Here is a 57671-nt window from a genome sequence, read left to right on the forward strand (position 1 = left end):
TTAATGAAGCTAGGGTAATTCGGCTTTAATCAAATAAAATTGATGGCTTACGCTTATCCTACAAATGCAGAGGATCAATATCAATGGTAATATAAACAGAACTGGAATTAAACTCAGAGAATTTAGGTAAAATAATAGAAGATTCTTGAGAAGTTTTAATTAAAATTTGCCAGCGATAACGATTTGCAACTCGAAGAATAGGAGCAGGAGCAGGGCCTAATAATTCAAAATCAGAATTAAGATTATTTTCTAATAAAAATTCTGCTAATTTTTGAGCAGTTTCTTCAACATCTTGCTGATTAAAACTACTTAACCGTAATAGAATTAAACGACCATAAGGCGGATAATTTAATTCCTGTCGCTGTTGTAATTCGGTGGCGACAAAGGATTTATAATCATGACGTTGTACCGCTTGAATCACCGGATGTTCGGGGGTGTAGGTTTGTAAAATCACTCGCCCTGGATCATTTCCTCTTCCTGCTCGTCCTGCGACTTGGACTAAGGTTTGAAAGGCGCGTTCACTAGCGCGATAATCTGATAAATGTAATAACCCATCGGCGGATACAATTCCGACTAAACTAACGGAGGCTAAATCTAACCCTTTGGTTAACATTTGGGTTCCCACTAATAGATCGGCTTCTCCATTTGCAAATTGAGTTAATAGAGTGCGGTGAGCATTTTTTCGAGAGGTGGTATCACTATCAAATCGAATACATTTTAACTCAGGGAATAAGCGGTTTAATTCTTCTGTTACCCGTTGGGTTCCACTGCCAAAATGTTTAAAATAGGGAGAGTCACAATCAGGACAACGTTGGGGATACAATTGACTATAATTACAATAATGACATCTTAACAGTTGGGCTGCATCGGGATGTTCATGATGATACGCTAATGACACATCACAATGGGGACATTCCATCACATAACCACAACTGCGACAGGAAACAAAGGTACTGTGTCCCCGACGATGGATAAATAAGATTCCTTGTTGGCGAGTTTTTTTGAGTTGGTGTAAGGCGGTTTGTAAATCATAACTAAAAATAGATCGATTTCCTTGACGCAATTCTTGACGCATATCAACGATTTTGATGGGGGGAAGGGGTCGGGCTTGAATGCGTTCAGGAAGGGATAAATAAAACCGATTTTGTTGGGTTTTGTGTTTAATTTCTAACCAGCTTTCTAAGGATGGAGTTGCTGATCCTAATATTAAAGGACAATTTTCTAATTCAGCGCGCCATTGAGCAACTTTTCGAGCATGATAACAGGGAGAAGGTTGATCTTGTTTGAAACTGCTATCATGTTCTTCGTCTAAAATAATTAATCCTAATTTCGGTAAGGGGGCGAATATTGCTGAACGAGTTCCGATAATAATTTGAGGTAAACCCAAGGTCATATTGCGCCAGGTATCATAACGTTCTCCATCGGAAAGAGCACTATGATAGACGAAAACTTGATCGCAAAAACGAGCGCGAAATCGGTCGGTTAATTGGGGGGTTAAGCCAATTTCAGGAACTAAGACTAATGCAGATTTCCCTTGAGTTAGAATAGGTGCGATCGCTTGTAAATAAACTTCGGTTTTTCCTGACCCTGTAACCCCGTGTAATAAAACTTGAGCATAACCGGATAAAGAGTTAATGGTTTGTAAAGATTCCGTTTGATATTGATTTAAAACTTTAGGCTGATCGGAAGTTTGAAAAATTCCTTGATTTTGTCTTAAAATTTCTCTTTCAGTGATAACAATACAGCCTTTTTCTGCTAAATTTTTTAATAAGCTAGAACTGGTACTACAAATTTTAATTAAGTCATTGAACCAAAGTTCTCCTCCCTGTTGTTTGAGAACTTTAATCACAACCGTTAAAACTTCCTGTTGGCGGGGAGTTAAATCTAAGGGGATAATATCATCAACTAATGTAACCGCTTGTTTTAATTTTGGACGAGGGGGACTAGGAGGTTCTAAATAACTTTCCACCCAGTTTCGTTGTAATAAATCTTTTAATCCTCGTTGAGGATTAATCACATTTTGTTTTAAATATTTCCAAGTAAAATCTCCGGTTTCTGAAGATTTTAAAAGATTTAAAATAGAAGCAGCAGGCGGATTTAAAAATAATTGAGCATCCTTGGGGATAGGTTCAGAGGTTAAACGAATGCGACGTTGACTTCTTCCTAATAACCCAGGGGGTAAAGCCGTCCGAATCACTGAAATTAAAGGGGTTTGATAATAATTAGAAACCTGTTGTAAGAGTTGCCAATAGGTTGAAGGGAAGAAACCGTTACAAATAATATCTTCAACTGCTTTGACTCGATGTTCGGGTAAATCAGGAGACAGTTGTTCAAGCAACTGAATTGCAATTCCTCCTAATTGTTGAGTTCCAAAGGGAACACTAACGATATCTCCAGGCTTTACCCTTAAATCTGAAGGAACTCGATAAATAAATAACTTTTGTTCCTCTTGATCTTCTGAGTTAAAACTATAAGGAACATCAACTAATACTTCAACAAATCGTTCTGAACCCCAAACAGAATCACGGGAATTATCTTGAGAGTAAGATGCACCCGGTTCAGCAACAATAAACTTAGATTGATCACAAATCAAAGAAGACATCAGCAGTTTTTGTTGAGTATTAATAAGGAGAAAGGCGACGGGTGACGGATACCGAATACCGGACACCGACACCGCTTAGATTAAGAATTACCCAATAAATCGACGATGGCTTGTCGTTCAGAAGAATCTGAATTAAACACTTGACGAGTATCTGTAATTAACCAATCAAGGGCCGCTGCTTGGACATCAATGGAAGCACCGAGTTTATCTACACAATAGCGCCCAAATACCAATTTATCGACTAAACGCACTCCTGGGCCTAAACGAGAATATTCAAAAATCACGCTATTGTCTACATAAGCATCGTTGCAAATCCAGCAGTTAGGGCCAATCATCGTCGGGCCAATAATCGTTGCTCCATCTTCAATACGAGTCATCCCTCCAATATAAACCGGGCCTTGGATATTGACTTGATCCCAGTTGACAGCCACATTTAACCCCGTATAGATCCCTGGATACACCTGATGACCGGGAATCGAAACGTTTTTAATATATCCTAATAACACACTGCGAATCGCTTGCCAATAGTCGGGCACTTTGCCAATATCCACCCATTCAAAATCCATAGAAATGCCATAAAAAGGTGCACCAATATCGACTAAATGGGGAAATAATTGGCTACCAATATCATACTCACACCCGGATGGAATATATTTAAAAATCTCTGGTTCAAAAATATAAATCCCCGTATTAATATCTGTGCTGAGAGCTTCTTCTACGGAAGGTTTTTCTTGAAAAGCTTTAACACGACCCGTTTTGTCCGTAACAACAACCCCATAACTAGAAACTTGATCTTGAGGAACAGATTTCATAACAATGGTGGCAATAGAACCTTTTTCTCGATGCCACCTCACCGCTTCTGCTAAGTCTAAATCAATTAACGCATCCCCACACAAAACCACAAAGGTATCATCAAAAAAGGGATTAAAATCTTGAATTCGTTTCATCCCTCCGGCTGAACCCAAGGCTTGTCCGATTAAATTTCCCTCCTCAATTCTTCCTTCAAAGGAATAAGAAATTTGAACCCCAAACCGTTGACCATCTCGAAAATAGTTTTCAATTTCATCTGCTAAGTGGCTAACATTGACCATAATTTGGTCAAACCCGTGCATTCGCAGTAATTCCACCAAAAATTCCATTACTGGTTTTTGCAGAATAGGAATTAAAGGTTTCGGGATCGTATAAGTAATGGGACGGATACGAGTTCCTTTTCCAGCGGCCAAAATCATGGCTTTCATGTTCACTTCCTCAACCCTAAGCTATGTTTAAAGTTATCAAATGAGATACAACTCATGGATCAAAATCAGTTGGCTTTTTGTTTATGCAACACTGTCCTAGAAGCATGACTTCATATTACAATCTGATCTAGGAAATCCTGATCAATTAATAGCCTATCAAGGTTTATTAGGATTGATCCGTGAGATTCCTGAAAAGTTGTCGTTAAAAGGATTTAAGAGTTTGGTGATAGCTCAGTCAGAGAGCGAATTTTAAGGTCTTGATAAAATTCCTCTTGGACTAGCTCGACTTTAGATTGAGCCGATAATAATAATAAGGCCCAAAACACCCCCACCCGATCATGATTTGGACTTAAGTGAACCGGGTTTTCTTCCGAAACGGGGGGGGGTTGCGGTGGCTTCGTCTGTAACCACAGGGCTAATAGCTGGTCAAGCTCAAACCATTCCTGACTCTGTTGTGCTCCTTCGAGATTCAACAGTCGTTCAACTTGCGCCGCCATTTCCACTAAGTTTTCCTGGTGGGCCAACTCAGCGATCGCCCGTGCGGTTGTTGATCTGGTTTTGGCGGTACTGGGACGGGGGCGGGGGCGAGCTTTTTGGGCTGCAATGGTAGCAGCCATCAGTTGCAACTGTTCAATCAGTTCTGACAACGTGACTCGCCGTTTTTGGGGAATTTTAGCAACGGCCCGTCGTTTCAGTTGTCGTTCCAGTTGTTGGGGCCGTTGAATGCCATTGCCTTCCTCTTCTGGTTCGAGGAACTCTTCTGCTTCGGGTAAGGTCGCATTCGGGTCTATTTCCGTTGCCATCAAACTATCTGCCTTGAGCAAGACGAGCATAGAGGCATACAAAAAGGCTTGGCCGGACTGGGACAACTCGGTAAAATTATTGCTAGAGGTTGATTCCTCTGGGGGTGTCAGTTTACTGAGATAACGATCAATGACATCAATCACCTGAACATCCCAAGGATCAATTTCTCCCCTCTGCGCCAAGTCAATTAGGAGTGCAATTCCCTCGGATAGAGCCGTTAAGGCATCTTGAGGGGTGGCAACGGCCAAGGGAAAGTTAGAGAGCGGATCAGGACTCGAAAGAATAGAATCGCCTGAAATCACTGAAGGTACAAAACTCAGTAGTTCACTTAATGCCTACCTATTGTAAACCAAAACTTTCGTTTCTTACCCGACAACACCGTCGGCGGGTTGTTCCTTTGAAAGGACTTCAGGAGTATGGGTTAAAACTTCAACGGTGGGAATCAATGTTTTTTGTTGAGTTTCTAAGGAGTTTTGATAATCATTGAGTTGTTTTTGCAGATTCGTTTCTAACTCTTGAATTCGTTTTTCTTGTTGTCGCAGTTGACGGGATGCTTCCCGGTTAGCAAGGGTGCGTTGCAATCTTGACCATAAACTAAAAATCCAAGCTAAAAATGCACCAAATCCGGTAGCAATTATTAATTCAATCGCAATGGGGGCTTGTACTTCTACTCCTTCGATGAGTTGAACGGTGGCCAGATTAGTGTTTTGTAAACTAAACAAAACTAATCCTAAACAGATAATAAAAATAAACAAAAAATTCAGCGCGCGCATGAGTATTTTCTCCGTTCAGGGGAATGTTGAGTTTGTACCGATGCCCCGTCAAGACAAGCTAAGGGCGGAGTGATGCCATGAGAATATTGGCAGTCTTGAAAGGGGGATATATCAGTCGTAAAAACCTGTTTTAATTTTAAGGGTTTTTGGGACTTTTGAATCGGGTTAAACCTTCGTCGGAATCAAAGGTTTCTCTGTTTTAATCTTGGGGTAGGTACTCGATTTCAGGTAAATTCCTAAAGCCGTTACGAGAATAATTAAAACGCTTCCAATTCCAATCGGACTCGGAACCCAGAACATGGCTTCGAGGTGATTAATTTCTCCGGGTTTGAGTGTCCAGATAACCTGTTTTCCATTAGACTCAACATTGACTAACAACGGTTCACCCGATGGGTCAGAAAGACTGACTGGATTAATCACCGTTGCACCCCAAGGCGTTGTTAATACAAATTGCAGTTCTAATAAGTTGCCTGAACTGATTAATACGTTATCTGAGGTGGAGAGTAGAGAAAGCGATCGCAAATCTAATTCTAAGCTGAGATGATTGCGTAAGGCAAAAATAAAATTATTTTGTTTAACGTTAAAATCTGAAGAAAATTGAGGAAGTTCGATATGAGATTGTTTCTTAGATTTTTTAGATTTAAATTCGGCAGGATTAAAGAATTGATTAAATTTTTTCTCTAAATCCTGACCATTATAGAAAGGAATTGTCACTAAAATTTCTTGTTTAGAGAGTCGTTTGGTTTTCCCTTTTAACTGTTTAACTCGTTGTTCCATCGTAGATATCCATTCATCTACGACGTCATGGCTAAAGCTGGTCAATTGTTCTCCTAATTGAATCTTTTGAACAATTTGACCGTGGGTTTGATCCTGAAATTCTACTCCTACATCATATCGAACACAGCCACTTAACAGAAAAATAGCGCAAAAAACAAGTGTTAATTGTTTAATAATTTTGATCATAATTTTATCTCCAGTTATTGTTAAATCCTATTATATAGCGAGTCTTGATCAATTGCGCCAGTGCTAATCCTCTGGTTTGTTAGGGTTGTAGGGGAAATTTGAGCAGGAGTTTTTCGGGCGATCGCATTCACTTAAAGATTCTTAATAATGTTGATTTTTTGATAATCCTGTACTATAGAGGTATAGACTCAATTAAGGCTAAAGGCCCTGAATTATTTTTAAATTTCTTCCAGACTATTCAGGAGTTGATTTTATGGGGATTACACTCGCGCAATGGCTACCCGAATATGAAACAGGGGATGACCTTGTTGATGAACAACATCAAAGTCTATTTAGTATCATCAATTCCCTGAATAATGCCATGTTAGAGGGACAGGGTGAAGCGTTACTACAAAAAACCCTGGAGAGTTTAAAAGACTACACGACTGTTCATTTTGATACTGAAGAAGAATTCATGCTTCGTCACAACTATCCGGGTTATGAACAACATCGGATTAAGCATGAAGCTCTCAAAACTCAAGTTTTGAAATTTGAACAGAAAAATCACAATAACCTATCTCAGTTAACCATTGAAGTCTCCCATTTTTTAACAGATTGGTTAATTCATCACATCAAAGATGAAGATCGAAAAATGATTAGATTTTGCTGTCACGGCTGTTGGTTTAAGCCTCATTCAGATTCTACTCATTCCTCGGCTACACTTTCTTCCCAGTTTGAGATTGCTCGTTGGCATTCCAAATATGAAACGGGTTATACTTTGATTGATGATCAACATAAAAGCCTCTTCCATGCGATTAATGCACTTAATACTGCAATGCTGGCAGGACGAGCAGAAGAATTAATCCAACGAACCCTCAAGAGTTTAAGGAATTACACAACTATTCATTTTGAGACAGAAGAACAATTTATGCTCCACTATGGCTATCCGGGCTATTCGGAACATAAAGCTAAACATCAACGGCTGCGGGAACAAGTGGAACAGTTTAATCAACAGGAAAAAACAGAATCTAGTTCAGAACTTAGCATCAACGTCTCTCATTTTTTGACCCATTGGCTGATTGATCATATTAAAGATGAAGATCAAAAAATGATTATTTTCCTCAGCCAAAAACGACAAAAGGGACTTAAAAATTAAGGAATAGGTTGAATATCATCGAATGTTGTATCAGGATTACAATCTGTCATTCAAGATTTAACGAATTCACCCAGCAGACCCTGAAAATTGATCAAGGTGTTTGTATAAAATCATGCTACTATGGAAATAGTGTCAATTTGGGGCTGTGGCTCAGGTGGATAGAGCAAGCGCCTCCTGAACAATCGGGCACCATGTGGGGAAACCTCGTGAGTGAATGTGGTCAAATTCAAGGAAGCCTAAGTCTGGGAACAGATAAGGTAATCTTGAGCCAAGCTTTACCTCTTATGGAGGAAAGAAGGTGCAGAGACTGGTTCTACAGAATAATTGATTTTATTCTTTAGACATAACGGCCACCACCTACAGGCAGCGTCAGCCTAGGGTGAAGGGATAGTCCAGAGAGTGGGGAAACTCACACAAATCTGAAGCGCTAGGTCGGCGGTTCAAGTCCGCCCAGTCCCGTTTAATCCATTTCAGCCATTATCCTCCTCAACCGTCAGTCAGGAACACGGGTTGAGGTTTGTGTGTTGTATTCTAATACAAGAGCCGAGAGCAAGCTGAGACTACCCAATCAATCAGCGTGAACTACCTACACCGCCCTAATCGGGTCAGTCGTGGGGCACGAGTGTGGAAGAAGCTAAAAGTCGTAAGTAGAAATACTCGATACAGATTTTTTAAATAAAGCTGTAGCTTACGTTACAAAATTTTAAGATTTTGCAGCAATGTCATCCAAATTTTGCGAAAGGGGGGATATAATAGAGGAGTAAGCACAAAAGATTATTAAAAAAAGTCCATGTTGAACAAAAACTCACGCAGAAATTCAGTTAAACTCTCCGATGTCCACCGGGCTAACATCCAAAAAAGATTAGAACATCGCCTGGAAGTTGCTAGAACGAATGGAGATGAAAATCTGATCCGTCTTCTCGAAGCCGAAATGCGCCAAATTTAGGCTAAATTTAGAAAGATATTCTGTCAAATAATACCTGCATTCAGCTAGGCAGTGGTGAAACCCAGTCGTGTTAACCTTAGCCCTAGAAGAATATATGATTAAAAATTTCCCCAAAGCCTGGTTGAATCACATCACCAGGCTTTCTAGTTACTGTCTAATTAACGACCCCCGACCACTACATTTTTGATCCGAATATGAGGCCCCCCAACACTGACGGGTAAGGGCATTTGTCCCCCTTTCCCACAGCCACCATTGGTGTACAGTAAGTCATTTCCTATCCCTTCAATATCTTTGAGGGTTTGAAACACATTGCCACTGAGGGTAACATCACTCACGGGTTCAGCGATTTCACCGTTGCGGATCATATAGCCTTCGGCGGCGGCGAACGTAAACATTTCCCCGTTCGTTTGTCCTCCCAACATTCTAACGGCATAAACTCCCTCTTCAATATCCTTAATGATTTCTTCAAAGGTGTGATCGCCTGCTTCAATCGCCGTATTTGTCATTCGCACAATCGGGGGATAGGTTGCACTTAAAGCTCTAGCATTTCCTGTTGGCTTTTCTTTCATTTTTCCGGCTGTTTCCAAATTATGCAACCGTTGAGTTAGTATTCCATCTTTAATTAAATATTTGCGTTGAGCTTGAACCCCTTCATCATCATAACGAATTGAACCGGGAAGGTCAGGAATGGTGGCGTCATCAACCACCGTTAATTGTTCAATTCCCATCGGTTTTCCCAATTCTAATAATTCCTGCATTCGGGGATTTTCATAGACAAAATCCGCTTCCGATAAATGACCAAAGGCTTCATGAATAAACACCCCAGCTAAATAGGGATCTAAAACAACAGTATATTGACCCCCTTTAACAGGTTTGGCTTCTAACTGCCGAATTGCTCGTTCTGCTGCACTTTGCACCCGATCTTCAATGCCCTGAAGCACGTTATAATCACACCGAGAAGCAACGGATTCAAATCCTTGACGAATAATATTTCCTTCTCCTCTCGCGATCGCCCCAAACCGACCATTAACATCTAACCGTTCTTGGGTGATACAACTTCCTAGGGAATTGACAAAATAAGTCTGACTAAATTGATCGGTATAACTTACAGCCGTTGTTTGAATTCGAGGATCAAAATCTAACAGCAATTGGTTATAATTTTCAATCAGTTGACGTTTTTCTTGGAGCGAAATTCCCCTGGGATCACGTTTCAATTCCACATTAACTTGATCAATAATCCCTTCAACAAGGGCGAGTTGGGTGGTTTCTTCCCCGACTAAATGAGCTTGAGAAATTGCTTCCTCAACACGGTTATTTAACTCATCTAAACCATTAAAAGTCACAAAACTCCATCCTCCCTTCTGGCAAGCTCGAATTCCTCCAGCCAGGGAAAAATTTCGGTTTACCGCATCGAGTTGGGAACCTCGATAGGCAATAGCCGTTGATTCACTTTGTTGTAACCGAATTTCTAGGTAATCCACCTGATTTTGGTAGATTGCCATCGTTGTCAGTAGCCGATCTTGAATTAAATCCACAAGCCCAATCCCTTTTAACAGTTATGCCCCAATTAAAACCAGGGTGTCTTTATTTTAGTGTTTCTGAAATTTTAGGGATGGGAAGACTCGGATCATCAGGGCTGGGCTACTCGCCACCCGCCATGAGTTTTTGTAAGGAACTTAAGCCTTTTTTCACCCGACGAGAAACTGTTACGGAACTAATTCCCAAACGTTCTGCGGTTTCTTTTTGGGTTAAATCATAGAGGAACACAAATTCCAACACTTTTCGGGTTCCGTCTTCTAATTTAGCTAAAGCTTGCTGTAACCGAATTTGATCTTCTTGAGCTAACTGAAAACTACGATAGCGACTATCGGGAACTAATTCCCCTAAACAAGTTGTCCCTTCTTCTTCATCTTGAATGGGAGCATCTAAACTCAGTAAAGAACGATTGCGGTTAGCGAGTTTAACTTCGTTCCATTCTTCTACCGAAATCCCCAATACTTCGGCGACTTCGGCATCGGTGGGGGGCCGTTTGAGTTCTAAATGGAGTTGTTGAATCACCTTCAAGGATTGCCGTTGCAGGGTCAACCATTGACGGGGAACTCGAACCGAGGGGCTTTTGTCTCTTAAGTAGTGTTGAATTTCACCCCGAATATAGGGAATTGCAAAGGAACTAAAGGCATGACCTTTAGACAAATCAAATCTTTCTATGGCCCGAATCAAGCCGATGCACCCGACCTGAAGTAAGTCTTCATAACTTTCGGTACACTGGTTTACCCAATGATGTACCTCCTTACGCACTAATCCAATATTTAACTGGACAATCCGGTTACGGACATCCTTAGAAGGAAACTGTTGATATTGGCGTAACAGTTCCAAACTTTCGCTTCTGGGATAGTTGATGACTTGAGTAGGCATGACAAGATCCTGCGTTGGTAGGGCTGGCTAATGAGTTCAGTATCAATCTTGACCACACTCGGCTTAATATGGGAGGTGAGGTTAGAGGGGAGTACCTGGGAAAGACAGAACGCTTAACCTAGATACTACAGTCAATATGGGGTCGAGGCTGTGCACTAAACGAGGACTTTTGGGAAGTACCCTGGAAGCCTAGCTTGAATCAATTTATACAGATTAAGGGGAACAATATACTATTTTAGCTCTACTTCTGGGGTTGACACAAGATTTTTATACAAATTAATGGATTGACTCAATCGTCAATAGACCCCCTAACCGCGACTCCTCATTCAGGAAAGCTGATGATGGTGGGGTATAGGGTCTGGGTGTCGGAAGATAGAGGGTTAAAGTGTTACCCCTGACCCGTTAACCGTCAAGCCATTGTCAAGGGATGGTCAACGATGAACGGGAAATAGATAACCGTCAATCCCCCTGTCTTCCAACCTCAAAGTCTCTCATGAAGAGATCAATTTATGGATAGGTTAGCTTAGACGGCAGATTCAATGCGACCATAGAACACACCCCGAACTTTGACAGCCAAGGCTTCTTTGGCGCCTAAGTCGTCATCAGAAGGCTGTTCACTTTCAAAAATGCCAGCAACTTCTCCAGTTTCGCCATCAATTTTAGAAACTTGTAAGGAAATACGACCCGCTTTGACCTTTGTATCCGCCAACTTGACATTAGCCGATTTTAAACCTTCTTCATCGGCGGTTGCGGGTAAAGCCACAGCATTATCATAGCCAGAAGCCACCCCACGAGCTTTGGGATCTAAGAAGTTAGCACCTCGATAGGAGGGAACGTTAAAATCTCCACTTAAATCCGTAGAGGTATTGATACTGCTGACTGCATTTTTAGAGCTTGCGACTAAACCTTTAACGGTAAACAGGAAAGGAACTTCCTCACCACCGGGTAATAAAACCGTAATGGGTTGGAAATCAATTCCATCTTTTTCTTGAAAGGTTAGTTTTCCATCGGAACCAATCAGAAGATTACCACTGATTTGATCTAAGCTATAAGTGAAACGAGTTAAAAGACGACCCGGAACAAATTCGGCTTCTTTGCGTTTATTGCTGGGTTCTTCTTTCACAAAATAGTTGGTGGGTTGCAGACACAGACCACTCAGAGTATAAGACTTTTTCGGATCAAGAGGAATAGAACCTCGTGCTGTTTCCGGTAAGGTCGGACAGTTTACAGCTAATCCTGTATTTCTAATATCATCATAGGTCAGTAACTTAGGATCTTTGGCTTGTGGGCCATCAGAACAAGCAGTGATTACAGTTAAACAGATTGCTAACAGTGCAGCAACCAAAGCGCGATATCTCATTGTCAACCTCAATATCCAAAATTGATATGTGAAATTAGGATTGTGGCGTTGAAATCGTTTTCGGCGACAAAGCCACAAATGGGAACACTTCTAGGGGTGCGTTCTCAAACTCCTCGGTCTAAAGACATAAGGACTTTTGCTTCAACGGGGTTAGTCACGTTGAATCAGGGAGCTATTGGGTAGCTGAAACATAACCCAATAGAGATTTTACACGGCTTGTGACTCTTTTTTTACCACAAGTACAAATTCGTTCACTCGGAAGCAAAAGCGCGGTGGTATCTGGGGGAAGAAGACTGGAGACAGGGAACAGGAGATCAGTTAAACTACTTAAGTTGATTTGGCGATCGCAATCTTGAAGTGGGGGTCTGCCAATTTATGGAGAGAAGAACGTTTTAATTGATTATGGATAGTCACACTCAATTGCATTTATCAGCGTCGTTAACTCAGCTTGAATCCTTAGCGGATGAGGTTTGGACATTAGCGAAGACGGCGGAAGGAAATAGTCTGGAGCTTTTGGCAATACTTAGAATTTTAGAACAGTTACACCAAGACATTCGAGATAGTCTCTTTCAACAATCTTTACCCGATAATCGTCAGCAACTTTATCATTTATTGCGAGAGATTGAATCCAAAGGTGGGTGGCCCTATATTCCCCGAAGTTCTCTCAAATCTGTTATGGAACACTTACAGAAAGAGTCTCCCGTCATGGGTTTAGAGGAAGCATCTGGACAAGAGGAAATTCAGGGATAGGCTGGAGAAAGAGGGGGTGAGTTTACAAGAAATTGAGGGAGTTGGCGGCGAGAAAAACGCCATCTAATGCAAAGTCATCAACATTTAAAACCACACCCAAGATTTCCTGAGTTTGAACGAGGACAATAACGGTATCGTTCACTAAACCATCGCCTTCATAATCCATTAATTGTTGATAGTTTAAATCAGCATTGGTTAGCCCATCTGTTAATGCAATTTTATCATTTTGGCTAAACCATTCAAAGTCTGCAATCACATCAACTTGCTGTGGGTTGGAGTTGGCTTCATCGGTTCTGAGAATAAAAATATCACCGCCTTCCCCTCCTGTTAAGGTATCAATGCCTAAATCCCCGGATAGAATATCTTTCCCGGCTTGACCGAAAATTTGATCGTCTCCTTTACCCCCATATAATTGATCAGTTCCGCTTCCACCATCAATAACATCATTGTCCATATCTCCTCGGAGAAAATCATCTCCGGCTTCTCCAAAAATCTGATCATTTTGTTGACCACCAAAGACTTGATCATTTCCCTCTCCGCCATAAATGCTATCTTGACCTTGATTAGCAAAGATATTTTCATTATCGATACTTCCGGTAATTTGATCGTCTCCAGCTAAACTCCAAAGTCCATCGGGATAGTTTGTTAGTTCTCCCTGAAATAAGGTAATATATTCGGAGGTATCACTTGCTAATAATCGCAGGGAACCATCGGGATCAGGAATTAATTGAACTGGGGAAGAATTTGAAGCCATAGAAGTAATATAAAATCCTCTACTAATAAAAATTTAAATTGTTTGTTAACACGTTTTAAGATATAATTTTACGCAATATTAGGAGTTTTTAATCTTAATGAACTCATTTCAATAGCTTTCAATAATTGACGAACTTTAGCTAAATCTTTATCACCGGGAGAACGTTCAACACCACTTGAAAGATCAATCCCATCCGGTTTTAACTGTTGTAATGCGTCCTGAATATTATCAGGGGTTAATCCTCCGGCGAGAAACCAAGAACAAGGGGGAGAAAATTGTTGTAAACTTTGCCAATCTAAAGTGTGACCTGTACCCCCTAACTGTTGAGGGTGATAGGCATCTAATAAGAGGGTATCAATAAAGTTAAAATAATTTTGGGTTTGGAGTAAGGTTGCTTGAGATTGAATGCGGAATGCTTTGATTAATTCTATTTGGGGTAATATTTGACGTAGGCGATCGCAAAAATCGGGGGATTCATGACCATGGAGTTGTACACCCGTTAATCCCGTTTCCATCACGGTTTGATGAATTTGCTCTAAACTGGCATTAGCAAAAACCCCAATCGTTTGAACCGCGTTCGGTAAATCCTTTAAAATGTTGCGAATTTGTGCGGATGTGACATAACGAGGGGAAGAAGGCACACAGATAAACCCTAACACAGTAACACCCAGTTGAGCGATCGCAGACCCTTGATCCGGTTGGGTAATTCCACAAATTTTAATTCGCATTCATCCTTTTCCTGTTGAGTTTACGGTCTGATTCCTGGTGGCAATTCGTATCAAAATTTTACATGAAATATTAACTTTTTCAACAAATTAGAAGTTTTTACAATCAGATTTCTATAATCCTGGGAGTTAAAGACGGTCATTCCTCAACGGCTAACGATTAGGAAAAGATTCAGTCCATTCCTTGCAATTAACAAATTTGTCAATTCATCAGGAGATAGAAACTTGATTTACACTTCCCTACTCATGTCGGTAAAAGGGGCAGTTCCCACCACCGTTAATTGGTCTCCCAGCGTGGCAATTGTTATGATTGCCTGTAACTTGTTAGCGATTTTCATCGGTTTCTACGCCATTTCTAAAGAAAATCGGGGCAAGGGGCCAAATTTACCCGGTTTACCTCGGATGTTTACGGGGTTTGGAGTTCCTGAATTATTGGCAACGGCAAGCTTTGGACATATTTTAGGGGCTGGGGTGATTTTAGCATTAGGTAACGCTGGAGTGCTGTGATCGCCATTTCCCAAGCAAAGTTAAAAAGAATCAGGAAATTTAACCGTTCTGGGATTTTCTCTGTTATCCTCGGTTCAACCTTCTAACCTGCCCATGCGAATTAAGCGCAGGCTCAAGAATTAACAGCTTGCGCGATTCGCGTTATTAACAATAACTTCAAGAGCTTGAGGTTCTTGATACACTATTAATAGGGAGGCTAAACCCACCTTATCGAGCAGAGTGAAATAAACGGAGTCAAAGGCATCTCATGCAGGCAGGTTGGCGGATTGGATCTTTATTTGGAATTCCACTCTTTGTTGATTCGTCTTGGTTTGTGATTGTTTTATTATTTACAGTCGCCAATCGCCAAGATTATTCTCAATGGGGGCCGACTTTATCTTGGATTGCTGGGTTAGCGATTGCATTGTTGTTATTTGCTTCAGTGCTCTTACATGAACTTGGCCATAGTTTAGTGGCTCAATCCCAAGGAATTCGAGTGAATTCGATTACCCTTTTTCTCTTCGGAGGGGTTGCTTCCATTGATGAAGAATCCAAAACACCGGGTCAAGCGTTTCAAGTGGCGATCGCTGGCCCTATGGTGAGTTTTAGCTTATTTTTTATTCTCAATCTGGTTGTCCAATTTTTACCCACTTCAAGTTTAATTTATTCCCTGATTCAAGAATTAGCGAGAATTAACTTAGTTTTAGGCATCTTTAATTTAATTCCAGGGTTGCCCCTCGATGGCGGACAAGTCCTCAAAGCAATAATCTGGAAACTCACAGGAGATCGGTTTACCGGAGTCCGTTGGGCAGCAAAAACAGGTCAATTTTTAGGAATTTTAGCAATTTCCTTGGGCTTATCGGCGGTTTTATTTGCTAAAAGTTATGGTGGATTATGGATTGCTTTAATTGGCTGGTTTGTGTTACAAAATGCGGGTTCCTATAATCGCCTCACGGATTTACAAGAAGCCTTAGTTAAGATTAAAGCCGTCGATACAATGACCCGTGAATTTCGAGTTGTAGATGCTGATTTAACCTTACGTCAATTTGCCGATGAGTATTTAATTGGGGCTGATGTTGTTCCCGTCTATTTTGCAGCCTCCGATGGTCGCTACCGAGGGTTAGTGTCAGTTGAGGCGCTGCGAATTATTGAACGGAGTCAATGGGATATTCAGAAATTACATCAAATTATTCAACCCCTGAATGAACTGATTACCGTATCGGAAAAAGCCTCATTAGTTGAAGTTATTAATGCTATGGAAGAGAAAGAACTCCGCCGGATTACCGTATTATCTCCGGCTGGAGCCGTAGCAGGTATGATTGATCGGGGGGATGTGGTACGATCTGTGGCAAATTATCTGAAAGTTCCCATTTCCGAAGCGAGTATTCGCAGTATTAAAGAAGAAGGAATTTATCCTCCGGGTTTGCCGTTAGTGACTTTAGCAAAAACCATGACTTCAAGTTATAGCAACCACCCAGAAAGTTAGGGTGTTAATCATAAATTTGACTTCTGAATCTTGCTCAAAATCTACCCGTAAGGACAGGTGAATATATTGAATTAAAAACTCCGTTGTCCTTGATTTTCAGAGGGAAGGGTATTATTAGCCGGAGGAATTTGAGGGACAAAGGGGTTGACGTTATCCGATGGGGGGATAGAAGGAGTTAAGGCTGGACTATCCTGAGACGGAAGACTATTAGGCGCGTTCGGTAAGGTGGGCGCAAGGGGAGGTAAAGCATCGCCAGAATTGGGCGTTGTCGGGGCAAAGGGAGGCTGAATATTAGACGGATTGGCAGGAGGAGTTACACTAGGATTTAAGGGGTTTGTGGGCGGTTGAATTTCCTGAGAGCTTGGTAACGTGGCTAGGGCGACCCGTTCCCCACCAATCGCCCTCAAACGATCTAAAACCCGAACAACATCGTTGTAACGGGCTTCTTTCGGCGCATATAATACAATTAATCCACTGGGATTCCAACGACGAAATCGTAATAAGGTTCGGTCTAATTGATCTTGATTAACAGGTTGTTGCTCAATATAAGTTTGTCCAGCCGTATCAATCCCCACAATTAACATTTTTTGCATTTGGGTTTCCCCGGTACTGGCTTTGGGTAAATCCACATTAATAGCTTGTTGACGAGTTAATTGTAAGGAAGCCAAAATAAAGAACGTGAGAATGCAAAACACCACGTCAATTAAGGGAATTAATTCTATTCTGGCTTCATCAACGCTTGAATCGGTTCTAATTTTCATAAAATTTTGTGATTAATGTCTTGTTTTTTTCGGAAAAAAGGGCAGTATTAGCTGTTAAAACCATTTATTTTTTATCTTCTTCCTCATCCAAAACCTCAGACGTTTCTCCCGGTTTAATGATTTTTTCGGGTTCTACCGAAGCATTATGATTATTGTCTCGGTCTACGAACAAATGTTTGAAAATCGGTTCATCTGTTTCTACTTCCTGTTCTTCTTCCTCTTCAGTTTCAGGAATTTGTAACTGAGATTTGGCATAGGGCCAATTCTGACGATACAGCAGTTCTAATTCATTTCCCGCTTTGCGGAAGATTTTAGCTTGACCAAACATTAAACCCTGAAACAATCGATAAAAAGCCAAACTCAAAATGGCAACAATTAATCCTGTTGCGGTTGAAATTAACGCTTCCGCAATTCCCAAGGTCACATCTGAAGCGGATGAAGTGCCAATATCTCCTAAGCGAATTGAACCCAAGGAGTTAATTAACCCTAATACGGTTCCCAAGAGTCCCAATAGTGGGGCCATGGCAATCACCGCCTCAAAAACTTTGTCTCCCCGACGCATGAAGGCTAATTCTTCATCGGCTGCGGCTTCTAAGGCCAAGCGAAATAACTCCGGGTCTGGAGACTGTAACCGCAGGGGTGCATAGAGAAACCGTCCCATGGGTTGATTGCTGGATTGTTTAGCAATTTGATGGGCTTTTCCCCATTGTCCTCGCCGCGCCGAATCAATCACTCGGTTGACGATTTGCTTTTCTTTGGTGAGGGTGGTAATCCAAAACCAAATGCGTTCTACAACCACAGTCATCGATAAGATGGATAAAATCAGCAAAGGCCACATTGCTGGCCCACCCTTAGCAAAAATCTCTTGAATATTCATGGAATTGGCACAACCTCCTAAAAACCGAACCCCTACAACTGTATTAGATGTGCAGGTAATATGGCGAATAAAAGCCAAACCCTTTCAATTTTGCCATTCTCTGGAGCGAATCGCTACTATAACAGGAGTTGTCAGGGTGGGGAAACCCCCCTCGTCAGCGAGTGAGAAGACAGCGAGAATCCTGCTATCGGGAAATCAAGTAAGTTAAAATCAGAATTGCTCTGTCTATTTTTCCGCTCTGTTCTTTTTAAACATCCATCATGATTAAGCGACGAATCTCGAAAGTTTGGATTTTGCCAGCGATCGCGTCTGGGGCTTTGTTGGTGGGTGTATTTTTCCCCCTCACTCAATTTCAAGAGTGGAAAAAATCATTCCAGCAAAGTCCGGCTTCCGTTTCACAAATTCCTGAATCGGAAGTTTTAAAACTGGCTTTATTGCCTGTTTCTCAACGTCAACCCGAATTAGAAGCGATCGCCAAAACTAAAAATGATTCCCTAGAAACCAGTCGGGCGCGATATTTATTAGCCAGCGATTCTTTAAAGGAAAACCCGGAAACGGCACTCAAATTATTAGAAGGATTAGAAAAAGATTATCCTTTATTGGCGGGTCAGATTTTAGTTAAACGGGCGCAAGCTTATGAACAAATGGGAGAGTCGGAAAAAGCTGAAAAAACTTGGCAGGAACTGTTAGCGAATTATGGTGATCAACCTGTTGTCGTAGAAGCGTTATTTGCTTTGGGAAAAACGAATCCTCAATATTGGGATCAAGCGATCGCAAAATTTCCCAGTCATCCCCGCACCCTAGAAATTGCTCAAAGTCGCCTGAAACAAAATCCGAACCAACCGGATTTATTATTATTAATTGCCCAACATGGATTATATTTAAAAGACTATGGAACTTATTTAGAACAATTAAAGGCAAAATTTGGCAATCAACTCACACCGGAACAATGGGAAATTATAGCTTTTGGTTATTGGGAAAAACAAGATTATGGGAAAGCCGCGATCGCCTATTCCAAAGCCCCAAAAACCCCTAAAAATCTCTATCGTTATGCCAGAGGCTTATGGTTAGATGATAAAATTCCTGATTCTCGAATTGCTTATAAACAATTAATCAATACCTTTCCCAATGAGATTGATCCCCAAGGAGAAGATGCCGGATTTGGTTTATTAAGATTATCCCGACTTTCCGATCAAAAAGAAGCTTTAGTTTATTTAGATCGAGTGATTACTCAATTTCCTCGCCATGCAGCCGAGGCTTTATTAGATAAATCTAAACTCTTAGATCAAATGCGATCGGAAAAATCTGCTTCAGAAACTCGTCAACAATTACTCAGCCAATATAGTGAATCTGAAGCCGCCGCCCAATTGCGTTGGGAACTCGCCCAACAAGCAGTAAAAGCCGGGAATTTACAAGTAGCATCCGACTGGGCTAAACAAGTTTCGTTGAAGAATCCCGATAGTGAATTTGCCCCAGAAGCAACATTTTGGGTGGGGAAATGGGCAGAGAAAATCGGCAATTCTCAAGAGGCAAAAAAAGCTTATGAATATTTAATTGTACGTTATCCTTCCTCTTATTATGCTTGGCGTTCTGCGGTTCATTTAGGATGGCCTGTGGGAGATTTTACCACCGTTCGACCCCTCTCTCCCCATGTTGAACATCCTGAGATTCGAGAAGTGCCTCCGGCGGGTTCTAAAACCTTACAAGAACTGTATGCGTTAGGACAAAATCAAGACGCTTGGACACTATGGCAAACGGAGTTTAAAAATCCTATGCAGCCTTCGGTTTCTGAACAATATACCGATGGGTTAATGCGAATGGGAGTGGGGGATAATTTAGATGGAATTTGGATGTTATCGAGTTTAAATCGGCGAGATGATCCCCAAGAGCGATCACAATATTTAGACTTAAAACAAAGACCCGCTTATTGGGAAGCATTATATCCTTTTCCCTATTTAGAAACCATTGTCAACTGGTCAAAAGAACGGCAATTAAATCCAGTTTTAGTAACGGCTTTAATTCGTCAAGAATCCCGATTTATGCCTCAAATTAAATCCGTTGTTGGCGCGACGGGATTAATGCAGGTGATGCCAGAAACGGGGGCGGATGTTGCTAAACAAATTAAATTGAAGGATTATTCCTTAGAAAACGTCAATGATAATATTAATTTGGGAACCTATTATCTGGATTTTACCCATCGTGAATATAACAATAATTCGATGTTAGCCGTCGCCAGTTACAATGCTGGGCCAGGTGCGGTTTCAGATTGGCTGAAACGATTTGGTTTTCAAGACCCTGATGAATTTGTAGTTAAAATCCCCTATCCTGAAACCCAAGGTTATGTAAAATCGGTGTTTGAAAATTACTGGAATTATCTCAGAATTTATAATCCCGATCTTGCTCAACGTTTACAAGAACATAGTTCTAATTATAAAAATTAAGGAGGATTTATGGAATCTGGATCGTCTTCAATCTTAGCCGTTGCTCAACAAGGGTTTGCTCGACTTCAGCAAGGTTTAGCGACTGGACAGTGGGAACCTTTTTTAGAAATGGTGATGGAAGATTGTACCTTTTCTTTTCCTGCGGGCTCCTACAAAGGCTTACATCAAGGAAAAACAACGTTAGCCAAGTTCTTAAATTATGCCAGTGAATGTGTGTTTAAAAAGAGTTTAATGTTAACGTTACAACGGATAACCCATAATCAAACAACGGTGATTTTTGAAGTCAGTTCAGATGGGGAAATGTGGGGTCAACCCTACCAAAATCAAGCCGCCATTGTCTTTGATATTCAAGACGATCGCATTTGCAGTTACCGAGAATATTTAGGTGTTATTTATACCTTACCTTCCTAATAAAATGTAGTCAGCCCTTCAGGGCTTTCTGGATTTGTCGATTATCAAATTAAATGTCGCATTTACTACATTTTCTATAATATTGATTAGGTAATCAATTTGATGCGGGTCAACTCCTCTGGTTCAACTTTAGCCTTAGCTCTATGTTCTGCTCAGATAGATTCTCCTGATTAACGTTGTTGGTTAATTATCGAAATCAAATTAATTATTCGTCAAAGCTATGGCTTCAAAAATTTTGAGATGATGCGTGAAAAGCTACTAGCTTGCCTTTTTATATCAGCTTTACTGATCACCATAAGTATAGGAGAACCCCAAAAGTGATAAAATTTTCCTTAATACCGAAAATTCATTAAATTTATGGCTCAAAAAAATGATGCTACAACTTTAATCTTAGCCTTACTGATTAGCGGTGGATTAATAAGCGGGGGACTGTGGTGGTTTAGCCGCAATATGAGTTTATCAACCCTGTTTAATTCTAATTCCTCTCCTTCTGCTTTCCCTACCCCCAACTCGCCACCCGTTCAATCTTCAGCAACACATTTTAAAACCTTTGCTGAAGTTCCTAATGTTCCTAACGGACTTTTTACTTATGGGGGAAGTACCACTTTTGCACCACTGCGTAAAGTTATTAATTCAGAAATTCAAACTGTTTTTCCTCAATTTAAATTAAAATATTTCCAAAACCCTAGTCAATCTCCTGGTTCAGGGAGTGGAATTAAATTATTAATTGAAAATCAAATTACTTTTGCTGAATCTTCCCGCCCATTACTAGAATTAGAATATCAACAAGCTAGACAACGGGGATTAAATTTAACAGAAATTCCGATTGCTATTGATGGAATTGTGGTGGCTGTTAATCCTAATTTAAAGATTCCAGGGTTAACGATTAATCAATTAAAGCAAATTTATACGAGTAAAGTTGATAATTGGAATCAACTCGGAGGCGAAAATATTCCGATTGTTGCTTATTCTCGTCCTCAAGAATCCGGGGGAACAACAGATTTTTTTATCCTCAATGTATTAGGAGGAGAAAAATTAGGAAAATCCGTAAAATTGATTCCGACGACTACAGAAGCCTTAAGAGCAATTGCTAATCATCCGGGGGGAATTTATTATGCGTCTGCGCCGGAAGTGGTCGCACAATGTACTATTAAACCTATCGCTATTGGTTTAACACCTGATACGTTAGTTCAACCGTATCAAGACCCGTTAATTCCTTCTGAAGCTTGTCCTCAACAACGCAATCAAATTAATCCTGTGGTCTTTAGAACAGGAGACTACCCTCTAACCCGACGTTTATTTATTATTGTTAAACAGAATAACCCTATAGATCAACAAGCAGGAGAAGCCTACAGTCAACTTTTGTTAACTTCTCAAGGTCAAGATTTAATCGAAGAATTGGGATTTATTAAAATCTATTAAGCCTCGCTTTCTGTAGGGGTTAAAAATTCCTAAAGATGTTAAAATATAAAATAAGCTTTAATTTCAAAAAATTATACCCTTTTAAAATCCAATGTCTCAAAAAAATGAATCTCTAATCTTTGTCTTAGCCCTTGTAATTACAGGAGCATTATTAGGCGGAGGTTATTTTTTATTTTTTAAGTCTTCTTCTCCTTACCTACTCAATCAAAATTCCCCTCCATCCCCCTCTGGAAACTCTCCCTCAACTTCCGCTCCTAATCAAACTATTGAAACTCGCATCAGTCAAGGAGAAAAAGTTTTAATTCCATCAGGAGATTTAGCTCTCAAACAAGGAGGTACGACTGCTTTAGCTGCGGGTCAATATCAGGAAGCTGTTCAACAGTTTAATGCAGCTTTACAACAAAATAAAAATGATCCTGAAGCATTAATTTATAGAAATAATGCTCAAATTTTGCAAAATAATCAATCCTATTATACGATAGCAGTCTCAATTCCCATTGGAACTTCAGTCAATACCGCCCAAGAAATTTTAAGAGGCGTTGCTCAAGCTCAAACAGAAGTTAACCAAGGAGTGGGATTAAACGGAAATTTATTCAAGATAATTATTGTTAATGATGATAATAGCCCCGAAATGGCTTCAGAAGTGGCTAAAAAATTAGTCAATAATTCTGAAATTCTAGGGGTAATTGGTCATTTTGGGAGTAACGCCACCTTAGCAGCAGCACCCATTTATGAAGCGGGAAAATTAGTCTTGATTTCTCCCACCAGTACCTCCACAGCTATTTCTAATGCAGGAGACTTTATTTTTAGAACCGTTCCCAGCGATCGCTTTGCGGGAAGTACCTTAGCGCGATATCTTTTAAATACATTAAACTTAAAAAAAGCGGTTGTCTTTTTTAATAGTGCTAATGATTATAGTAACTCTTTACAAACGGAATTTACAACCGCATTAAATGGGGATGGGGGCGAAGTCGTCACGGTTTTTGATATCGCTAAACCCAACTTGAATCCAACTCAAGCTTTAGAACAAGCCCGTCAACAAGGAGCAGAAGCTATTGTTTTAACCCCTGATTCTTCAACCATTGAACAAGCCTTACAAGTGGTACGAAGTAATCGCAAACAGTTACCTTTATTAGGGGGAGATAGTTTATATCGACCGGAAACGTTGAAGGTGGGAAGTGATACAATGGGGATGGTGATTGCCATTCCTTGGCATATTTTAGCCAACCCTAATTCTGAATTTGCTCAAGCCGCAAATCAATTGTGGGGAGGAGATGTGAACTGGCGGACTGCAACAGCTTATGATGCAGCCAAAGCGTTAATGATTGCCATTAGTAAAAATCCCACTAGAACCGGGGTTCAAGAAACACTTTCCGCCTCAGATTTTACGCCCGAAGGAGCAACGGGAATAATTCGTTTTTTACCGTCCGGCGATCGCAATCAACCCTTACAATTAGTCAAGGTTGAACCGGGAAATCGTTCAGGATTTGGTTATGATTTTGTTCCCGTTCGTTAATGGGATCACAAAGTAATGGATAATAGGCAATAGGTAAAGATGAGTAGGATTAGGTTTATGATGGTTGCAGACGAAAACCGTCTAGGTTAGCCGTAATTGAGTCGTGCAGGAAGTGAGTTAACCTTTAATCAAAAGGATGAACTAACAGAAATGAAAGCTTCCCACCATGATGTCTTAGAAGCCGGACGCATCTACAAATCCACTGGAGCTATTCCGTCTCGGATGTTGCGCTCAAAAATTTATCGAGCTTGGGAGCGTTCACATTTGCAAGGCGCTAACCCCTATGCGCTCCAAGCGGAAAAACTATCCCGTTCAGATACCGAACATCTAATCACGAAAAATAGTGATTTGATGCAACTGGCTAAACCTTACATCCGTATGCTGTCACAGGCGGCGGGTACAGAGCGTCATGCTGTGATGTTGAGTGATAACCAAGCTTTGTTACTGGATGTTGTCGGTGACCAGCAGACTGTACACGGGACAGAAGCTTTTCCAGAACCAGGTTCTTGGTTATCCGAATCGGTCGCAGGTGCAAATGGAATTGGTACACCCCTAGCAGAAGCCGATTATGTAGAAATTATTAGCGCCGAGCATTTTATTGAGGGGTTTCATCCATTCACTTGTCAAGGAATTCCTTTGCGGAATGACAAACAGGAAATTATTGGTGTGCTCAGTATCTCTATGCGTCGTCAGGATGCTGGACAAAGGCTCAAAGAGATATTGCTCTGTGCCTCTCACGGCGTTGAAGCGGACTTATTGAGCGCTAATTTAGAAAAAGATGTTCGTCGTGTATTAAAGTCTAATCCTGATGAATATCAGCCCTTGGAAGATTTGCGTCAGGATATCATTCAAGCCCATCATGCAGCCCGTTTAAAACTTGAAGTGGTATCGCGGATGGTAGCGGTTAACCGCCTAGACTACGCGATGCAATTGGTAAGACAGGCTGAAGATTCAATTGAACTATTTCGTCGTCGAGCCGAAATTTGGCGCAATCTTGCATCTTTTGAGATAGGCAGAGTTCAGCCGGTTTCACTTACTGATCAGATCTCCAATTTAATTGATCTTCTCTCGACGGAAGTGGCTATTCGTCAGGTAGAAATCGTTACCCAATGGGATGAGCCTATCACAGTTATGGGTGATCCTAGAAGCCTTTTACGTCATCTACTGCGTTATTTTCTCCAAGCCTTTGAACAGGTAGGGAAGGGTGGAAAAGTAGAATTGGTGGTTAATAAAACCTCGGATTTGGAGTTAGTTAAAGTCAGTTTTATGGCGATTTCAGTTGTTCAACCTGCTGCATCAGCACCCCAGTTACAGTTTTTTTATCTACCTATTAATAGGACTTAGAAATGAACAATCAGAATACCAGAACGCGGAAAGTCGTGATTGCCGATGATGATATTGATAGTAGAACAATGTTGGCATTGATTCTGGCAGATGAAGGGTGGGAGGTCAAGGAAGCTCAGGATGGAAAAGAAGCGATAGAAATAACAATTAAGGAGCAACCCGATTTATTGATTTTAGACAATAGAATGCCCGAATTAACCGGGGTAGAGGTGTATCAACAACTTCAATTAGCAGGAATTAAACAAACAGTGGTATTAGCCACAGGTTACGGTGATCTAAAAGAACTGGCTTTATCTATGGGAATTACCCATTTTATTTCTAAACCCTTTGACATTTTGGAGTTATTACAAATCATAGAATCGGCTTATGAAAGTTCACGACAATAGGGAATATTTACCAGCTTCAGTTTAATTTAATTTCCCCCCTCCAATTAAATATAACAGTGCCATTCTCACGGCTATTCCACTGGTCACTTGTTGAGAAATTAAACTCAATTCTGGATCATCCATTAATTCTGAACTTAATTCTACCCCTCGATTAACTGGCCCAGGATGCAATATTTTAACATCCGGTTTACAGGATTTTAACTGTTCATGGGTGATGCCAAATAATTGATGATATTCGCGTAAACTGGGTAATAAATGGGCGGTCATTCGTTCCTTTTGTAACCGTAACGTCATGACAAAATCTGCATTTTCTAAAGCGGGTTCTAAATTCCAATGTAAAAATAATTTTCCGGGGCGATTTTTGCCAAATTCTGCAAACAGTTCGGGTAATAACGTTGGAGGTGCTGCTAAATGTAATTCTGCTTCCGTTGCGGTTAAACTCCAAATATTAGAACGGGCTACCCTAGAATGTAAAATATCTCCCACAATCGCTATTTTTTTACCTTGTAATAATTCAATTTTAGGTTGATCAGAATCCAGAGTTCGGCAAATTGTGAATAAATCTAATAACGCTTGAGACGGATGTTCGTGTTGACCATCTCCGGCATTTAACACTGCAACTTTAGCATTTAAACGGTCTAATTCAGCCGCGATCGCAAAGGGAACTCCAGCTTCTTTATGACGAATTACCATCATATCCGTTCCCATTGCTAAATAGGTTTTAGCAGTATCAAGAATTGTTTCGCCTTTCGTTAGAGAAGAGGTTCCCGGCGCAAAATTTAATGTATCTGCGGAGAGTCGTTTAGCCGCGAGTTCAAAACTATTCCGAGTCCGAGTTGAAGGTTCAAAAAATAAATTTGCCACCACCTGACCTTGTAAAGCCGGAACTTTTTTGGTACGACGACCTAACACTTCTTGAAAGCTTGTTGCTGTTTGCAAAATTGTGTTATATTCCGTCGCCGTAAAATCAGCTAGGGATAAAATATGACGGCGAGTCCAGGGAGCAGTAGCCATTGTCAATCCAAAATGATGAGGATTTTGATCCAACGTTTAATCATACGGGGTGATTGCTCAAAACGGAATAGGAATCGGAAGACTTGAATAATAAAGTAACAGTTACTTCCAGAATCTCCTTTGAACCATGAACCGTATCCAACAGTTTTTGACCCGTTGTCTCGTTGGCGTTACTATTCTTAGCTTAAGCAGTTGTGGTACTCCTCCCGTTGACACCCCAACTCAACCGCAAGTCTCTCCTGAAGCCACAATTTCTCCTTCAACCCCACCTGAACCTCAAAAACAAGCTCTTTCCCCAGCTAACACGGTTCCAGTGACTATTTATCAGGTCGATAATCAATGTTCTGAGTTAATTCCTCGTCAAATTACGGTTCCCAAAGAACAAGCCTTAGAAACGGCGATTTCTGAGGTTTTAGAACAACAAAGCAGTTCTGATTTTCCCTTAAATTATCGCATAAATGTTGATAAAAATCAACAAATTGTCACGATTGATTTTCGGGTTCCCACAACAGCTGAACGGACGTTCAATTCTTTATCGAGTTGTGAACAATTAGCGTTATTTGGGAGTTTACGCCAAACGATTACCAGTAATCCTGACTGGCAAATTAATGATGTCATTTTTACAGAACAGGGAGAAGAAATTACTTTATAATAAAAGCTTCATGAATTTAATTAAGCTAGAGGTTTGTCTACAAATCCAAGAGTTGCTATAGTAAGTTGTGAACTTTTTATGCAATTAAATTTTTTTGTGAACCAACTTCGCCGCTTAGATTGGTCTTACCTCTATGCTTTCTTAGGAGAAGCCACTCTTGCTTTAACCTTTGTATTTTATATTGCGATCGCTCGTGTTCTGGGGCCAGCAGAATATGGAGTTTTTGCGGCTGCGATCGCCCTGGCTGCGATTCTCTCCCTATTTATTCAATTTGGTTTCCCCACCCTGATTAACCGTGAAGTCGCAGCGAATCCTGTTGAAGGGCCTAAATACACCATTCGTTTTCTACTGTTGGAGGGTTTAACTTCTATCCCCGTCCTCTTGCTGTTACTGCCTTTAGCATTAGTCTTAGGTTATGAAGGGAATGGATTAATCGTTTGTTATTTAGCCGTTTTCTCAGAAATAGCCCGTGCTGCCAAATTGACGCTGCGGGGAACTCTCAAGGGGATGGGATGGTTTAGAGCAGAAAGTATTTCGGTCGCCATCGAACGTTCTGCTGTTGTTCTCATTTCCACAGCAGTTCTGTTTTTAACTCACAATTTAGTATTTGTCGTTGGCACAATCGTAATTGTCCGTTTTTTAGACATCTTAGGACTGCTTTACTTCCTCAACCGTAAGGTCAATCTTTGGTCTAGCTTGAACTTCAACACAGGTCTAGCCTCCCTGAAAATAGCTTATCCCTTTGCCATGTCGGGTCTTCTCTGGGTTCTCTACTACCAGGTTGATTTAGTCATGATTAAAGGCATGGGTTTCGATGACCAAGCGGGACTTTATAGTGCCTCTTATCGGATTTTAGAAATTTTTTCTGCATTACCGCGTGTGATTTTTTATGTCATCTTTACGCGCCTAGCTCGTTATCACGTCAGTGAACCTCACCGAGTTCCAGAACAAATCTACAAAGCCACACGCCTTTTATTAGTGGGAGTTTTGCCCATTCTCTTAGTTGCTATCTCTATGCAGGGAACTTTAGTAGAAGTGCTTTATGGCGCGAAATATTCAGGTTCTGTTGCTTCTCTAAGAATTCTGCTTTCGAGTTTGAGTGTGAGTATGTTTGGTGTTTTTACTCAAAATTTTTTACAAGCAACGGGCCGGGAGCATTTTTTACCCCGAATGCTATTTTTAACAGCCAGTATAAACATTTTTCTCAATACCCTCCTCATTCCTCAGTGGGGCGCAGCAGGAGCCGCTTTTGCCACCTTAATGAGTGAGATTATTTTGTGCAGTGCCGGGTTCACTATTATGATTCGGGAGGGGTATCAACGCTCTACAACACGTCTGGCAATCATTGTGATCTGCTCTTTGATTTTAACTATGAGTCCTTCTTTTTTGTTGATGGGTTTATCTCCTGTTATTGGGATCGGACTGATAGGGATCAGCTTAATTACAATCCTCTTCCTCATGCAACCCAAACAATTTTTAGGAACATCACTGACCCAATAAATGCCCATTGACACTCCCCGCTCTGAAGAGACGGGGATTCTTAAGAGATTTTCACTCTTAAAGGCTGAGTCAAACAACCCCTACCCACTCCGGCAAAACCATTGTGGCTACTTTTCTTTCCGATATTGGCAGCGCCATTACAATCAGCATTAATCAAATGTCCTTGTTGAGAACAATACAATCCACGTTTAACCCGTTTTCCAGAAAATTGATATTTTTGGGACGGGTCAGGATTGTAGACGGGAATATGATCACCATCCAAGAAACTTGCCTTACTGGTGTAAGATTCTTCCTGTTCCTGATATTTCAATCCATATCGTTCACACAAGTTTTTGAGTTTTTGTCTCAAACTCCAATAGGGAATTTGAACAAAATTCTGATTGTTTTTAGCTCCGATATTGATTTCTTGTTTAATACCGGGATTAACGCCAACAATTACCGTTCCAATCTGGTGTTCAATACACCAATTAATCATGTATCGAGCCGATTTGTTCAAATAATCTCTGACAAAATTGTTGCGGTTAAGTGTCAATCTAGCTTGACGTTTTGTATTCCCCTTGATTTAATGGGAAATGGGGAATCAGAATAAGGTATTAGCCAGCCCATCAATTATCAGTCGCAAACCGTTAAAGATTTTATCTAAGTCGGTAGGCAAGAGTATTCCTACCTTTAAGCCTGCCGATTTCAACCAGATAGTAAGACCAGATTCCTATTATAGTTGAGATTAAAAATCCCTTGAATATCACCAGCCCTAGATCTTATCGGGTTTTTATAATTTTAGCGGGAACTCCAGTGGCGATCGCATATTCTGGTAAATCTTTTGTAACCACTGCACCCGCCCCGACAATACAACCTTTGCCAATTTTTACCCCATCTAAAACCGTTGAACCTGCCCCTAACCAAACATCATCCTCAATCGCCACCGCACCTTTAGTATAAACTCCTTGTTCGATCATCGGAATATCCAAACGGTCTGTAATATAGCGTCCGCCACCAATATAACAATTAGCTGCAATTAAAACGGAACGACCTATCATAATTCCAGCCCCTGATGTAATCACAGTATTGCATCCAATATCGGTTTTATTTCCGATGGTAACTCCCCCCGTTTTGCCTTGAATCACACAATTTCGGGAAATAATCACATCATCTCCTAGAGTTATTCCCTCATTCCCTGAACCACTGGCATCTAAGAGCACATAATCATCAATGGCAACCCGATTTCCGAGTGTTATTTTGTTGGGATGACGTAACACAACGCCTTGCCCTAAAATCAAGCTTTTTCCAGCCTGTTTAAACAGAGAATGATAAAGCAGTTTACGGGTGATATAACCGAGACTGCCGGGGAGGTTACTGCCCAGTAATAAGGCAAGTTCATAGGTCAGAAACGGCAAAAACTTTGTTGTGCCAACGGCCTTTTCTTGATAGCGTTTTAAAGCCGAGGATTGACTTTGATTGAGTTGTTCCGAAAGGGGAACTTTATTAATTTTTTGTTTTTCTTCAGGGGCGACCATAATTTATTGTTCAAGAATAGGTTTAAGTATTTTTGAGGGTAATCCAACCTTGGTCGAGATACCATTGAGCCAGTTCTTTTAATCCTTCTTCGTCTGAATGACGAGGTACAAAGTCTAATAGATTTTTCATTTTAGACGTATTAAAGGAGCGATCTTTGGTATAAAAAGCCAGCCGTCGCTGATAGATGGGAGGTTCAATTCCCAAGGGTCGGAAAATCATCTCAAATAGATCTCCAATGGCAAAAACTGGAGCGGCTGGAAATTTAATAAATTTAGGAGAAACGCCATAATAATCCCCAATTAAATTAACCATATTTTGGAAGGTCATGGCTTGGGGACTACCACAAATAAAGACTTCTCCAACGGCACGGGGATGTAGGGCGGTTAAAATAAAGAAGTCTGTTAAATCATCAACATGAATAAAATGCAGTAAATTCTGAGCATTTCCAATCACAGGAACCCACTTTTTAGCAACCCATTTATAGATTTTTAAGAGTCGTCTCTCTCCGGGGCCATAAATTCCAGCAGGTCGAACAACGGTGACGGGTAATCCTTCAGTTTGACCAAATTCTTTAATCCAAATTTCTCCTTCTAATTTGCTTTGCTGATAAATATCCCCTGGATCGAAAGGGGCATTTTCATCTCCTGGGGGATTTTCAATATGACCATGAACTCCAATCGTAGAAACATGAACAAAGCGCTTAAAATCTGGTTGTTTTAACGCTGCTTTTGCTAACAGTTGGGTACTCAGAACATGAACATTATAATATCCCTGATCAGGAGATTTGGCTTCCCGAAAGGGTGTAACCATGTGAAAAATATAATTAACATTTTGGATGGCTTGATTAACCAAGTCAGGATCAAAAACGTCACCCTGTAACCATTCAATGGGCATTCCCTCGAAGGGTTTGAGGTTGGAAGTAGGGCGGGCAATTGCCACAACACTCACTCCTTGATTGACTAATTTTCGTAACAATACTGAACCTGTAAATCCAGTTCCCCCAGTGACTAAAACGCGAGAACCAGGTGGTAGTTTATAGCTAGACTCTTCCATTATTTTTCCCCTATAGGACAATCAAAAATTCAACTTTTGATAAATTTAGCAATGACGGGTGAACCTAAAAGATAAGTTAACCCAGACACTCGAAAGGGCTGTTCTAAAACAGATGAGACTGTAGGTGATTTTAACGCACGATGCAGCACCATCGGGATAAAAAATTGGGGATAACGTTCCGTTTGTTTTAATCCCAAGGATTTAAAAAAGTCTACCAATTCTGATTCATCATAGGTAATATAGGTTCGAGTATTGCCTTCTAAACCTTTTTTAAATTTAAATAAATAGGGGGCAATGGAATTAACACTCCGTAGGGTGGGATAGTCAATAATGACGGCTTTTTTAGCAACGCGGCTAAGTTCACTAAGAAATTTTTGCCACTGGGTAACATGAGCTAAAAATCGATAACTAATCACCACATCAAAGGCATTATCAGGATAGGGTAAGTCCAGAACATTACCCACTTTGAAGGAACATAAATTGGCATCAATGAGGGTTTGAATGCGGTTTTTACAGATTTCATCGCTTCCTAAAACCGTGACTTGATAACCATTTTCAATCAGGGGTTTTGTTATTTGTCCGTGTCCGCCTCCCACATCTAATACCGTTGCTTGGGGATAGGCTGCTAACAGTTTTAAGGTAGCTTCTTCTTGAACTTTCAGTAACCATTGTCCCAATTCTCCCGCAAAACGTGAGGCGTAGCCGTCTGAGGAGGTTTCAATATCGGCAGTTTCAGGAAAGCCATTTGTTGAAACGATAGTTTGTTCTTGGGGTGGCATTTTTGCTGATGAATGAGAACGAATTGCTAACTGATTTTGAATAAACCGTACAGGATTTTCTAAACGGCCATAGGGTTGAATTTTTGTCTGAGAATTAAGTAAAATTTGCTTGATGCTATTTCCGGGTTTTTTGGGGTTAAATTCTCCCTCGATATTAAAGCCAAAACTTCCGGGTCGAGATGCTTGTGTTGCTAAGGATAAGGGATCAGTTCCGGGTAAAACTTGCCATCCTTTCTGTTCGGCTAGTTTAAAATAGGGAGGTCGTAACCAGAAGACAGGACGACCAGAATTATCTCCTAAAAATAGTAAGGGAATTTGATCAGAATTTAATAAATGATTCAGTAATTTTCCTCGTTTCCCGATCCATTTTCCAACACCCCAAGGCAGAACTGGAATTCCTCCTCTGTCTTGAATTTCAGTTAAAGTTGTTTCTATGGGTAAACCATCCTCAACGGTTTTGTCTGTAATTAAAGCCAGAACTTCTAATTTTTCGGCGGTCACGATTTGGCGACCTGCAATAATAAAAATACTTTGATTTTGTTGATTTTTAGCTTCTATTGAAAAGATCTCTTGAGTTTTATGAAATGTCCATCCTGCAATATTATTGGGTTGAGATTCTGCATAAATTAGAAGCTTTTTAAACTGATTTATTCCTTGAATTTCTGTTAAAAAAAGTAGAGAAGTTGGGGATTCTATTTGGGAAACCTGTTGAAAGTTTTTTAAAGCTGAGTTCAGCAGTTGATCGAGGGGAAAACAGTCATGGATATGAACATGAGCATCAATCCATATCTTCTGACTATTTTGGGTAAAAGCTTGAGTTTTAAGAAGGTTCATTTTTTTCTTGGCTATCGTTTATACTTTAGAAAAATATTAAGTGATCGCTAAAGATTGTATTCCATTACTCAAATTAATATCTTTGAGTTCCTCCTCAATTCGGGTTTGACTCCATCCCAAAGCTTCACCCATTGTTTTAGCACAAATATTAAGGGTTTCCTGAGAGATATCTCCTGCACTTCCCAATTCTGTCCGACGAAAAACAACATCACTTAATTTTTGTGCCATTTCCTCATGAATGGCATGAAGCACTTCTGCTTTAATCAATTCTGTCTCATTCAGAATTCCTTGAGAATCTGGGGAATCCTTGAGATAGTTTAACACATTAGGATAACTAGAACCATAGTTATAAACTAATCGATGAATTTGACTTTCTGTTAATCCTTGAGTTTTTCCCTCTAAGATAGCTTGGTGTAAAAAATTATTAAAACTTTCGATTTTTCCGCCGTCAATTGGTGTAATCGCTGATTTAGATTCAGGGGGGTATTGATCCCAAGTTTTAAACACAAAATCAATAGCTTTTTGAGCCACATCTCTAGCGGTTGTATATTTTACACCTAGCACGGAAATTAATCCTGGACATCCATCTTGAGTATGATCTCGGAGTTGATATTGATCTGCTAATTTGGGTTCTCCTGTTTTGGCATCAATTCCAATTCTAGGAAGCAGTCCCCCATGCACAAATGAAATGTCTTCTCGCTGTAATTTTGCGGCGGGATAGACTTGATTAATTTCGCTAATAAACTCTTGAATTTCTGCTTCTGTAATTTTAAACTGATTGGGATCTTGATCGTAAACACTGTACCAGGTTCCAATCATAGATTTACCGCGCCAAGGGGCAATAAAAAAGAAACGACTTTTCTGAACTGAACCGTTAGGTAATTGACATTTTGCACCGGAAAGACCAACGGCATAGGTATTAAATAAAGGCCGAGTGATTAAATTCATCGCTTTTGCCAAATTCAGGGGCGGTAGCGGTGATTTTTGGGGTAAAAAATTGAGAATTTGATTCAGCCAAGGGCCACTGGTATTAACAACGGTTTTCGCGCGAATCTCTAGTTCTGATGCGGTTAATTCGTCTTTAACTTTAACCCCAGTTACTCGATTTTCTGTGAATAAAAATCCGGTGACTTCTACATAGTTAGCTAAAGTTGCTCCTTGTTGTTCAGCAGACTTGAGAAACGATAGGGTTAAACGTTCTGAATTGTAAACTTGAGCATCACAAAAAATTGCTCCCCCAGTTAGTCCAGCTTCAGGAATATTAGGAAGCAATTCTTGACATTCAGCTTGAGAAATAATTCGACCATTGGGGATATGTTTTTGGGGATCGTTGAGTTGATTGCGATCGCTACTGATAATATCATTAATGAACATTCCCAGAGTCAGTGCTTCTCTCCCCTTTGTTCCGTGTCCGTAGGTAGGTACTAAAACGGGTAAAGGATGGATTAAATGCGGTGCAATTCGCATTAATGTGGTGCGTTCTTTTATTGATTCTCGCATTCGCTTAAAGTCGGCTTTTTGCAAATAGCGCAAACCACCATGAATAATTTTTAAGCTATTAGCAGAAGTCGCCCCTCCAAAATCTGCTTTTTCGACTAAAGCAACTGATAGCCCCCGCAAGCTGGCATCCCAAGCGATACACGCTCCATAAATGCCTCCTCCAATAATTAAAAGATCATAATTATTTTCGGTCAAGGCTGTTAAATTTCTTTTCATAACCTAATGATAGGAAACTGAAACCGTGACAAGTTACTCCTGGTTATATCCGACTGACACGGAGTTTGGCAAGAGTTCCTGTGTCAATTCATTATAAAGGCGATTTGATTGTTGACGGAATGCACTATAACTATATTTTTCGTGAACTAAAGCTTTTCCTGCTTCACCGAGTTTTGTTCTCAAGGTTTCATTGGTAATTAAATTCACCATCCCTTGAGCAAATGCTTCAGGTTCGGGTATTGCGAGTTGAGCAACTTCAGGATTTAAAACTTGAGTATGGGTAAATAAATCGGTGGCTAAAACGGCTTTTCCACTATCGAGGTAGGAATAAATTTTCATCGGTGTATTCTTCCCTTTGGTGCGGGGAGAAACTAAAATATCGGCTTGGGAAAGATAGATATCGAGTTCGCTAGCAGGTTTTTTACCCAGGAAATGAACGTTATGATCAATACCGAGTTGTTGAGCTTTTTGTTGATAGAATTCAACGTCTTCTGGTTCTCCCCCAACAATGACTAAATCTGCTTTTTGAGTTTGTTTAAGGGTCAGCGCAAAGCTATCGAGCAATAAATCAATGCCTTGATAGCTTTCTAAATTCCCCACATACATCATCAGTAGATGATTAATGTTTAAATTCTGTTTCAAATCTTCAGTGAGTTGATTGGGATTTGATTTCAACAAAGAAACATCGGGAAGCAGAACGACTTTTTGTGGCTTATACTCAGCAATATCATTTGCTAAAGCTTGACACACTGGGACAACCGCTTGTGCGTGTTTAACGGCTAATCCTTCAAAGGTATTGAAAACTGATTTCAAGGGAGATAATTTTGGATATTTTTCGATCATCTGTTGGGCTACAGAAGAATCCATGTCATAAATATAGGGGGTTTTAAAGAGGAATTTAATCAGGAGGGCAATGAAAACGGTTTCTTCAATGGCATGAATTAAATCATATTTTTTCTGAAATGTTAGTTGTAAAACTTTAAATAGCATCAAAACATCATAAACTAACTTTTTCCAAGAAAACCCGGGTCGAACATTGCTACATCCTGGAAATTTGGTGGTGCGATATAAGGTTGTATTACTATAAGTTACATTTTGCCCTTCAGGATAGGCAACAACATCAATTTTGTCTCCCCGTTCTGATAAAACTTTTAGAAGCATATCATCGGCAATGGGAGAGCCTCGATCTTCATAAAAAGGGTGAGGAATCAGAAATAATATATTAAGATGCGTTTTATTGTTAGAAACGGATAATGGGGATGAAGTTTGAAAAAGTATGCTCTCAACAGGGTTCGTTTGATTTAACTCCAATTCTTGATTTAATTGCATAAGCTTCCCCTATATACCTATACCCAAGGAGTTATAATAATCAATGTAAAGTTAGCGGGCATCCCCCAAAAGTGGTAAAAAAAATGAGCCTAATAAATGAAATAAACGATTTCATCAATAAGCTAAAGATTCTATCCTTCTTTTATGACTAAAGAGAATTTGAACAGCGTCAGCTTGACGAGGAAGTGTCAATTTTTAAACTAATGTCAAATTCTTTAATTTGGACTTTTTTACACAGCCAACTTCACCAAACTTTACGAGATCGTCAACTGTTACCTCAGTCTCAACGGCTGTTGGTGGCGGTATCGGGGGGTCAAGATTCTGTGTGTTTACTGAAATTGTTGTTAGACCTGCAACCGAAGTGGGGATGGGAATTAGGGGTGGTTTACTGTGACCATCGTTGGCGGTCTGACTCCGGTGCTAATGGGGACTATATCGCACACCTTGCCGAGTCTTGGCAATTACCGTTTTATCGAAGGGTGGCGACGGAAATTCCTAATAGTGAGGCAACGGCTCGGCAATGGCGTTATCAAGTTTTGGCTGAAATTGCCGAAGAATATCATTATCCAGTTATTGTTACAGGTCATACAAAAAGCGATCGCGCGGAAACCTTACTTTATAATTTAATCCGGGGTAGTGGTTCCGATGGTTTACAAGCTTTAACTTGGCAACGTTCTCTACACTTAGAATCTCCTATTCTTAAGCCAGATTTAACGGCTTCTATTCAGTTAGTGCGTCCCTTATTAGAGATTTCTCGTGAACAAACCGGGCAGTTTTGTCAAGAACATCACTTAAAAATTTGGGTTGATACTACCAACGAAGATTTACATTATGCGCGCAACCGAATTCGTCAAGAACTTTTACCGTATTTACAAACTCATTTTAATCCTCAAGTTGAATCCCATCTCGCCCAAACAGCCGAATTATTACGAGCAGAAGTTGACTATTTAGACTCATTAACAGAAACCCTTTTTCAGCAGGTTGTAGTCTTTGAAAAGGAAAGTCAAAAACCCTTAAAAATAAATCGATTGATCTTACGTCAAACCCATGAAGCTTTACAACGTCGAGTCAGTCGAAAAATTTTACAACAGGTTATGTCAAAAACTCCTAACTTTGAACATATTGAAAAATTAAAAGCTTTAATTTCAGCCCCCAATTGCAGCCAAACTGATCCGTTTCCAGGAGGAGTGATCGCCTTTGTAGATAAGGAGTGGATCGTCTTTAATTTTAAACTTTCTTGAAATAAATTCCCCCTCTTGACAAAACTATTCATCATGATAAATATAATTTTATACCAATTCTAGTTTTTGGTGAGGAGTCAGTCATGATTAGTCTATTGAGGAAAAATAAATCCCTTTCTATCTTGTTACTAGCAACAGCCGTATTTAGCCCCGGAATTAGCTTAATATCTTCAAAAGCGATGGCACAACCAGGGGCTGTAACGATTAAATTGATCAATGGAACTGATAAAGTGATGACCCACTTTTATGCCTCTCCTCCCAGTACATCAGATTGGGAAAATGATATTCTTGGTGCTGATGTTCTTAACCCTGGCGAGAGTATAACTATCAACATAAATGATGGCCGAGAAGATTGTGACTATGACTTTCGAGCTATCTTTCAAGATGGCACTGAATCTGTAGATGCCGCACAAAAAGTTTGTAGCGGTGAAGAATACACCTATCAATAACCTTTGGCTGGGGTCATTTCTAATACAATTGTTAAGAACCTTTCTCCTTTGCAAAACACAGTCCTACAATGCACAGTAGAACAATAACTTGACAAAGGAGCCTTCCTATGGCGTATGTATGCGAACTAGGGGCGGGTCAAAGAGTTTATTTAGAAAATCAGGGTGTGCAAACCGTTGTCACCTTGATTAGTAGTAGTCCAGGACAACAGCAACAAGCCAGTAGCAGTTTTGCGACCGGAGTTTGGAGTTCACCTCCCCAGGTGTTCCAAACTCCTTATGGTATGATGCTCAAAATCCTATCCGAGCAAGGGGAAAAAACCTTACAAATTCAAGGAAGTAGTGTCAGTGTCATCAGTGGAACCCCCTCGATGAACAACTCTGAACAACTACCTGTGCATGAAGTCACCAGTTTACCTGTGTCCCCGATGCCAGGAATAGAAGTGATGAAACCCCTGAAACCCATGAGTTCGATGGAACCGATGACTCCGATGACCCTGAGTCCGATGGAACCGATGAAACCCCTAGAACCCATGAACCTAAAAATGGGAGATATGCAGATGAGCATGAACCCGATGGAAATGCGAATGGGGAATATGGAACTGCGAATGGGGGCATCTGCACCCAATAAACAGAAGTTTTGCAGCCAATGTGGAACATCGGTCAAACCCGAAGACCGATTTTGCTCCAGTTGTGGACATCAGTTATAAGCCATCAGTCATCAGTCAAGAAAATGTCTATTAAAGTTAGTTTAAACCACCAGATTTGCTATCAGTTTGAACGTTCTGTGATTCTAGGGCCTCATACGATTGGGTTGCGCCCCTCTCCCCATTGCCGGACACCAATTTTGAGTTATGCTCTCAAGATTGCCCCCTCTGACCATCAACTAACATGGTTACAAGATCATGATGGAAATTTTTTGGCTAGAGTTAACTTTCCTCAAAGCACTGATTCTTTAAAAATTGAAGTGGATTTAATAGCTAAAATTCAGCCTATTAATCCCTTCAATTTTTTTATTGAACCCGATGCTTCAAACTATCCCTTTCAATATCAACCTCGTCTGGCTCAAGAATTAATTCCTTTTTTAGAAATTCGGGAAGCAGGAGAATTATTAACTCAGTGGGTTAAAATTAATCATAAAAATAATGTTTATACCCTTGATTTTTTACTAGATTTGAATCGAAAATTAGCGGAAATAATTGAATATAAAGTTAGATTTGAACCCGGAATTCAAACCTGTGAAGAAACCCTGGAGAAAAAAATCGGTTCCTGTCGAGATACAGCTTGGTTATTCGTACAAATTTTACGCCATTATGGATTAGCAGCGCGATTTGTTTCGGGATATTTAATCCAACTGAGTAATGATATTCCCCCTCTGGATGGGCAACCTGGGCCATCGAATGATAATGCTGATTTACACGCTTGGGCGGAGGTTTATTTACCTGGTGCGGGTTGGCTTGGACTTGACCCCACATCGGGTTTAATGGTAGCAGAAGGTCATATTCCCTTAGTTTGTGTTGCTGACCCCTTAGAAGCTCGTCCCGTTTACGGAACCTTTGAACCTGCTGAGTCAAAATTAGACTTTTTTGTCACGGTTTCTCGTTATCATGAAATTCCTAGGGTAACAAAACCTTATACAGAAGAACAATGGCAAAATATTCATGATTTAGGGGAAAAAGTTGAAGCTGATTTACAGCGTTTAAATGTGGGTTTAACTATGGGAGGAGAACCGACTTTTGTTTCTATTGATGATTTTGAATCTCCCCAATGGCGAATTGCAGCACTCGGAGAAGAAAAACGTCAACTGGCTGGAAAATTGCTCACCCGTTTACAAGATAAATTTACTCAAAAGGGGGGATTACTTCATTATGGATTAGGCAAATGGTATCCGGGGGAAGCACTACCCCGTTGGGCGTTAGGGTGTTATTGGCGAAAAGATGGAATTCCCTTATGGCGAAATCCCGAACTCTATGCCCAAGAGGAGCAAGATTATGGTTATATTCAACAAGATGTTTTAACGTTTATTGAAGCTTTAGTTAAAAATTTAGGCGTAAAATCCGAGTGTATTATTCAGGCGTATGAACCTAACTCTAATACCATTGCTGGATATACCTTACCGATTTTATCAATCGTTAAAAATAACGCAATTCGCTGGAGTAGTTGTCGTTGGCGGTTGCCTAACTCCAATAAAATTGAACTATTAACCGGAAATTCTCCCATTGGGTTTCGTTTACCTTTAAGCTCTTTAAATTGGCACGCAGATGAACTTGAACAAGAAGCGGTTCTCCCCTTAACTCATCCCCCCATTGTTCCCAGTTCTGAACCTTTAGAATCTCCCATTAATTCTATTCGAGTAGCTTTAAGTGTAGAAGCAAGACAGGGAAAAATTCACGTTTTTTTACCTCCTGTAAGCTCGGCGCGAAGTTTTGTAGATTTAGTCGCCACGATTGAAAATACAGCCGCCCAGGTTCAATATCCCGTTATTTTAGAAGGATATACACCCCCAGCGAATAGCGGGATTATTGGGTTTCAAATTACTCCAGACCCCGGCGTGATTGAAGTTAATATTCATCCCGCTTCTAATTGGAAAGAATTAGTTGAAATTACCACAACGTTATATGAAGAAGCGAGATTATGCCGTTTAGGAACGGAAAAATATCTCTTAGATGGACGACGGATTCCAACGGGGGGTGGTGCCCATGTTACCATTGGTGGAAAAACGGTTTATGATAGTCCATTATTACGCCGTCCTGATTTATTAAGAAGTTTAATTACTTATTGGCAAAATCACCCTTGTTTAACATTTTTATTCGCTGATTTATTTGTTGGGCCAACCAGTCAATCACCCAGGGTAGATGAAGCCAGACATGAGAGTTTATATGATTTAGAAATCGCGTTCCAAAAATTAAATTATAATGCAAATATTTCTCCTGAATTAGTCGATAGATTATTAAGGAATTTATTAATTGATATTACGGGTAATACTCACCGTTCTGCTTTTTGTATTGACAAATTGTACCCCATTGAAAATCATAGAAATCAATTGGGATTATTAGAATTTCGAGCCTTTGCGATGCCTCCTCACCCCCAAATGAGCTTATTACAATTGTTATTAATTCGGGCGTTAGTGAGTTGGTTTTGGGAAAAACCCTATCATTATCCATTAATTCGTTTGGGAACTACTCTACATGATCGATTTATGTTACCGTATTATTTAGGAGAAGATTTAAAAGCGATTTTAAGGGATTTACAAATTATTGGTTATGATTTTGATTTTGATTGGTTTGCCCCATTTTTTGAATTTCGGTTTCCCCGTTATGGAGAAATTATTAAAGAAGGAATTGAACTAGAACTGCGTCATGCCATTGAACCTTGGCACGTTTTAGGGGAAGAAACTGCATCGGGAAATACAGCCCGTTATGTGGATTCTTCCATGGAAAGATTGCAAGTTAAATTAACGAATGCGTTAGGAAATTCCCCAAATTTTGACAGTTATTCGGCTCGATATATTGTCACTTGTCAAGGTCGTCCCATTCCGTTAAAATCTACTGGAAATCTAGGGGAATATGTGGGGGCGGTGCGATTTCGGGCGCGACGATATGCCTCAATTTTACATCCCGATCTTGAGCCCCATAATCCTTTAATTTTTGATATTGTTGATACTTGGGCAGAGCGTTCTATTGGGGGCTGTACTTATTTTGTTAACCCTCCCGACGGGAAAATCTATCAACAATTTCCCGTTAATCATCGAGAAGCTGAAGGCCGAATGTTAGAACGATTTATGGAAATGGGGCATACATCAGGATTGATGAAAATTCCGCCTTTACATCTTAATCCTGAATATCCCTTAACCTTAGATTTGCGTCAAATTCCTTAATTTATACCCGTAATTTTTATTCTAAACCTGCATAGGTTGTTGCAGAATCATCCGGCACTTCTGCGGCTTCTTTGGGGCTGGGTTCTATCCAAATAATCGGCTTTTGACTCGGATCAATTCGGTTGCCTTGTTCCTGCATAATACTTTGAGTTTGCTGGGGATCAAAATAGCGACTGAATTCTTCCCTTTCTTTGGCTACTCGTTCTTCGGTCATTTTCACCTCAGCCCGAATATCCTGAACTTTTTCCGAGACTGAACGATGGTGGGGTAACATCTGAATTAAGGCTGATATAGAAAAAGCCGATAAAATTAAATTTACCCCTAACTTAACTGTTGTTTCCACCGTCAATAGGCGTCGGTTCTGCTGGGTGCGTCGTTGCTGAGAAATTCGACGGGTACGGGGACGACGAAAGGGAGAAGCAGATGGAATCGTTTGGGGAATAGGTCGAGTCGCAGACATGATCTTTTGATTCGGGTAACAATTGAGATCAGCAACGGTCGGAGTAAATTTTAGGTTTCCCGAAAACAACTTAAAAATTACAGCAGTCGCCAAGGCAGTTAGGACATAGACTGATGCTAAAACTGTTCGCAGAAAACTCTTTTCCTGCCTGTTCCCTATTCCCTGTTCCCTGTTCCCTGCTATAACATCGAATTCGGATTCCCATAAAAAAACCGTCTCGACAGTTTGACCGAGTTAACACACAATACTCTATCCCATTCGGATAGTCATTGTCTGCACTCTTAACATTTTCTGTCGAGACAGCTTGAGGAAGTGACCCGTTACCAGTGAATTCTCACCAGTAAGTTCCAAATTTCTATTTATACAGTTCTGTAGCCAAACGGAAGGCTAAAATTCCAGGAATCAAGGCAATAACTAGGGCAATAAACACCTGAGTATCTGTCATTTTTGAATAGCTCCTTCATAAAAGTAGGATGGGAGTGTGTAAACGAGCGCCTCTTTAGACAACAGAGGAAACACGACTCAGGGGATAAATTCCCCGTGAATATTGGATTGGGAACCGACACAAATTGTTTGATTTGCCGATTCCCGGTTTTTTTGGGATTTCTCCCACTCCTATTACTAGGGTAATGTTAGCTTCGCCAATGTTATCGGTCGGTAACTATCTCAAAAGCACTGTCTTACCCCTCGTAAAACTGTTTAACTTTTAAGTTCCAGAGCAACGGACTAGCTTCGCATCCATTGGTGGGTCTTTAACACTTGCCGATAACGTAGTCAATTAAGACTATAGCTGGTCAGCTATCCAAAGTTAGAGGCATGTTGGCGAAGCCTGCGCTCCGCGCATAGCCCCGTCTCTTTAGAGCGGGGTGCTGACAAATTGAGATAATCGTTCACCAATGTCAACTAATTTGGGCATTTTGGGAAGAGCATTGTAACAAAAAGTTGAAAAAGCCAAGAACAGGGGGGCGGGGTATGAGGGAAGAGTGCGGGGACAAGCGGGGANGCCATGATTGAGGATACCATTAAATTTTTTCGCAGTCAAGGAAGACGGGTAATTTATGATGCAGAACATTGGTTTGATGGGTATAAAGCTAATCCAAATTATGCCCTAGAAACCTTGAAAACGGCAGCAAAAGCTGGGGCTGAATGGTTGGTTTTTTGTGATACGAATGGTGGGACATTACCCCATGAAATTACTCAAATTGTCCAAGAAGTAATTCAAGCTCTCAAAGGCTTAGAAACCCCTTTTCCTCTACAATTTGGAATTCATACTCATAACGATTCAGGAACGGCCGTTGGGAATGCGATCGCAGCCGTATTAGAAGGCGTTAATATGGTACAGGGAACTATTAATGGCTATGGCGAACGTTGTGGAAATGCCAATCTTTGTACTTTAATTCCCAATTTACAATTAAAATTAGGCTATAATTGTATTGGAGATGAAGCTATTAAAAAACTCACTGAAGTTAGTCGATTTGTCAGTGAAGTTGCCAATTTAGCCCCAGATGATCATGCGCCGTTTGTAGGATTATCTGCCTTTTCCCATAAGGGAGGAATTCATGTTTCGGCGGTACAAAAAAATCCCTTAACTTATGAACATCTTCCCCCAGAAGCAATTGGAAATCAACGGCGCATTGTCGTTTCAGATCAAGCGGGATTAAGTAATGTTTTAGCAAAAGCCAGAACCTTTGGTATTGATTTAGATCGAAATAATCCCACCAGCCGCAAAATTTTACAACAATTAAAGGATTTAGAAAATCAAGGCTATCAATTTGAAGCGGCGGAAGCGAGTTTTGATTTATTAATGCGAGAAGCATTAGGAACACGGAAAACCTTTTTTACCTTAAAAGGGTTTCAAGTCCATTGTGATAAATCTAGTGATGAAATTTGCCATGCTTTAGCAACGGTAAAAGTTACCATCAATGGTCAAGATATTTTAGAAGCCGCCGAGGGAAATGGCCCGGTGTCAGCCTTAGATGCCGCTTTAAGAAAAGCCTTGATGAATTTTTATCCGATGATTGCTGAATTCCAATTGCGGGATTATAAAGTTAGAATTCTTGATGGAGGTTCAGGAACATCCGCGAAAACTCGTGTTTTAGTCGAGTCGAGTAACGGTCAGCAACGTTGGACAACGGTAGGGGTTTCTACTAATATTATTGATGCGTCTTATCAAGCCGTTGTGGAAGGACTAGAATATGGGTTACTACTGCAACAACAGGAACAATCTGTATCCGTTGTTACGGTGAGTTAATTCATTGAAGAGATAGAAAATGGGTTTCTGGGTGAGATCTACTGAGTATAATCAAATAGTGCTGAACAGAACCCATTTTTTAGAATATTTTAATTTTCTGAAACTTAATAAAAAATATAGTTTTTATTGGATAAAGTTGCTCTAATATACAAATAGAAACATCTCTATTTAAACTGGAAATGCAAAAATATTTCGACAAGAGCGGAAATTGAATTGTTATTTTAAGATTAAGACAAATTAAACAATAGCCAGCCCTAAAATGACCCTCTTGCCCAGAAATTGAATTTCTCAGCAAAATTTTTTGAATCTCAGGAGAACAAGATGAAAACTCAGCAACAAGTATCGGGAGCCTTTGCCTTAATTGATAGCCTTAAACGTCATGGCGTTAAGCATATTTTTGGCTATCCAGGGGGGGCAAATTTACCCCTTTATGATGAAATTTATCGAGCCGAACAGGCGGGAGATTTACAACATATTCTGGTGCGCCACGAACAAGGTGCCGCCCACGCCGCCGATGGTTATGCCAGAGCAACGGGTAAAGTCGGCGTTTGTTTAGCCACCTCTGGCCCAGGAGCTACCAACCTCGTCACCGGGTTAGCAACGGCCTACTTAGACTCTGTACCGATGGTCGCCATTACCGGACAAGTCCCACGCAGTTCTTTAGGAAGTGATGCGTTTCAAGAAATTGATATTTATGGCATTACCTTACCCATTGTTAAACATTCTTATTTAGTGCGAAATCCGGCTGATATTCCTCGCATTGTAGCCGAAGCTTTTTATTTAGCAAATAGTGGCCGACCGGGGCCAATTTTAATTGATATTCCCAAGGATGTTGGTATTGCTAAAATTGATTATCAACCCGTTGAACCCGGTCAAGTGAAACTCATTGGATATCGACCCACTATTAAAGGAAACCCTCGCCAAATTCATCAAGCGTTAAAGTTAATTCAAGAAGCAGAAAAACCCATATTATATGTAGGCGGAGGTGCTATAACTAGCAGTGCCCATGCGGAAATTCACGAACTGGCTGAACGCTTTCAAATTCCGGTGACAACAACTTTAATGGGAAAAGGCGCTTTTGATGAAAATCATCCTTTATCTTTAGGAATGTTGGGAATGCACGGCACAGCTTATGCCAATTTTGCTGTAACAGAATGTGATTTATTAATTGCTTTAGGAGTAAGGTTTGATGACCGCGTGGCGGGTCAAGGCAATGACTTTGCGAAAAATGCTAAAGTGATTCATATTGATATTGATCCAGCAGAAGTTGGAAAAACCCGCACACCCGATGTTCCCATTGTTGGAGATGTGCGTCAAGTTTTAATTGATTTGTTGCGTCATGTTCATGAATTAGGCGATAGTATTAACCCCGAAAAAACACAAGCTTGGTGTCAACATTTAAGCCAATTGCGCTTAGAATATCCCTTAGAAATCCCTCACCCAGAACAAGGCATTTCCCCCCAAGAAGTGATTGTAGAAGTGTCTCGTCAAGCTCCCCATGCTTTCTATACAACGGATGTCGGACAACATCAAATGTGGTCGGCTCAATTTCTGAAAACGGGGCCGCGTCGATGGATTTCTAGTGGCGGTTTAGGCACAATGGGATATGGAATTCCGGCGGCGGTGGGTGCAAAAATGGCTTTACCCCATGAACAAGTCATTTGTATTAGTGGGGATGGAAGTTTCCAAATGAATATGCAGGAATTGGGAACCATTGCTCAATATAATATTGGGCTGAAAGCGATTATTTTAAATAATGGTTGGTTGGGAATGGTACGACAGTGGCAACATTTATTTTATGATGATCGTTATGAAGCCACAAACTTAGAAAAAGGCAGTCCCAATTTTGCAAAATTAGCCGATGTTTATAATATTCGCTCTTTGAATATTTCTCGACGGGAAGAGTTAAAAGGTGCCATTACTGAATTGTTGGCTTATGATGGCCCGATGTTATTAGATGTGCGGGTAACTCGGAATGAAGATTGTTTCCCAATGGTAGCTCCCGGTCACAGTAATGATGATATGATGGGTTTAAAACCTGCAATTGTAGAAACCAATGGTAAGGCGTTAGGGTGTCCGAGTTGCGGAACGCTAAATCCAGCAAATCATAAATGTTGTTCGGAATGTGGTTCACCATTAACACCTAATTTAGTGTTAGCTTAGATGGGAAAAACCCGGTTTCTAGCTTTTGTTCATCCAGTCAACTCAAGGCTTTTATACAGAAACCGGGTTTTGTTGCAACTTTAAAAAAAATTGTCATAATAGAGTTAGTCTAGGTTAATCTCCAAAATCAAGGAATTTTAGGATTTTCAAGATGATGGTGATCAGGATCAATTCGTCTATTAGCAATTATGCCCTCTCCTTTATTTCATGCAACGGCTGGATATTTTCTCGGCAAATATTTACCTTCCCATATCATCCCCAAATCCTATCCATTTCGCCGTTTTGATCTGAATATTTTATATCCAGTTTTTATAGCAACCTGTGCAGATTTTGATTTTATGCCCCAAATTTTAACAGGAATAGAGTTTCATCGAGGAATTTCCCATAGTTTAATCTTTACCCTGGGTTTTAGTTTAATTATCAGTTGGGTTGCCAGTAAAATTTGGAAAATATCCTATCAACAATTATTCCGATTTACCTTAATTCTTTATAGTTCCCATTTAATTTTAGATTTTTTTGCAGAAGGGCGAGGAATTAAATTGTTTTTACCCTTTTTAGATCAGTTTTTTAAATCCCCAATTCTCTTGTTTCCAGGGGTTCATTATTCCCTAGGATGGTTTCATCCCAGTCATCTTGTATCCCTTTCCTATGAATTACTATTAACTGTTGTTTTGTATCAATTGTTGACTCAATGGCAAGCCTATAAAGCTCAAAAAGCAACTTTATCTACTGTTAAAAATAATATCCATTACCATCGAAAACTCAAATCAAAGTCAATCCTTAGAAACTAATATGAAATCTCGAACAGAATGCTACAAAAGGGAACAGGGAACAGGGAACAGGGAACAGAAGGAAAAAGAAAATAGGGTATAGGGGGTGGAAAAAAGAAGTTATTAGCCATCTGATCAGTTTTTGTAGCAAACATTAAAGAATGGAATATAAATTTTTAAGATTTTATGCACTACAATTTGTAATAACTAATAACGGATAACTGATGATTAATTGTTAAGAAAGTGGTAATGTTCTTAATGGATTACATTTTGCCCTTCTGCATCACTTCCTGAAGATGGTGGCGGACTTCTTCAGCTTGTCTCATTTCTTCTTGTTGCAACTTTTCAAACAATTGAACACAAGGCTGAGAATCCATCTCTTGGGCATCTTGCATATAGGTTTTATAAATTTCAATGGCTTCTGTTTTGTTTTTCAAAACAGCCAACAAATCGTACTCCAGATCACTAATAACCTTGGCATTGTTTGTGGCAACCATACGGTTAGACTCCATGAGAGAACTTCTCACTAACCCTAACTGAAGGTTCTAGGTTCATTCATCTATCTAAAAGCGGATGATTTGTAAAGTCATGAGTTTGCAAACTCAGACAAGGTTTTTGAGCTATTTTACACCTATCCCTTGCATTTGAAGTGACCAGCTTTGATTGAATCCACTATAGGGAAAAGTTTCAGCCTTTATTGTCTTAGGCAAATAAAACTTAATATTTTCCTATCTTTCCTGAATCTCAGCTTAAGTTCAGGGCGTTCCAGAACAGATGTTCAATTTATGCGATCGCGTAGCATCGCACTGTTTTAATTCTGATTACCTATTGCCTGTTATAACAATTCTACAACTCGATTCAGTTGCACCGAATGAGACGCTTTAAATAAAATCCGATCACCTGGTTGGATAAACTCTTTTAACCGTTGTGCCATTTGTGGGTGAGCATCCGACGCTTGCAAATCCACAATTTCCACCAACGGTAAACCTCCGGCTCCGGTTGCTAAAGCATTTGCTTCTTCAAATTCGGCTAAAATAAATAATCCATCTAAATTGAGTTCCCGTGCCTTGCGCCCCACCTGTTCATGGAATTCTAGCGATCGCTCTCCTAACTCTTTCATCGTTCCCAACACAGCAATATGGCGTTTTCCCGGTGTATCCGCCAGTAACCGTAATGCAGCCAACATCGATTCCAAGCCCGCATTATAGGTTTCATCTAAAATAACAATATCTTCTCCCCATTCATAGCGTTTTGCTCGTCCATCGGGTAACTGAACCGCGATCCCTTGCAGAAACGGTGCATACAAGGTTTCTGGGGACATATCCCAACCATAAATTCCCCTCAATACAGCCAATGCTGCTAAAAAATTAGAGGCGTTATGAATACCCGGTAAAGGTAAAGGCAAATTCACTCCCTCAACTCGTAGGGTTTGGGAGTCGATTAATTCTCCTCGCAGATCTCCCCCTTCCAACCCATAGGTAATTGTGGTTCCAGACCAAACCGTTGCTGCGGTATTCATCAAACGGGGTTGATCCTGATTTAAAATCGCCACACTGGTTTTAGGCATTTCTGCTAACAGTTCACATTTCGCCTCAGCAATGGCTTGTTCTGACCCTAACAGTCCAATATGAGCGGTTCCTACATTGGTAATCAATCCAATGGTCGGTTGTGCAATCTGGGTTAATTCAGCAATTTGTCCTTTTCCTCTCATGGCCATTTCAATCACCGCAAACTCATGATCAGCCGTGAGTTGTAATAAGGTTTTAGGAACGCCAATTTCATTATTGTAGTTGGCTTGAGTTTTTAAGACTTTGCCTTGAGTTCCTAATACCGATGCAATTAACTCTTTGGTTGTGGTTTTCCCCACCGAACCTGTCACCCCGATGATCGGAATTTGGAATTGCTCTCGCCACCATCGGCCAATCTCTTGATACGCTTTTAAGGAATTGGTAACAGCTAAAAGCGGTAAATTCGGGTGAGTTTCGGCAAAATCCGGTGTAACAATTGCCGCGATCGCCCCTTGGTTAAGGGCCTGTTCTACAAAATGATGGCCATTAAATTGTTCCCCCTGTAATGCCAAAAATACTTCTCCGGGTTGAAGACTGCGGGTATCAGTTGTGATCCCAATCACGGGGGTGGAATCAGGGAAATCACAGTTAAAGGGTTCATTAATCGCTACAATTTTAGCAAGCTGGCCGATAGTGATGAGATTAGACATTCTCTGACTCTATAAATAAAATTGATTGATCATTATTGATTACCCAAAAAAAGAGTTTAAAGCCCCGTCCTGACTTGAGCAGGCTCCGGGTAGGGCTTACCCTGGGTAATCTCTCCCCTGAGGTGAACAGGCAGCGACGGGAAACCTCTCTCGCCTGAACGGCAAACCTATCTTTTAAGTGGACTCTTAGAATCCACAATCTCCGTACTAATTGTGCAGAGAGTGTCAGCCTGTTATGGTATTATAAAACATCACTGATTTTATAGCCATTTTGAGCGAAATGGAGTATGATTTCAGCCTTAATTTGGACATAATACCGGACTAATACAAAAGTCTATTTTTAATCGAAACAACTCCAAGCAGTGGTTTCTTTGCTAAGAGACTTTTGAACAAAATGTTGATATTAGTTTTGAATGGGCTATCAGGATTGCCTGTTATCGAGGACAGATTTTTCCAGGGTGCATAATCTTCAAGTCCTTCTAAGACTGAAAGCCATGAAAAACTGAATCAGCTTGATTTTCAGATCAACTTGCTTCTGTTTCGTGAGGAGGATTGAAGGCGAAAAAGTTGCAAAGTCGAATCTTATCAATGAAGTCACATCGTTTCTGTAGGCTTTTCAGTGGAATTATTGGTTTCAAAGTTTGCCTCGGTGAATTTTATTATACTCAATACTAGAACTTTCTCTTGTTCGTGTGCCACAATTCTATTGTGTCTTTTTAACTTTTAAGTTTAGGCGTTAACTTTCAGATCTGTCCATGAGGGATGGGAATTCAGACAACGGATAAACATTTTTCTGGTCATTCTTCCCAATAGGAGTTATCCCTAATCTTAAGAGGCATTGTTACCGCAAAAATCGAGGGAATTAAAATCCCTAGAATGAAGTCAAGATAGCCACTGAAGAATATGAAGGGATTTCACCAGACAAGACAACTCAAATTGAGCAGATGGGTAATCAAAAATGAACAACAATTTAGTTAATTCTTTACATCGAGCTACGGCCCTAGAGGAACAGACGATTTATGATCACTTACTCAGTCGGGTCGAAATAGATGAGCCGTATCAACTGATAGAGCGACTTAATTTATTATTTATTGAAGGATCGGGGTATCCTGATGTAGAAATCTCCAGAGCCTTAAATAAATTAGTCATCTCTAAATTAGAAGCTCAAGATTTTAATCATATTCTGAATCGCTGTTGTTATATTTTAATTAATCGTTGGCATACGTCTCCTCAACGCAAAGCCGCGATTAATAAATTAATTCAACTTTTTGATGACTCGATTCCCAAAATCCGTAAAGTTTACTCCTACTCTAAAACAGTTCGTCAATTGGGAGATTTAGTCTATGAATTTACAAAAAGTGATCAATATTTAGCTTTAAAACGCTTTGCAGCCGTTATTAATCAGCCAACTGAATTAGATTATAAAGCTCAATCTTCCGAACCTTTAAGAATATTAATTCCTCGCTATCCCTATCTTTATAAACATTGTTTATTAAGTGAGGATAGTTCTTATGAACATCAACAGATGATTCAACAAATTCAAGCGCAAAAACAACGCAAATTTGAACTCGATTTATCTCAATATGCCGCCCATCAAATTCGACTCGCCACTATCGCCCGTCGAACTTCTGTAGAAGAAGCTAAAAAATTTGCTTCCCCCATTCCTAACCCCACTCTTTTAAATAATCGAGAACTGTTTGTAGCCCTCAAACAATTTGTTGGAAAAGTAGAAGGATCACAAAGCTATCGAGATTTAGCTCAAAACTTTATTGCTCAAACTCAACCCAATCAATCTTTTCGCTCTTTTAAAGAGAGTTTGTATGAATATATCACGCCAACATCAATTGATTCATCCTACATCCGTAACCAGTTTAACGACAAATTATATAAATTATTACAAAATACCATTCCCCACAGTGATGACGAAAAATTTAGTGAGTTTCTCTTGCTGCGAACTTGTAACCAAATGTTAAATTTTCTAGTGGTTGAGAGTCCACAGAAACCCAATCATTTTGTCTTTATTGATTTGATTGCTAATGTCGGGCCTACCATGACCGTTGGGTTATTACTCAAAATTGTATTAATCTGTCGAAAAGTCAAACCTTACCTGGAAAAACGGTTTGCTATTTTATTTAATCATTACGAGTCTTGTTCCCAAGATGGAGTGCTCTGGTTAGTAAAAGTCTTAGAAAATTTGAATGTTGCCTTAAGTGCTAACTTTGGAGGAGTTGATTTATCGTTCATCCAATAAGCTTTAAAAACCCTAATTGTATTGATCGCGACTAAACTCAATTGACGATTCTATGTTATAATATGGATCGTTAATCAAATTCGGTTATGTACATTGTTTGAAGTTACAGAAATCTTAATTTGATAAGCTTCTGTAGGGACGGGTATGTTGCCGAAATTGAATTTTGTCCGAGTTTAAGGTTGGAGTTATTCCATGTCGATTTATGTCGGTAACTTAGCCTATGAGGTTACCTCTGGAGACCTAGAGCAAGTTTTTCAAGAATACGGTAAAGTCAGACGAGCCACTGTTCCTCAAGATAGAGAAACTGGGAAATCTCGTGGTTTTGGCTTTGTAGAAATGGTGAATGAAGCAGACGAAAACACTGCAATTGAGGCTCTCGATGGAGCAGAATGGATGGGGCGTCATCTGCGAGTCAACAAAGCAAGACCGCGTGAAGAGAATGAAGGCGGTGGCGGTAAGCGACAGTCACGGGGAGGCTATCGCAATAATTCTTATTAGAACAGAAATTTAATTCCATCAATTACGGGTTTTGCCAATGGTAAGACCCGTTATTAATTTGGCAAAATAGAAAGAGTAATTGACAATAACAGTCGCGCCTGGGTCGTTAGGGCATCAACTGATGCTGAAACCGCGCGCAGAGAATTTTTTTCCTACCTGTTCGGTGTTCCCTGTTCGGTGTTCCCTGCTATCTAACAAAAAATGAATCTGGATGATGAACTGAATACAACGCTGCTGAGTTTTACTGACCTGCAAGCGGAATTAAATTTACGCCACGCTCAAGATGCCTTACGCGAGATTGTTGAGCATCTGGACTTAACCCCCACAGAACGAGAGGGTTTAGAACCCGATATTGGGGGGTTGCAGAGGATGATGGATAAATTAGACCGTACCTCTGTACAAATTGCCGTTTTTGGCATGGTGGGACGGGGGAAATCTTCGGTTTTGAACGCTTTATTAGGTCAAGAGGTGTTTATTACTGGCCCCATTCATGGTGTCACTCAAACCACCCAAATGCAGGAATGGCAAGTCACTGAAAATTCTGCATCTCCCATTCCGGCGGTTTCCTATCGGATTTCTCAAATTGAACTGATTGATACTCCAGGAATTGATGAAGTTGATGGCGAAACCCGTGAACAAATTGCTCGTCAGGTGGCACAACAAGCGGATTTATTATTATTTGTGATTGCGGGAGATATTACTCAAGTTGAATATGATGCCCTTTCTCAATTGCGGGAAGCGGGAAAACCGATATTATTAGTGTTTAATAAAATTGATCAATATCCAGAAGCTGACCGACAAGCAATTTATGAAAAAATTCGCGATGAACGAGTCAAAGAATTATTATCTCCTAATGAAATTGTAATGGCAGCCGCTTCTCCTTTAGTGGCGAAAGCGATTCGTCGTCCTGATGGAAGTTTAAGTGCTCAATTAACGAGGGGAGAACCTCAAATTGAAGAATTAAAGCTAAAAATTTTAGAGGTTTTGGATCGGGAAGGGAAATCTTTAGTCGCTTTAAATACAATGTTATATGCGGGAGATGTGAATGAAAAATTAGTGCAGCGAAAAATGGAAATTCGGGAACAAAGTGCTAACCGAGTGATTTGGAATGGAGTGATGACAAAATCCATTGCGATCGCCTTAAATCCCCTGATGATGATTGATTTATTAAGTGGGGCGATGATTGATGTGGTTCTCATTTTAACCTTATCTAAACTCTATGGAATTTCCATGACTCAACAAGGTGCAGTTGAATTATTACAAAAAATTGCCTTAAGTATGGGAGGAATTACAGCCAGTGAATTGGTAGCAAATTTTGGCTTAAGTTCGTTAAAAAGTGTATTGGGATTAACCGCACCCGTAACCGGGGGATTATCCTTAGTTCCCTATTTATCCGTCGCCATTCCCCAAGCTGCGATCGCAGGAGTCTCTTGTTATGCCATTGGACAGGTAACAAAAGCTTATTTAGCTAATGGTGCATCCTGGGGAGAAGAAGGGCCGAAAGCTGTTGTTCAACATATTTTAGAAACCTTAGATGAAACTTCTATTTTGAATCGAATTAAAGAAGAATTATGGAGCAAAATTAATGTTAAAAACAGAACTTTAGAACGTTAATTTTTTTAGGTGTTATTTTTAATTGATCTGTTAAACCTTTTTAGCTTTAGATATTTTTGGAAATCCTCTCCTGCTTCCCTAATATCTGCATCTTCATGCTTTAAAGCTCGTTTAACTAGCCTTTCAGTGAGGTGATCGTCAATATTAATATACAGTTCTAACAACCGTCTATATTCTTCATCCGCACCATCAGCTAACACCTCTTCAGCACCATTTTCAATATTGTTTAACAACCAACTTTTCGGTAGAGAAAGAATAACTTCTCGGCAGAGTTCAATATCCGAATGAGAAACACTAGCTAAAGCCACCAAATCATTGAATAAATGCTGACGTTCTGGTAAAGTAAGGTAAAAAAGCAATCGCAATGCAGTCCCTCTTTCTCTAGGATTTTGTAATGCTTTTTGCAGCATTTCTACTCTGTCTGTACAACTGTTCAGAAAGGCTTGACGGCTTTGGATATAATCCCATTCTCTAGTGACAACTAATTGCCACAAATCTATATTCTGAGAAGTTTGTTGTTGACTGAACATAACCTCTATTAGATATTTCTCAACTAAGCGGATTGTTAACTATCTACTAAGAACAGCTAACAATCCAACTCAGGTTTTAATACGCTAATCCCACTAATTTAGCGCTTAAATCCCACATTTTTTGAGCTTTTTGATCATCACTGGCTTGGGGAGAGACTTTCTGCACAAAAGATTTGCGATCTTTCTTTTGTCGATTTCCCCAACTCCAATAGACTCCCGACTGTTTATATTCAGGATCAGCGACAACCATGGCTACGCGATCGCCCGATAATTCTTCGGTAACAAATCCCCCAGTAATGTATTTTTGAAAGATGGGGAAAATCTTCTGAAATAGGGGATAATGGTTGCGGAATAAAGCCGTTGTTGCTACACAACCCGGATACAAAGAAGTAAACGTAATTCCGGTAGACTCATGATAACGGCGATGTAATTCTCGCATCGTTAAAACATTACAAACCTTACTATCTTTATAAGCTTTAACAGGTTCAAATTTTTTACCATCAATCATTGTGATCGGATCTTTGAAACCTTGTTCAAACCCTTCAAGATTTCCTAAATCGGGGCGGGGAGGAATTTTCCCTCCTAACTCATCAGGGTTGTGGGTAACAGTTCCTAAAATCACCATTCTGCGATCAGGATAGGAAGAGCGTTTCATGTCCTCTAACATGACATTGCAGAGGTAGAAATGTCCTAAATGGTTGGTGGCTACGGTTAATTCATACCCCTCTGGACTCCATAAAGGCTCTTTAATTAAAGGCATATAAATCGCCGCATTGCAGACTAACGCATCCAGGGAACGACCCAAAGACCGGAAATCCGCAACAAACTGTTTTACACTGGCTAAAGATCCTAAATCTATGGGAAGAATTTTATAGCTGTCGGGGGACATTCCCAGAGATTGAGCAGCCTGTTCAGCTTTAGCTAAATCCCGACACGCCATAACCACATACCAACCCTTTTGGGCTAAGGCTCTAGCGGCTTGCAAACCAACGCCCGAAGACGCTCCCGTAATTACAACTGTTGCTTGATTTGCCATAGGATTTTAACTCAATTGACCATCGTTGACTCTTTCTAGGATCTCATGTTTTATCACACTGATTGACACTCCCCTACCTAAAGGCGAGGGGATTCTTCATTCATAGACTCAACCGCTGCGTATTGAGTTGTTTTCCCTTGTGCCTTGAACTCCAAAATCATCATTTGACGTGGAACCTCTAAGCCAAATAGTCTAACATAAAAAAGCCGCCCTATAAGGACGGGGCTTGTACCCATTTTTTGGGGTCACTATTGTAGCGAGTCCTTCAGGACTCAGAGTGATTCGATTGTGTTAAATGAATGGCTATCAATCATTGTTTTCAATATAAGGAATGGTGAAATGGAACTGACTTCCTTGATTTTTCCCAGGGGAATCTGCCCAAATTTCCCCTCCCCAACCATTAACAATTTGTTTGCCGATCGCTAATCCTAAGCCTGTTCCACCCACACTACGACGTAGAGAACCTTCTTCTTGATAAAAACGCTCAAATACCGCGTCTAGTCGATTCGGTTCGATTCCCCGTCCCGTGTCGGAAATTGTGACTTCGACCATTTGATCGCTATTACATTGAGCACTAATCGTGACTTTCCCATCAGGATTTGTAAATTTACAGGCATTATCTAATAGTTTAGACAGTAATTCTACTAACCATTCGCCATCGGCTTGAACTAAAGGTAAATCTGAGGGAACTTGGGTTTCAATTCTTGGGACTTCATGGGCTACATGATGGGTACGAATGCCGCTAATGGCTAAATCAATACATTCTTTCAATCGTAATGATTCAGGATTCCAATCCACTCGACCGCTTTCTAAATGGGATAATTTTAAGAAATCTTGAACTAACTTTCTTAAGCGTTCAGCATCCTCTAAAGCTGTATCTAACATCACTTTTCGCATTTCCACAGGCATATCCGGCTCTTGATTTAAGGTTTCTAAACACACTAAAATCGTCGATAAAGGTGTTCTTAATTCATGTCCGGTAATGGCAATTAAATTGCTGCGGGTGCGTTCTAAAGCTTCTAATTGTTGATTTAAGTCTTCTAAATTGGCGTAGGTTTCTGCTTGAATAATCGCGGCTCCTAATTGCGTTGCGATCGCATCTACCATCGATAAATCATCTTCTTGCCATAAAGAACGATTACAATTACATTGGTGCAGTTCCACCATGCCTAAAAGTTGACCCTGGTATAAAATTGGAATCATTAACCAGCCTTTAATTTGCCATTTTTGAGCAATCTTTGTTAAAGCTTCTTCGGACTTTGTTAAAACTAATAGCGTTTTTTCGGCAGCTTCATTAGCTTGATTGATTTTGGTAAAATTATTTTTATTGATGTCATTAATATAAATTCGTTCTTGCCCTTTAACAACTTCTTGAAATAAAGGATTTTCTCGCAAAATCCAGGTTTTTCCTATCAGAGAAATCATATTATTACATAAATATTCATTTGAAATTTTAACGGAATTATCTGTTGCTTTGCAGCGATAAATTAAACAACGACAAGCTCCCATTGCTTCCCCTAATTCTTGGGTTGCCACTTTGATCACTTCTTGAGGATTCAAAGATTGCCGAATAGTAGCGGTAATCGAATTAACTAAACGTTCCTTTCGTTCTTTAGCGGCTAAGGAACGATAGACCCGTAACAGTTTATGTTGACCCGCTTGTAAATAAGTCACTAAACGATAAGCAAAGGGATCATTAAGAGAAGAACAATCTTGAGAAATCGAATTAGATTTGCTCCGAGTTGTTGTTTTTTTGCCTTTTCGAGTTCCTAAACGAATCCCAAAACTACTAAACCCTTGTTCTACCTTTTCTGTTAATTCAGGGCGGTAATGTAAAATGCGTTCAAACAGCAATTCTGCAACTTTAATACAGACTTGACGATCTGATGTCCAAATCCCTTCAAAGGGACGAGCTTGATCCATTAATAACTGTTCTGGCATCTGGGAATTTTGAACTAAATCTTCTCGTTCAATACAGACTAAACAGGTTGAATAATATTGTCCTAAAACCAATAAATTCCATTCTTGACGCAGTTGATCTTCTGGGTTAAACGCCACTGTTTCATGATGGTCAGAAGAGTTTGTAAAGGCTGTTTCTGAAGCCGCCATCACATAGACTTGGGGTGTGATTTCAGAAATTCTGCGGTAACGGTGAGCTTCTTGACGATAAAATCGTTCCTGTTGAAAGGTCGCAATTACCAGAGGTTGGTCAGATCCCGCCAAAACTTGATCCTCCATCGCATGAGATAGAGCCGTTAAAGAGGATTTAAAATAAATTTGGGGCTTTAAACTGGGCAGGAACTGCACCAATTCTGTTAGTACCGAGGTC

50 protein-coding genes and 1 pseudogene (2 of these 51 running past the window's edge) are annotated in these 57671 nt (G+C 40.2%); 25 read left to right on the plus strand and 26 right to left on the minus strand.

Annotation, left to right across the window (positions count from 1 at the left end):
• Positions 1 to 29, plus strand: the 3' end of a protein-coding gene (locus PL9214_RS17340) for a nuclease-related domain-containing protein (RefSeq protein ID WP_072719985.1). Its footprint begins 1198 nt before the window's first position; only the last 29 of its 1227 coding nucleotides appear in the window; its start codon lies beyond the left edge, outside the window; its stop codon occupies positions 27 to 29.
• A gap of 29 nt (positions 30 to 58) precedes the next feature.
• Here PL9214_RS17340 and priA read toward each other — a convergent pair whose 3' ends face one another.
• The 5 genes from priA to PL9214_RS17365 all read right to left on the minus strand — a co-directional run bounded on the left by priA (position 59) and on the right by PL9214_RS17365 (position 6380).
• Positions 59 to 2602, minus strand: coding sequence for a primosomal protein N' (gene priA, locus PL9214_RS17345; protein ID WP_072720100.1), 2544 nt, complete (start codon positions 2600 to 2602; stop codon positions 59 to 61).
• A gap of 80 nt (positions 2603 to 2682) precedes the next feature.
• Positions 2683 to 3840 (minus strand): nucleotidyltransferase family protein, encoded by a 1158-nt coding sequence (locus PL9214_RS17350; RefSeq protein ID WP_072719986.1) that lies wholly within the window; start codon positions 3838 to 3840, stop codon positions 2683 to 2685.
• 212 nt (positions 3841 to 4052) lie between these two features.
• Complete coding sequence (locus PL9214_RS17355; protein WP_072720101.1) at positions 4053 to 4892, minus strand: segregation/condensation protein A; 840 nt, start codon at positions 4890 to 4892, stop codon at positions 4053 to 4055.
• A 117-nt stretch (positions 4893 to 5009) separates the two neighbouring features.
• Positions 5010 to 5417, minus strand: a complete 408-nt coding sequence (locus PL9214_RS17360) for a LapA family protein (protein WP_072719987.1) — start codon at positions 5415 to 5417, stop codon at positions 5010 to 5012.
• A 165-nt stretch (positions 5418 to 5582) separates the two neighbouring features.
• Positions 5583 to 6380, minus strand: coding sequence for a DUF3153 domain-containing protein (locus PL9214_RS17365; RefSeq protein WP_072719988.1), 798 nt, complete (start codon positions 6378 to 6380; stop codon positions 5583 to 5585).
• Positions 6381 to 6633: 253 nt separating this feature from the next.
• Between PL9214_RS17365 and PL9214_RS31340 the strand changes: the two genes are divergently transcribed.
• Both PL9214_RS31340 and pirA read left to right on the plus strand, forming a co-directional pair.
• Positions 6634 to 7515, plus strand: a complete 882-nt coding sequence (locus tag PL9214_RS31340) for a bacteriohemerythrin (RefSeq protein WP_186440383.1) — start codon at positions 6634 to 6636, stop codon at positions 7513 to 7515.
• Between the two features lie 793 nt (positions 7516 to 8308).
• Positions 8309 to 8461 (plus strand): arginine synthesis PII-interacting regulator PirA, encoded by a 153-nt coding sequence (gene pirA, locus PL9214_RS31345; RefSeq protein ID WP_437126747.1) that lies wholly within the window; start codon positions 8309 to 8311, stop codon positions 8459 to 8461.
• A 158-nt stretch (positions 8462 to 8619) separates the two neighbouring features.
• On the opposite strand, the gene PL9214_RS17385 is transcribed toward pirA, so the two are convergent.
• From PL9214_RS17385 to PL9214_RS17395, 3 genes are all read right to left on the minus strand, one after another.
• The gene (locus PL9214_RS17385) at positions 8620 to 9963 is read right to left on the minus strand and encodes a TldD/PmbA family protein (RefSeq protein WP_439331536.1); all 1344 of its coding nucleotides are present in this window, start codon (positions 9961 to 9963) and stop codon (positions 8620 to 8622) included.
• Between the two features lie 139 nt (positions 9964 to 10102).
• The gene (locus PL9214_RS17390; RefSeq protein ID WP_072719990.1) at positions 10103 to 10876 is read right to left on the minus strand and encodes an RNA polymerase sigma factor SigF; all 774 of its coding nucleotides are present in this window, start codon (positions 10874 to 10876) and stop codon (positions 10103 to 10105) included.
• A gap of 523 nt (positions 10877 to 11399) precedes the next feature.
• Positions 11400 to 12236 carry a photosystem II manganese-stabilizing polypeptide gene (locus PL9214_RS17395; RefSeq protein ID WP_072719991.1) on the minus strand — a complete coding sequence of 279 codons (837 nt, stop codon included), beginning with the start codon at positions 12234 to 12236 and terminating at the stop codon, positions 11400 to 11402.
• Positions 12237 to 12278: 42 nt separating this feature from the next.
• Here PL9214_RS17395 and PL9214_RS31350 point away from each other — a divergent pair, with 42 nt between their 5' ends.
• Both PL9214_RS31350 and PL9214_RS17400 read left to right on the plus strand, forming a co-directional pair.
• Entirely contained in the window at positions 12279 to 12419 is a 141-nt protein-coding gene (locus PL9214_RS31350; protein ID WP_186440384.1) for a hypothetical protein, read from the plus strand.
• Between the two features lie 219 nt (positions 12420 to 12638).
• The gene (locus tag PL9214_RS17400) at positions 12639 to 12986 is read left to right on the plus strand and encodes a hypothetical protein (RefSeq protein ID WP_072719992.1); all 348 of its coding nucleotides are present in this window, start codon (positions 12639 to 12641) and stop codon (positions 12984 to 12986) included.
• Between the two features lie 22 nt (positions 12987 to 13008).
• Here PL9214_RS17400 and PL9214_RS17405 read toward each other — a convergent pair whose 3' ends face one another.
• A complete protein-coding gene (locus PL9214_RS17405; protein ID WP_072719993.1) occupies positions 13009 to 13740 on the minus strand; it encodes a calcium-binding protein in 732 nt (243 codons plus the stop codon).
• A 68-nt stretch (positions 13741 to 13808) separates the two neighbouring features.
• A complete protein-coding gene (locus PL9214_RS17410; RefSeq protein ID WP_072719994.1) occupies positions 13809 to 14468 on the minus strand; it encodes a phosphoribosylanthranilate isomerase in 660 nt (219 codons plus the stop codon).
• Positions 14469 to 14711: 243 nt separating this feature from the next.
• On the opposite strand from PL9214_RS17410, the gene psaK reads away from it, so the two are divergent.
• Positions 14712 to 14972, plus strand: a complete 261-nt coding sequence (psaK, locus tag PL9214_RS17415) for a photosystem I reaction center subunit PsaK (protein ID WP_139295086.1) — start codon at positions 14712 to 14714, stop codon at positions 14970 to 14972.
• 247 nt (positions 14973 to 15219) lie between these two features.
• Positions 15220 to 16437: a site-2 protease family protein gene (locus PL9214_RS17420; RefSeq protein ID WP_072719996.1), complete on the plus strand. Its 1218-nt coding sequence runs from the start codon at positions 15220 to 15222 to the stop codon at positions 16435 to 16437.
• Positions 16438 to 16508: 71 nt separating this feature from the next.
• Here PL9214_RS17420 and PL9214_RS17425 read toward each other — a convergent pair whose 3' ends face one another.
• Together PL9214_RS17425 and PL9214_RS17430 are read right to left on the minus strand one after the other, a co-directional pair.
• Entirely contained in the window at positions 16509 to 17198 is a 690-nt protein-coding gene (locus PL9214_RS17425) for a biopolymer transporter ExbD (RefSeq protein WP_072719997.1), read from the minus strand.
• 64 nt (positions 17199 to 17262) lie between these two features.
• Positions 17263 to 18075 carry a MotA/TolQ/ExbB proton channel family protein gene (locus tag PL9214_RS17430; RefSeq protein ID WP_072719998.1) on the minus strand — a complete coding sequence of 271 codons (813 nt, stop codon included), beginning with the start codon at positions 18073 to 18075 and terminating at the stop codon, positions 17263 to 17265.
• Between the two features lie 260 nt (positions 18076 to 18335).
• On the opposite strand from PL9214_RS17430, the gene PL9214_RS17440 reads away from it, so the two are divergent.
• The 6 genes from PL9214_RS17440 (at position 18336) to PL9214_RS17465 (ending at position 25595) form a co-directional block, all read left to right on the plus strand.
• On the plus strand, positions 18336 to 20516 hold the full coding sequence (locus tag PL9214_RS17440) for a lytic transglycosylase domain-containing protein (RefSeq protein WP_072720000.1): 2181 nt from the start codon (positions 18336 to 18338) through the stop codon (positions 20514 to 20516).
• Between the two features lie 9 nt (positions 20517 to 20525).
• Positions 20526 to 20927: a nuclear transport factor 2 family protein gene (locus tag PL9214_RS17445; protein WP_072720001.1), complete on the plus strand. Its 402-nt coding sequence runs from the start codon at positions 20526 to 20528 to the stop codon at positions 20925 to 20927.
• Positions 20928 to 21284: 357 nt separating this feature from the next.
• Complete coding sequence (locus PL9214_RS17450) at positions 21285 to 22349, plus strand: PstS family phosphate ABC transporter substrate-binding protein (RefSeq protein ID WP_072720002.1); 1065 nt, start codon at positions 21285 to 21287, stop codon at positions 22347 to 22349.
• Positions 22350 to 22440: 91 nt separating this feature from the next.
• Complete coding sequence (locus PL9214_RS17455) at positions 22441 to 23865, plus strand: ABC transporter substrate-binding protein (RefSeq protein WP_072720003.1); 1425 nt, start codon at positions 22441 to 22443, stop codon at positions 23863 to 23865.
• A gap of 150 nt (positions 23866 to 24015) precedes the next feature.
• On the plus strand, positions 24016 to 25209 hold the full coding sequence (locus PL9214_RS17460; RefSeq protein ID WP_072720104.1) for a GAF domain-containing protein: 1194 nt from the start codon (positions 24016 to 24018) through the stop codon (positions 25207 to 25209).
• Between the two features lie 2 nt (positions 25210 to 25211).
• On the plus strand, positions 25212 to 25595 hold the full coding sequence (locus tag PL9214_RS17465) for a response regulator (protein WP_072720004.1): 384 nt from the start codon (positions 25212 to 25214) through the stop codon (positions 25593 to 25595).
• 21 nt (positions 25596 to 25616) lie between these two features.
• Here the strand turns inward: PL9214_RS17465 and PL9214_RS17470 are convergent, their stop codons facing one another.
• Positions 25617 to 26609, minus strand: coding sequence for an aspartate carbamoyltransferase catalytic subunit (locus PL9214_RS17470; RefSeq protein ID WP_072720105.1), 993 nt, complete (start codon positions 26607 to 26609; stop codon positions 25617 to 25619).
• Positions 26610 to 26736: 127 nt separating this feature from the next.
• Here PL9214_RS17470 and PL9214_RS17475 point away from each other — a divergent pair, with 127 nt between their 5' ends.
• Positions 26737 to 27261 carry a GerMN domain-containing protein gene (locus PL9214_RS17475; protein WP_072720005.1) on the plus strand — a complete coding sequence of 175 codons (525 nt, stop codon included), beginning with the start codon at positions 26737 to 26739 and terminating at the stop codon, positions 27259 to 27261.
• Positions 27262 to 27339: 78 nt separating this feature from the next.
• On the plus strand, positions 27340 to 28761 hold the full coding sequence (locus PL9214_RS17480) for an oligosaccharide flippase family protein (RefSeq protein WP_072720006.1): 1422 nt from the start codon (positions 27340 to 27342) through the stop codon (positions 28759 to 28761).
• 40 nt (positions 28762 to 28801) lie between these two features.
• Here PL9214_RS17480 and PL9214_RS17485 read toward each other — a convergent pair whose 3' ends face one another.
• The 6 genes from PL9214_RS17485 to PL9214_RS31980 all read right to left on the minus strand — a co-directional run bounded on the left by PL9214_RS17485 (position 28802) and on the right by PL9214_RS31980 (position 35987).
• A complete protein-coding gene (locus PL9214_RS17485; RefSeq protein ID WP_281250333.1) occupies positions 28802 to 29293 on the minus strand; it encodes an IS200/IS605 family accessory protein TnpB-related protein in 492 nt (163 codons plus the stop codon).
• Between the two features lie 226 nt (positions 29294 to 29519).
• Positions 29520 to 30275 (minus strand): acyltransferase, encoded by a 756-nt coding sequence (locus PL9214_RS17490; RefSeq protein ID WP_072720007.1) that lies wholly within the window; start codon positions 30273 to 30275, stop codon positions 29520 to 29522.
• Between the two features lie 22 nt (positions 30276 to 30297).
• A complete protein-coding gene (locus PL9214_RS17495) occupies positions 30298 to 31329 on the minus strand; it encodes an NAD-dependent epimerase/dehydratase family protein (RefSeq protein WP_072720008.1) in 1032 nt (343 codons plus the stop codon).
• A gap of 29 nt (positions 31330 to 31358) precedes the next feature.
• Positions 31359 to 32942 (minus strand): class I SAM-dependent methyltransferase, encoded by a 1584-nt coding sequence (locus PL9214_RS32360; RefSeq protein WP_245824271.1) that lies wholly within the window; start codon positions 32940 to 32942, stop codon positions 31359 to 31361.
• Between the two features lie 36 nt (positions 32943 to 32978).
• Positions 32979 to 34658: a glycerol-3-phosphate dehydrogenase/oxidase gene (locus tag PL9214_RS17505; protein ID WP_072720009.1), complete on the minus strand. Its 1680-nt coding sequence runs from the start codon at positions 34656 to 34658 to the stop codon at positions 32979 to 32981.
• Positions 34659 to 34691: 33 nt separating this feature from the next.
• On the minus strand, positions 34692 to 35987 hold the full coding sequence (locus tag PL9214_RS31980; protein ID WP_083580059.1) for a glycosyltransferase: 1296 nt from the start codon (positions 35985 to 35987) through the stop codon (positions 34692 to 34694).
• Positions 35988 to 36190: 203 nt separating this feature from the next.
• On the opposite strand from PL9214_RS31980, the gene tilS reads away from it, so the two are divergent.
• The 4 genes from tilS (at position 36191) to PL9214_RS17530 (ending at position 41551) form a co-directional block, all read left to right on the plus strand.
• A complete protein-coding gene (tilS, locus tag PL9214_RS17515; protein ID WP_072720010.1) occupies positions 36191 to 37228 on the plus strand; it encodes a tRNA lysidine(34) synthetase TilS in 1038 nt (345 codons plus the stop codon).
• Between the two features lie 83 nt (positions 37229 to 37311).
• Complete coding sequence (locus PL9214_RS17520; protein WP_072720011.1) at positions 37312 to 37677, plus strand: hypothetical protein; 366 nt, start codon at positions 37312 to 37314, stop codon at positions 37675 to 37677.
• Positions 37678 to 37784: 107 nt separating this feature from the next.
• Positions 37785 to 38384 (plus strand): zinc ribbon domain-containing protein, encoded by a 600-nt coding sequence (locus PL9214_RS17525; RefSeq protein ID WP_072720012.1) that lies wholly within the window; start codon positions 37785 to 37787, stop codon positions 38382 to 38384.
• Positions 38385 to 38407: 23 nt separating this feature from the next.
• Positions 38408 to 41551: a transglutaminase family protein gene (locus tag PL9214_RS17530; RefSeq protein WP_072720013.1), complete on the plus strand. Its 3144-nt coding sequence runs from the start codon at positions 38408 to 38410 to the stop codon at positions 41549 to 41551.
• A gap of 16 nt (positions 41552 to 41567) precedes the next feature.
• On the opposite strand, the gene PL9214_RS17535 is transcribed toward PL9214_RS17530, so the two are convergent.
• The gene (locus tag PL9214_RS17535) at positions 41568 to 42011 is read right to left on the minus strand and encodes a slr1601 family putative cell division protein (protein WP_072720014.1); all 444 of its coding nucleotides are present in this window, start codon (positions 42009 to 42011) and stop codon (positions 41568 to 41570) included.
• Between the two features lie 355 nt (positions 42012 to 42366).
• On the minus strand, positions 42367 to 42456 hold the full coding sequence (gene psaM, locus PL9214_RS17540; protein ID WP_072720015.1) for a photosystem I reaction center subunit XII: 90 nt from the start codon (positions 42454 to 42456) through the stop codon (positions 42367 to 42369).
• Positions 42457 to 43014: 558 nt separating this feature from the next.
• Between psaM and cimA the strand changes: the two are divergent.
• The 3 genes and pseudogenes from cimA to PL9214_RS17555 all read left to right on the plus strand — a co-directional run.
• Positions 43015 to 44262 (plus strand): annotated as a pseudogene (gene cimA, locus PL9214_RS17545) (citramalate synthase); the annotation flags it as partial.
• A gap of 279 nt (positions 44263 to 44541) precedes the next feature.
• On the plus strand, positions 44542 to 46425 hold the full coding sequence (ilvB, locus tag PL9214_RS17550) for a biosynthetic-type acetolactate synthase large subunit (protein WP_281250334.1): 1884 nt from the start codon (positions 44542 to 44544) through the stop codon (positions 46423 to 46425).
• Between the two features lie 188 nt (positions 46426 to 46613).
• On the plus strand, positions 46614 to 47216 hold the full coding sequence (locus PL9214_RS17555; RefSeq protein ID WP_072720017.1) for a metal-dependent hydrolase: 603 nt from the start codon (positions 46614 to 46616) through the stop codon (positions 47214 to 47216).
• A 242-nt stretch (positions 47217 to 47458) separates the two neighbouring features.
• Here the strand turns inward: PL9214_RS17555 and PL9214_RS17560 are convergent, their stop codons facing one another.
• A complete protein-coding gene (locus PL9214_RS17560) occupies positions 47459 to 47692 on the minus strand; it encodes a hypothetical protein (protein WP_072720018.1) in 234 nt (77 codons plus the stop codon).
• 338 nt (positions 47693 to 48030) lie between these two features.
• Positions 48031 to 49413 (minus strand): UDP-N-acetylmuramoyl-tripeptide--D-alanyl-D-alanine ligase, encoded by a 1383-nt coding sequence (locus tag PL9214_RS17565; RefSeq protein WP_072720019.1) that lies wholly within the window; start codon positions 49411 to 49413, stop codon positions 48031 to 48033.
• Positions 49414 to 50371: 958 nt separating this feature from the next.
• Here PL9214_RS17565 and PL9214_RS17570 point away from each other — a divergent pair.
• The 3 genes from PL9214_RS17570 to PL9214_RS17580 all read left to right on the plus strand — a co-directional run bounded on the left by PL9214_RS17570 (position 50372) and on the right by PL9214_RS17580 (position 53776).
• Positions 50372 to 51664: a Sll1247 family protein gene (locus tag PL9214_RS17570; protein ID WP_072720020.1), complete on the plus strand. Its 1293-nt coding sequence runs from the start codon at positions 50372 to 50374 to the stop codon at positions 51662 to 51664.
• Positions 51665 to 51856: 192 nt separating this feature from the next.
• On the plus strand, positions 51857 to 52162 hold the full coding sequence (rbp, locus tag PL9214_RS17575; protein WP_072720021.1) for an RNA-binding regulator: 306 nt from the start codon (positions 51857 to 51859) through the stop codon (positions 52160 to 52162).
• Between the two features lie 201 nt (positions 52163 to 52363).
• Positions 52364 to 53776: a GTP-binding protein gene (locus PL9214_RS17580; RefSeq protein WP_072720022.1), complete on the plus strand. Its 1413-nt coding sequence runs from the start codon at positions 52364 to 52366 to the stop codon at positions 53774 to 53776.
• Between the two features lie 5 nt (positions 53777 to 53781).
• On the opposite strand, the gene PL9214_RS17585 is transcribed toward PL9214_RS17580, so the two are convergent.
• The 3 genes from PL9214_RS17585 to PL9214_RS17595 all read right to left on the minus strand — a co-directional run.
• Positions 53782 to 54306 (minus strand): hypothetical protein, encoded by a 525-nt coding sequence (locus PL9214_RS17585; RefSeq protein WP_072720023.1) that lies wholly within the window; start codon positions 54304 to 54306, stop codon positions 53782 to 53784.
• A gap of 76 nt (positions 54307 to 54382) precedes the next feature.
• Entirely contained in the window at positions 54383 to 55342 is a 960-nt protein-coding gene (locus tag PL9214_RS17590; protein ID WP_072720024.1) for a protochlorophyllide reductase, read from the minus strand.
• A 306-nt stretch (positions 55343 to 55648) separates the two neighbouring features.
• A protein-coding gene (locus tag PL9214_RS17595; protein WP_072720025.1) for a DICT sensory domain-containing protein crosses the window boundary here: on the minus strand, positions 55649 to 57671 show its 3' portion. It continues 11 nt past the right edge of the window; 2023 of the gene's 2034 nt are visible here — the last part of the coding sequence; its start codon lies beyond the right edge, outside the window — the gene reads right to left on this strand; its stop codon occupies positions 55649 to 55651.

The organism is Planktothrix tepida PCC 9214 (genome assembly GCF_900009145.1).
In the GTDB taxonomy this organism is placed as follows: Bacteria; Cyanobacteriota; Cyanobacteriia; order Cyanobacteriales; family Microcoleaceae; genus Planktothrix; species Planktothrix tepida.

Bases quoted from the DNA above. Each gene is read 5' to 3' on its own strand.
- priA (WP_072720100.1), bottom strand. From the start codon at position 2,602: ATGTCTTCTTTGATTTGTGATCAATCTAAGTTTATTGTTGCTGAACCG.
- psaM (WP_072720015.1), bottom strand. From the start codon at position 42,456: ATGACAGATACTCAGGTGTTTATTGCCCTAGTTATTGCCTTGATTCCT.
- PL9214_RS17530 (WP_072720013.1), top strand. From the start codon at position 38,408: ATGTCTATTAAAGTTAGTTTAAACCACCAGATTTGCTATCAGTTTGAA.
- tilS (WP_072720010.1), top strand. From the start codon at position 36,191: ATGTCAAATTCTTTAATTTGGACTTTTTTACACAGCCAACTTCACCAA.
- PL9214_RS17525 (WP_072720012.1), top strand. From the start codon at position 37,785: ATGGCGTATGTATGCGAACTAGGGGCGGGTCAAAGAGTTTATTTAGAA.
- PL9214_RS17400 (WP_072719992.1), top strand. From the start codon at position 12,639: ATGGATAGTCACACTCAATTGCATTTATCAGCGTCGTTAACTCAGCTT.
- PL9214_RS32360 (WP_245824271.1), bottom strand. From the start codon at position 32,942: ATGAACCTTCTTAAAACTCAAGCTTTTACCCAAAATAGTCAGAAGATA.
- PL9214_RS17405 (WP_072719993.1), bottom strand. From the start codon at position 13,740: ATGGCTTCAAATTCTTCCCCAGTTCAATTAATTCCTGATCCCGATGGT.
- PL9214_RS17395 (WP_072719991.1), bottom strand. From the start codon at position 12,236: ATGAGATATCGCGCTTTGGTTGCTGCACTGTTAGCAATCTGTTTAACT.
- PL9214_RS17585 (WP_072720023.1), bottom strand. From the start codon at position 54,306: ATGTTCAGTCAACAACAAACTTCTCAGAATATAGATTTGTGGCAATTA.
- PL9214_RS17570 (WP_072720020.1), top strand. From the start codon at position 50,372: ATGAACAACAATTTAGTTAATTCTTTACATCGAGCTACGGCCCTAGAG.
- PL9214_RS17350 (WP_072719986.1), bottom strand. From the start codon at position 3,840: ATGAAAGCCATGATTTTGGCCGCTGGAAAAGGAACTCGTATCCGTCCC.
- rbp (WP_072720021.1), top strand. From the start codon at position 51,857: ATGTCGATTTATGTCGGTAACTTAGCCTATGAGGTTACCTCTGGAGAC.
- PL9214_RS17505 (WP_072720009.1), bottom strand. From the start codon at position 34,658: ATGAAAAGAAATTTAACAGCCTTGACCGAAAATAATTATGATCTTTTA.
- PL9214_RS17385 (WP_439331536.1), bottom strand. From the start codon at position 9,963: ATGGCAATCTACCAAAATCAGGTGGATTACCTAGAAATTCGGTTACAA.
- PL9214_RS17420 (WP_072719996.1), top strand. From the start codon at position 15,220: ATGCAGGCAGGTTGGCGGATTGGATCTTTATTTGGAATTCCACTCTTT.
- PL9214_RS17390 (WP_072719990.1), bottom strand. From the start codon at position 10,876: ATGCCTACTCAAGTCATCAACTATCCCAGAAGCGAAAGTTTGGAACTG.
- PL9214_RS31980 (WP_083580059.1), bottom strand. From the start codon at position 35,987: ATGCAATTAAATCAAGAATTGGAGTTAAATCAAACGAACCCTGTTGAG.
- PL9214_RS17410 (WP_072719994.1), bottom strand. From the start codon at position 14,468: ATGCGAATTAAAATTTGTGGAATTACCCAACCGGATCAAGGGTCTGCG.
- PL9214_RS17445 (WP_072720001.1), top strand. From the start codon at position 20,526: ATGGAATCTGGATCGTCTTCAATCTTAGCCGTTGCTCAACAAGGGTTT.
- PL9214_RS17455 (WP_072720003.1), top strand. From the start codon at position 22,441: ATGTCTCAAAAAAATGAATCTCTAATCTTTGTCTTAGCCCTTGTAATT.
- PL9214_RS17555 (WP_072720017.1), top strand. From the start codon at position 46,614: ATGCCCTCTCCTTTATTTCATGCAACGGCTGGATATTTTCTCGGCAAA.
- PL9214_RS17365 (WP_072719988.1), bottom strand. From the start codon at position 6,380: ATGATCAAAATTATTAAACAATTAACACTTGTTTTTTGCGCTATTTTT.
- PL9214_RS17475 (WP_072720005.1), top strand. From the start codon at position 26,737: ATGAACCGTATCCAACAGTTTTTGACCCGTTGTCTCGTTGGCGTTACT.
- psaK (WP_139295086.1), top strand. From the start codon at position 14,712: ATGTCGGTAAAAGGGGCAGTTCCCACCACCGTTAATTGGTCTCCCAGC.
- PL9214_RS17520 (WP_072720011.1), top strand. From the start codon at position 37,312: ATGATTAGTCTATTGAGGAAAAATAAATCCCTTTCTATCTTGTTACTA.
- PL9214_RS17480 (WP_072720006.1), top strand. From the start codon at position 27,340: ATGCAATTAAATTTTTTTGTGAACCAACTTCGCCGCTTAGATTGGTCT.
- PL9214_RS17565 (WP_072720019.1), bottom strand. From the start codon at position 49,413: ATGTCTAATCTCATCACTATCGGCCAGCTTGCTAAAATTGTAGCGATT.
- PL9214_RS17580 (WP_072720022.1), top strand. From the start codon at position 52,364: ATGAATCTGGATGATGAACTGAATACAACGCTGCTGAGTTTTACTGAC.
- PL9214_RS17440 (WP_072720000.1), top strand. From the start codon at position 18,336: ATGATTAAGCGACGAATCTCGAAAGTTTGGATTTTGCCAGCGATCGCG.
- PL9214_RS17465 (WP_072720004.1), top strand. From the start codon at position 25,212: ATGAACAATCAGAATACCAGAACGCGGAAAGTCGTGATTGCCGATGAT.
- PL9214_RS31340 (WP_186440383.1), top strand. From the start codon at position 6,634: ATGGGGATTACACTCGCGCAATGGCTACCCGAATATGAAACAGGGGAT.
- PL9214_RS17535 (WP_072720014.1), bottom strand. From the start codon at position 42,011: ATGTCTGCGACTCGACCTATTCCCCAAACGATTCCATCTGCTTCTCCC.
- PL9214_RS17470 (WP_072720105.1), bottom strand. From the start codon at position 26,609: ATGGCTACTGCTCCCTGGACTCGCCGTCATATTTTATCCCTAGCTGAT.
- PL9214_RS17490 (WP_072720007.1), bottom strand. From the start codon at position 30,275: ATGGTCGCCCCTGAAGAAAAACAAAAAATTAATAAAGTTCCCCTTTCG.
- PL9214_RS17495 (WP_072720008.1), bottom strand. From the start codon at position 31,329: ATGGAAGAGTCTAGCTATAAACTACCACCTGGTTCTCGCGTTTTAGTC.
- PL9214_RS17425 (WP_072719997.1), bottom strand. From the start codon at position 17,198: ATGAAAATTAGAACCGATTCAAGCGTTGATGAAGCCAGAATAGAATTA.
- PL9214_RS17590 (WP_072720024.1), bottom strand. From the start codon at position 55,342: ATGGCAAATCAAGCAACAGTTGTAATTACGGGAGCGTCTTCGGGCGTT.
- PL9214_RS17560 (WP_072720018.1), bottom strand. From the start codon at position 47,692: ATGGTTGCCACAAACAATGCCAAGGTTATTAGTGATCTGGAGTACGAT.
- PL9214_RS17450 (WP_072720002.1), top strand. From the start codon at position 21,285: ATGGCTCAAAAAAATGATGCTACAACTTTAATCTTAGCCTTACTGATT.
- PL9214_RS17360 (WP_072719987.1), bottom strand. From the start codon at position 5,417: ATGCGCGCGCTGAATTTTTTGTTTATTTTTATTATCTGTTTAGGATTA.
- PL9214_RS17460 (WP_072720104.1), top strand. From the start codon at position 24,016: ATGAAAGCTTCCCACCATGATGTCTTAGAAGCCGGACGCATCTACAAA.
- PL9214_RS17430 (WP_072719998.1), bottom strand. From the start codon at position 18,075: ATGAATATTCAAGAGATTTTTGCTAAGGGTGGGCCAGCAATGTGGCCT.